At 69.5% G+C, this 42,407-nt stretch carries 48 protein-coding genes; 27 read left to right on the plus strand and 21 right to left on the minus strand.

Features of this window, described 5'->3' with window-relative positions; translation table 11 throughout:
* A partial coding sequence (locus B9G49_RS06655) for an FAD-binding oxidoreductase (protein ID WP_086215867.1) occupies positions 1-903 on the plus strand: 903 nt, incomplete at its 5' end.
* 27 nt (positions 904-930) lie between these two features.
* On the opposite strand, the gene B9G49_RS06660 is transcribed toward B9G49_RS06655, so the two are convergent.
* The 3 genes from B9G49_RS06660 to B9G49_RS06665 all read right to left on the minus strand — a co-directional run bounded on the left by B9G49_RS06660 (position 931) and on the right by B9G49_RS06665 (position 2,033).
* Complete coding sequence (locus B9G49_RS06660; protein WP_086215845.1) at positions 931-1,347, minus strand: Hsp20/alpha crystallin family protein; 417 nt, start codon at positions 1,345-1,347, stop codon at positions 931-933.
* A 3-nt stretch (positions 1,348-1,350) separates the two neighbouring features.
* Positions 1,351-1,506 (minus strand): hypothetical protein, encoded by a 156-nt coding sequence (locus tag B9G49_RS16710; RefSeq protein ID WP_017342671.1) that lies wholly within the window; start codon positions 1,504-1,506, stop codon positions 1,351-1,353.
* 77 nt (positions 1,507-1,583) lie between these two features.
* Positions 1,584-2,033 (minus strand): hypothetical protein, encoded by a 450-nt coding sequence (locus B9G49_RS06665; RefSeq protein WP_086215846.1) that lies wholly within the window; start codon positions 2,031-2,033, stop codon positions 1,584-1,586.
* 93 nt (positions 2,034-2,126) lie between these two features.
* Between B9G49_RS06665 and B9G49_RS06670 the strand changes: the two genes are divergently transcribed.
* The gene (locus tag B9G49_RS06670; RefSeq protein ID WP_086215847.1) at positions 2,127-3,980 is read left to right on the plus strand and encodes a radical SAM protein; all 1,854 of its coding nucleotides are present in this window, start codon (positions 2,127-2,129) and stop codon (positions 3,978-3,980) included.
* A gap of 3 nt (positions 3,981-3,983) precedes the next feature.
* Positions 3,984-4,847, plus strand: coding sequence for an MBL fold metallo-hydrolase (locus tag B9G49_RS06675; protein WP_086215848.1), 864 nt, complete (start codon positions 3,984-3,986; stop codon positions 4,845-4,847).
* A 31-nt stretch (positions 4,848-4,878) separates the two neighbouring features.
* On the opposite strand, the gene B9G49_RS06680 is transcribed toward B9G49_RS06675, so the two are convergent.
* Positions 4,879-5,499: an HAD family hydrolase gene (locus tag B9G49_RS06680; protein ID WP_049931300.1), complete on the minus strand. Its 621-nt coding sequence runs from the start codon at positions 5,497-5,499 to the stop codon at positions 4,879-4,881.
* An 83-nt stretch (positions 5,500-5,582) separates the two neighbouring features.
* Positions 5,583-6,065, minus strand: a complete 483-nt coding sequence (locus B9G49_RS06685; RefSeq protein ID WP_049931299.1) for a hypothetical protein — start codon at positions 6,063-6,065, stop codon at positions 5,583-5,585.
* Positions 6,066-6,188: 123 nt separating this feature from the next.
* On the opposite strand from B9G49_RS06685, the gene B9G49_RS06690 reads away from it, so the two are divergent.
* From B9G49_RS06690 to B9G49_RS06730, 9 genes are all read left to right on the plus strand, one after another.
* Positions 6,189-7,103: a hypothetical protein gene (locus B9G49_RS06690; RefSeq protein ID WP_086215849.1), complete on the plus strand. Its 915-nt coding sequence runs from the start codon at positions 6,189-6,191 to the stop codon at positions 7,101-7,103.
* 95 nt (positions 7,104-7,198) lie between these two features.
* The gene (locus tag B9G49_RS06695) at positions 7,199-7,849 is read left to right on the plus strand and encodes a halocyanin domain-containing protein (RefSeq protein WP_049931297.1); all 651 of its coding nucleotides are present in this window, start codon (positions 7,199-7,201) and stop codon (positions 7,847-7,849) included.
* On the plus strand, positions 7,846-8,235 hold the full coding sequence (locus B9G49_RS06700; RefSeq protein WP_049931296.1) for a hypothetical protein: 390 nt from the start codon (positions 7,846-7,848) through the stop codon (positions 8,233-8,235). Before B9G49_RS06695 ends, B9G49_RS06700 begins: the two co-directional genes overlap by 4 nt.
* Positions 8,236-8,242: 7 nt before the next feature.
* A complete protein-coding gene (locus B9G49_RS06705; protein ID WP_086215850.1) occupies positions 8,243-9,052 on the plus strand; it encodes a cytochrome bc complex cytochrome b subunit in 810 nt (269 codons plus the stop codon).
* A gap of 4 nt (positions 9,053-9,056) precedes the next feature.
* On the plus strand, positions 9,057-9,845 hold the full coding sequence (locus tag B9G49_RS06710) for a cytochrome B (RefSeq protein ID WP_086215851.1): 789 nt from the start codon (positions 9,057-9,059) through the stop codon (positions 9,843-9,845).
* A gap of 83 nt (positions 9,846-9,928) precedes the next feature.
* The gene (locus B9G49_RS06715) at positions 9,929-10,360 is read left to right on the plus strand and encodes a hypothetical protein (RefSeq protein ID WP_049931292.1); all 432 of its coding nucleotides are present in this window, start codon (positions 9,929-9,931) and stop codon (positions 10,358-10,360) included.
* Between the two features lie 4 nt (positions 10,361-10,364).
* Positions 10,365-10,649 carry a hypothetical protein gene (locus tag B9G49_RS06720; protein WP_049931291.1) on the plus strand — a complete coding sequence of 95 codons (285 nt, stop codon included), beginning with the start codon at positions 10,365-10,367 and terminating at the stop codon, positions 10,647-10,649.
* Positions 10,650-10,762: 113 nt separating this feature from the next.
* The gene (locus tag B9G49_RS06725; RefSeq protein WP_086215852.1) at positions 10,763-11,494 is read left to right on the plus strand and encodes an NAD(+)/NADH kinase; all 732 of its coding nucleotides are present in this window, start codon (positions 10,763-10,765) and stop codon (positions 11,492-11,494) included.
* Positions 11,495-11,656: 162 nt separating this feature from the next.
* Positions 11,657-12,100: a hypothetical protein gene (locus tag B9G49_RS06730; RefSeq protein ID WP_049931289.1), complete on the plus strand. Its 444-nt coding sequence runs from the start codon at positions 11,657-11,659 to the stop codon at positions 12,098-12,100.
* 36 nt (positions 12,101-12,136) lie between these two features.
* Here the strand turns inward: B9G49_RS06730 and B9G49_RS06735 are convergent, their stop codons facing one another.
* The 5 genes from B9G49_RS06735 to B9G49_RS06755 form a co-directional block, all read right to left on the minus strand.
* The gene (locus tag B9G49_RS06735; protein WP_086215853.1) at positions 12,137-13,459 is read right to left on the minus strand and encodes a M28 family peptidase; all 1,323 of its coding nucleotides are present in this window, start codon (positions 13,457-13,459) and stop codon (positions 12,137-12,139) included.
* A gap of 93 nt (positions 13,460-13,552) precedes the next feature.
* On the minus strand, positions 13,553-14,212 hold the full coding sequence (locus B9G49_RS06740; protein ID WP_049931287.1) for a DUF420 domain-containing protein: 660 nt from the start codon (positions 14,210-14,212) through the stop codon (positions 13,553-13,555).
* A gap of 133 nt (positions 14,213-14,345) precedes the next feature.
* The gene (locus tag B9G49_RS06745) at positions 14,346-15,398 is read right to left on the minus strand and encodes an NAD(P)-dependent glycerol-1-phosphate dehydrogenase (RefSeq protein ID WP_049931286.1); all 1,053 of its coding nucleotides are present in this window, start codon (positions 15,396-15,398) and stop codon (positions 14,346-14,348) included.
* Positions 15,399-15,489: 91 nt separating this feature from the next.
* A complete protein-coding gene (locus B9G49_RS06750; protein WP_049931285.1) occupies positions 15,490-16,188 on the minus strand; it encodes a LysE family translocator in 699 nt (232 codons plus the stop codon).
* A 131-nt stretch (positions 16,189-16,319) separates the two neighbouring features.
* Complete coding sequence (locus B9G49_RS06755; protein ID WP_049931283.1) at positions 16,320-17,120, minus strand: DUF2103 domain-containing protein; 801 nt, start codon at positions 17,118-17,120, stop codon at positions 16,320-16,322.
* 137 nt (positions 17,121-17,257) lie between these two features.
* Between B9G49_RS06755 and B9G49_RS06760 the strand changes: the two genes are divergently transcribed.
* Together B9G49_RS06760 and B9G49_RS06765 are read left to right on the plus strand one after the other, a co-directional pair.
* On the plus strand, positions 17,258-17,947 hold the full coding sequence (locus B9G49_RS06760; protein ID WP_086215854.1) for a hypothetical protein: 690 nt from the start codon (positions 17,258-17,260) through the stop codon (positions 17,945-17,947).
* A complete protein-coding gene (locus B9G49_RS06765; protein WP_086215855.1) occupies positions 17,944-18,579 on the plus strand; it encodes a hypothetical protein in 636 nt (211 codons plus the stop codon). The genes B9G49_RS06760 and B9G49_RS06765 overlap by 4 nt, the downstream gene beginning before the upstream one ends.
* Positions 18,580-18,607: 28 nt before the next feature.
* Here B9G49_RS06765 and B9G49_RS06770 read toward each other — a convergent pair whose 3' ends face one another.
* The 3 genes from B9G49_RS06770 to aroA form a co-directional block, all read right to left on the minus strand.
* Positions 18,608-19,774: a TRC40/GET3/ArsA family transport-energizing ATPase gene (locus tag B9G49_RS06770; RefSeq protein ID WP_086215856.1), complete on the minus strand. Its 1,167-nt coding sequence runs from the start codon at positions 19,772-19,774 to the stop codon at positions 18,608-18,610.
* A 98-nt stretch (positions 19,775-19,872) separates the two neighbouring features.
* Complete coding sequence (locus tag B9G49_RS06775) at positions 19,873-20,130, minus strand: hypothetical protein (RefSeq protein ID WP_049931278.1); 258 nt, start codon at positions 20,128-20,130, stop codon at positions 19,873-19,875.
* Between the two features lie 48 nt (positions 20,131-20,178).
* The gene (gene aroA, locus B9G49_RS06780) at positions 20,179-21,570 is read right to left on the minus strand and encodes a 3-phosphoshikimate 1-carboxyvinyltransferase (protein WP_086215857.1); all 1,392 of its coding nucleotides are present in this window, start codon (positions 21,568-21,570) and stop codon (positions 20,179-20,181) included.
* A gap of 130 nt (positions 21,571-21,700) precedes the next feature.
* On the opposite strand from aroA, the gene B9G49_RS06785 reads away from it, so the two are divergent.
* A complete protein-coding gene (locus tag B9G49_RS06785) occupies positions 21,701-22,228 on the plus strand; it encodes a multiprotein bridging factor aMBF1 (RefSeq protein ID WP_049931276.1) in 528 nt (175 codons plus the stop codon).
* A 43-nt stretch (positions 22,229-22,271) separates the two neighbouring features.
* Here B9G49_RS06785 and B9G49_RS06790 read toward each other — a convergent pair whose 3' ends face one another.
* Positions 22,272-23,030, minus strand: coding sequence for a DICT sensory domain-containing protein (locus tag B9G49_RS06790; RefSeq protein WP_086215858.1), 759 nt, complete (start codon positions 23,028-23,030; stop codon positions 22,272-22,274).
* 157 nt (positions 23,031-23,187) lie between these two features.
* Here B9G49_RS06790 and tpiA point away from each other — a divergent pair, with 157 nt between their 5' ends.
* The 5 genes from tpiA to B9G49_RS06815 all read left to right on the plus strand — a co-directional run bounded on the left by tpiA (position 23,188) and on the right by B9G49_RS06815 (position 28,471).
* Positions 23,188-23,832 carry a triose-phosphate isomerase gene (gene tpiA / locus B9G49_RS06795; RefSeq protein WP_049931274.1) on the plus strand — a complete coding sequence of 215 codons (645 nt, stop codon included), beginning with the start codon at positions 23,188-23,190 and terminating at the stop codon, positions 23,830-23,832.
* A gap of 190 nt (positions 23,833-24,022) precedes the next feature.
* The gene (dnaK, locus tag B9G49_RS06800) at positions 24,023-25,960 is read left to right on the plus strand and encodes a molecular chaperone DnaK (protein WP_198943823.1); all 1,938 of its coding nucleotides are present in this window, start codon (positions 24,023-24,025) and stop codon (positions 25,958-25,960) included.
* Positions 25,961-26,042: 82 nt separating this feature from the next.
* Positions 26,043-27,215, plus strand: coding sequence for a molecular chaperone DnaJ (gene dnaJ / locus B9G49_RS06805; RefSeq protein ID WP_086215860.1), 1,173 nt, complete (start codon positions 26,043-26,045; stop codon positions 27,213-27,215).
* A 97-nt stretch (positions 27,216-27,312) separates the two neighbouring features.
* Entirely contained in the window at positions 27,313-27,633 is a 321-nt protein-coding gene (locus B9G49_RS06810; protein WP_086215861.1) for a cupin domain-containing protein, read from the plus strand.
* 85 nt (positions 27,634-27,718) lie between these two features.
* The gene (locus tag B9G49_RS06815) at positions 27,719-28,471 is read left to right on the plus strand and encodes a hypothetical protein (protein WP_049931270.1); all 753 of its coding nucleotides are present in this window, start codon (positions 27,719-27,721) and stop codon (positions 28,469-28,471) included.
* A 27-nt stretch (positions 28,472-28,498) separates the two neighbouring features.
* Here B9G49_RS06815 and B9G49_RS06820 read toward each other — a convergent pair whose 3' ends face one another.
* The 6 genes from B9G49_RS06820 to aglJ form a co-directional block, all read right to left on the minus strand.
* Positions 28,499-29,833: an ABC transporter ATP-binding protein gene (locus tag B9G49_RS06820; protein ID WP_086215862.1), complete on the minus strand. Its 1,335-nt coding sequence runs from the start codon at positions 29,831-29,833 to the stop codon at positions 28,499-28,501.
* Positions 29,826-30,884: an ABC transporter ATP-binding protein gene (locus B9G49_RS06825; protein ID WP_049931268.1), complete on the minus strand. Its 1,059-nt coding sequence runs from the start codon at positions 30,882-30,884 to the stop codon at positions 29,826-29,828. The genes B9G49_RS06820 and B9G49_RS06825 overlap by 8 nt, the downstream gene beginning before the upstream one ends.
* Positions 30,884-32,068 carry an ABC transporter permease gene (locus B9G49_RS06830; RefSeq protein ID WP_049931267.1) on the minus strand — a complete coding sequence of 395 codons (1,185 nt, stop codon included), beginning with the start codon at positions 32,066-32,068 and terminating at the stop codon, positions 30,884-30,886. The genes B9G49_RS06825 and B9G49_RS06830 overlap by 1 nt, the downstream gene beginning before the upstream one ends.
* 14 nt (positions 32,069-32,082) lie before the next feature.
* The gene (locus B9G49_RS06835) at positions 32,083-33,057 is read right to left on the minus strand and encodes an ABC transporter permease (RefSeq protein ID WP_049931266.1); all 975 of its coding nucleotides are present in this window, start codon (positions 33,055-33,057) and stop codon (positions 32,083-32,085) included.
* Positions 33,058-33,099: 42 nt separating this feature from the next.
* The gene (locus B9G49_RS06840; RefSeq protein WP_049931264.1) at positions 33,100-34,989 is read right to left on the minus strand and encodes an ABC transporter substrate-binding protein; all 1,890 of its coding nucleotides are present in this window, start codon (positions 34,987-34,989) and stop codon (positions 33,100-33,102) included.
* 340 nt (positions 34,990-35,329) lie between these two features.
* Positions 35,330-36,337 (minus strand): S-layer glycoprotein N-glycosyltransferase AglJ, encoded by a 1,008-nt coding sequence (gene aglJ, locus B9G49_RS06845; RefSeq protein WP_086215863.1) that lies wholly within the window; start codon positions 36,335-36,337, stop codon positions 35,330-35,332.
* A 148-nt stretch (positions 36,338-36,485) separates the two neighbouring features.
* Between aglJ and B9G49_RS06850 the strand changes: the two genes are divergently transcribed.
* Positions 36,486-36,866: a hypothetical protein gene (locus tag B9G49_RS06850; RefSeq protein WP_049931261.1), complete on the plus strand. Its 381-nt coding sequence runs from the start codon at positions 36,486-36,488 to the stop codon at positions 36,864-36,866.
* Positions 36,867-36,920: 54 nt separating this feature from the next.
* Here the strand turns inward: B9G49_RS06850 and B9G49_RS06855 are convergent, their stop codons facing one another.
* Complete coding sequence (locus B9G49_RS06855; protein WP_086215864.1) at positions 36,921-37,280, minus strand: response regulator; 360 nt, start codon at positions 37,278-37,280, stop codon at positions 36,921-36,923.
* Between the two features lie 176 nt (positions 37,281-37,456).
* On the opposite strand from B9G49_RS06855, the gene B9G49_RS06860 reads away from it, so the two are divergent.
* The 6 genes from B9G49_RS06860 to B9G49_RS06885 all read left to right on the plus strand — a co-directional run bounded on the left by B9G49_RS06860 (position 37,457) and on the right by B9G49_RS06885 (position 42,087).
* Positions 37,457-38,488, plus strand: a complete 1,032-nt coding sequence (locus tag B9G49_RS06860) for a phosphate uptake regulator PhoU (RefSeq protein WP_049931258.1) — start codon at positions 37,457-37,459, stop codon at positions 38,486-38,488.
* A gap of 100 nt (positions 38,489-38,588) precedes the next feature.
* Positions 38,589-38,771 carry a hypothetical protein gene (locus B9G49_RS06865; RefSeq protein ID WP_049931257.1) on the plus strand — a complete coding sequence of 61 codons (183 nt, stop codon included), beginning with the start codon at positions 38,589-38,591 and terminating at the stop codon, positions 38,769-38,771.
* 80 nt (positions 38,772-38,851) lie between these two features.
* Positions 38,852-39,079 carry a hypothetical protein gene (locus B9G49_RS06870; protein WP_004598402.1) on the plus strand — a complete coding sequence of 76 codons (228 nt, stop codon included), beginning with the start codon at positions 38,852-38,854 and terminating at the stop codon, positions 39,077-39,079.
* A 96-nt stretch (positions 39,080-39,175) separates the two neighbouring features.
* Positions 39,176-39,607 (plus strand): CoxG family protein, encoded by a 432-nt coding sequence (locus tag B9G49_RS06875; RefSeq protein WP_049931256.1) that lies wholly within the window; start codon positions 39,176-39,178, stop codon positions 39,605-39,607.
* Positions 39,604-40,410 (plus strand): carbon-nitrogen family hydrolase, encoded by an 807-nt coding sequence (locus tag B9G49_RS06880; RefSeq protein ID WP_086215865.1) that lies wholly within the window; start codon positions 39,604-39,606, stop codon positions 40,408-40,410. Before B9G49_RS06875 ends, B9G49_RS06880 begins: the two co-directional genes overlap by 4 nt.
* Positions 40,411-41,046: 636 nt before the next feature.
* Positions 41,047-42,087 (plus strand): presenilin family intramembrane aspartyl protease PSH, encoded by a 1,041-nt coding sequence (locus tag B9G49_RS06885; RefSeq protein ID WP_086215866.1) that lies wholly within the window; start codon positions 41,047-41,049, stop codon positions 42,085-42,087.
* The last annotated feature ends 320 nt before the right edge of the window (positions 42,088-42,407 follow it).

The following is a 42,407-nucleotide window of genomic DNA, read 5'->3' on the forward strand; positions in this document are numbered from 1 at the left end:
CCGCCCCGGCCGGTCGACCTCGCCGTCGCGGCGGTGGCCGAGGGGGCCGGCTGGACCGACCCGTCGGCGTACGTCCGCGCGCTCGGCGACCGGGCCGGTCGCGGGGGGGTCGCGATCGAGACGAACACCGCCGTCGCGCTCGGGCCGCGGCCCGGCGCGAAACGACACATCCGAGTCGGTGACGACGGAGCCGACGGCGATCCGGCGGCCGAGACGCGCGCCTTCGATGCCGTCGTCGTCGCCGCCGGGGCACACGCTCGGTCGCTCCTCGCGGACGCGGGCGTCTCCGTCCCGGTCGTCCCCTACCGGGTCCAGGCGCTCGTGACCCAAACTGACTACGACGGGCCGATGGTCTACGACGCCACCGCGGACGCGTACCTCCGCCCGCACCCCGACGGCCTGCTCGCGGGCGACGGGACTGAGCCGGTCCCGGCCGACCCCGACGACTACCGCCGCGAGGCCGACGACTGGTTCCGCGAGGACCTCGCCGGCGCCCTCGACGAGCGCCTCGCCCGCGGGGACCGCCTCGACGGGGGCGAGGGACCCGACCGCGGCGAACGGGTCGACCGCGGGATCGACGACGCCCGGGCATGGGCCGGACTCTGTACCGCGACGCCGGACGGCGACCCGCTCGTCGGCCCGGTCGACTCGGAGGCGGGCGATCCGACGCTCTTCGTCGCCGCCGGCTGGCAGGGCCACGGGTTCATGCGCGCGCCGGCCGTCGGCGAAGTGGTGGCCGAGGGCGTGCTCGCGTCGCTCGCGGGCGCCGCCTTCGACGGGCCGGAATCGCCGTGGATCGGCGCGTTCGACCCGACGCGGTTCGGTTCGGATCGGTTCGACGGCGACGAGGCGTTCGAGATCGTCGAGGGCATGTCGCTGTCGAACCGGACGGAAGAGGAATAGCAGCGGCCGCAGAGCCGAAGTCGGGGGTCAGTCGTCTTCTTCGACGACGTCGACGTCGCTCGATCCGCCGCGTTTGGGGATCTCGACGTGGAGCGTCCCGTTGCGCGTGAGCGTCGCGTTCGCGCCCTCGGGCGTCACGTTGGCGTCGCGGGGGAGGTCGACGCTGCCGGACAGCGAGACGCCGCGGCCCGGAAACACGAGGTCGTAGCCGTCGTAGAAGTCGCGGAAGCGTTCGAGCGAGACCTCGACGGTGCGGTCGAGGAAGGTGACGTCGACGTCCTCGCCGCGCACGCCGGGGGCGTCGAAGACCACGAGGTACGCGTCGTCGCTCTCGAGGAGGTCGTGCGAGAGCGGGCGGCGCTCTTGGACGCGACCCCAGCCGCGGCCGACGCGTTCGAGGGCGTTACGGAGCGCGGAGCGACCGCTTTCGACGAGTCCGTCCACCGCTCACACCTCGATTTCGACGAGGTCGCTCCCGCCGCAGTACGGACACGAGAGGTCCTCGACCGCGTGGTCGTCGGGCACGTCGTACGTGTAGTGGTTCTCGAACATGTCGAGCTCGCAGTCGTCGCTGACGCACTTGACCTCCATCGTCGATGGCATACGCGGACGTAGTATCGGCGGCGGCTTAAACGGCGTGGCGGCGGCGAGCCGGGGGTGCGAACCGCTCGATGCGGCGCTCAGACCCCCGCACCGCGCATCCGGTTCGGCACGACGGTTCGCTCGGCGACAGCGACGACTGCGATACCCAACGCCGTGCCGGCGAGGAAGCCGGGACCGTACGGGCGAAACGGGATTTCGAACGCAAGCGCGACTCCCAGCCCGACGGAGATCGCGAGGATCGCGGCGCCGAAGGCGACGTAGGTCAGCGTCTCGTAGCGATCCGGCGAGAGGCGGTCGCGGGCGAGCCACGCGATCGGGCCGACGGCGACTGCGGTCGCCGCGGCCCAGCCGGCGGCGAGTCCCCACGGTCTGGGATTGGTGCCGAGAAACTGTATCGCGGCGAGCGCGCAGAGCGCGGCGAACGAGACGTAGTTTCCGACTCGCTGCCAGCGAGCGGACCCGTCGGCGCGCGCTGGCGCGCCGTCGCCGGAGGTCGTCTCACCGTTCGGGGGCGTTTCGGAGGGCACGGTCGGGGTTTCCGCGCGTTCCGGCATAAGTAATCCGGCGCGGCTCGGGCGTTCCGCACGCTTTTCCCGTCTCGGTCGAGTACGGACGGTAACATGACCGATTCGCCCGCGTCGGCTCGGGGGTCGCTCCCGGCCGACCCGAACGACCTCTCCGTCACCATCGTCGACGGGTACGTCGACGAGCCGGCCCACTTCGGCGTCCCGCCGTACCTCTCGACGTACCCCCGATACACCGCCGGGGCGCTCGTCGACGCCGGCGTCCCCGAGTCGGCGATCACCTATCACACGATCGACGAGCTCCGCGAGGACCGGAGCAAGCATGCCGACGTCGCCGACGCCGACCTCATGATCTACGTCGGCGGGATGACGGTGCCCGGGAAGTACGTCGGCGGCACCCCCGCGGAGCCGGACGAGGTGCGAGAGCTCGGCTGGACCGCCGACGGCGTGACGCTGCTCGGCGGCCCGGTGCGCTTCGGCGTCGGCGAGGAGAACGCCGGCGCGCAGGAGACCCGACGCGACGACCTCGACTACGACTTCGTCGCGATGGGCGACGTGGAGGCCGCGGCCCACGACCTCGTCCGCGAGGGGCTGGAAGGGTACGGCAACCGGATGCGCACGAACGAGGAGGTCGACCGCTGGGCCCGGCAGGGGGCGTTCGTCGTCGAGCAGCACCCGAACCACCCCGACTACCTCATCTGCGAGATGGAGACCTCCCGCGGGTGCGCCTACCGCTGCTCGTTCTGTACGGAGCCGCTGTACGGCGACCCGGCGTTCCGCGCGGCGCGGTCGGTCGTCGACGAGGTCGACGCGCTCTCGGACCGCGGCGTGCGACACTTCCGGCTCGGACGGCAGGCCGACATCCTCGCGTTCGGCGGCGACGGCGAGGCGCCGAACCCCGACGCGCTCCGGGAGCTGTACGGCGGGATCCGCGAGGTCGCGCCCGACCTCCGGACGCTCCACCTCGACAACATGAACCCCGTGACGATCACGGACTACCCGGAGGCGTCCCGCGAGGCGATCCGCGTCATCGCCGAGCACAACACGCCCGGCGACACGGCCGCGTTCGGGCTCGAATCGGCCGACCCGGTCGTTCAGGAGGAGAACAACCTCCTCGTCACCGCCGAGGAGTGCTTGGAGGCCGTCCGCGTCGTCAACGAGGAGGGCGGCTGGCGCCCGGGCGACGCCCCCGAGACGACGCCCGGCGACCCGGCCCGCGTCACCGGTCCCTCAACCGGACCGGACGCCTCGCCGCGGCTGCCGAAGCTCCTCCCCGGGATCAACCTCGTCCACGGGCTGACCGGCGAGCGCCCGGAGACGTACGAGCACAACAAGCGCTTCCTCCAGACGGTGTACGACGAGGGGCTGATGCTCCGCCGGATCAACATCCGGCAGGTGATGGCGTTCGCGGGCACAGAGATGGCCGAGACGGGGGCCGAGGTCGCACAGGAGCACAAAGACCAGTTCCAGGCGTACAAGCGCGAGGTGCGCGAGACCATCGACAACCCGATGCTCGACCGCGTTGTGCCGCCGGGAACCGTCCTCCCGGACGTGTACCTGGAGTACCACCAGGACGGCAAGACGTTCGGGCGCCAGCTCGGCACGTACGCGCTCCTCGTCGCGGTGCCGGGCGAGCGCGAGCTCGGAACGAGCATCGACGTGGCGATCACGGACCACGGCTACCGCTCCGTCACCGGCGTCCCGTACCCGCTCGATGTCAACGTGGCCTCGATGGACGAGCTCACCGCGATCCCCGGGATCAACCGGAGCACGGCTGGTGACATCGTCGTCGGCCGCCACTACGACTCGGTCGAAGCGGTCGACGCCGGGGTCGCCGACCTCGGGGCGTACGCGGTCGCCGGCGACACCGACGTGCCGATCCCCGGTCGCGAGCGTCCCGGCTCCGGCCCCGGTCCGGCCGCGCGGTCGTCGCTCGGTCGCGGGGACTGAGCGATGCCGGTCGACGATCCCGAAGACCCCGACCGCCTCGAAGGTCCCGCGGTTACCCGGGTCGAAGTCCCCGTCGACACGCGCGCGCCGGGCGGGACCACGAACGCGCACCTGTTGGACGGCCTCCTCGCCGACCCCGCCGCCCGGACCGACGCGCTCGACGCGGCGCTCGCGGAGCGCGGATCGGAAGACGCGGACGCCCCGTCCGTCGAAGCGATCGCCGTCACCCACGCCCACCCGGACCACGTCGGCGCGGTCGCTGACTACGCCGCCCTGACGGACGCGACGGTCGTCGCCCGCGATGACCACGCGGACCGGTTCGCCGCGGCCGCCGGGGTCGAGCCGGACGAGACGGTCGCGCCGGGCGAGACGGTCGCCGACACCGCGGTCCGCGCGGTCGACACGCCGGGACACGCGCCGGACCACCTCGCGTTCGCGGCCGGCGGTCCGGGGACCGAGTCGGGGCGGTCGGTGCTGTGTTGCGGCGACCTCGCCGTCGCCGAGGGGAGCGTCGCGGTCGCCGCGCCCGAGGGCGACCTCGCCGCCTACCTCGCGAGCCTCGAACGCGTGCGCGACGCCGGCTACGACCGACTCCTCCCTGGACACGGCCCGCCGATAGACGACCCGCCGGCGGCCTGCGAGCGGCTGATAGATCACAGGCTGGACCGCGAGCGAGACGTGATCGCCGCGCTCGACGGCGGCGCGTCGGACCTCGACGCGGTCGTCGACGGCGCCTACGAGAAGGACCTCTCCGGCGTGCGGGACCTCGCGCTGGCGACGGTCGCCGCGCACGTCGAGAAGCTGGTCGCCGAGGGACGGGCCGACGAGGCGTGGCGCGCGCGGCTCGCGGACCGCGGGTTCGACTGACTCCGCGGCTCCCGCCGTCCACCGAACGCCCCTACGGCTCCGCCTCTAACTCCGCGACGACCTCGGAGAGCGGCGTCTCGGTCACGTCGACGAAGCGGCCGCCGGCGGCGACGATCCCGCCGTCGGTCTCCGGGTCGTCGCCGACGTGGACGAGGCCGGTGGTGGCCGTTCCGAGCGCCTCCGCCGCGGCCTCGAATGCGGAGGGGTGCGGCTTCCGCCAGCCGCAGCCGACGCTCGTCGTGACCGCGTCGAACTCGCCCCGGAGCCCGGCCCGGATCAGCGTCCGCGGGACGAGCTCGGGGACGGCGCAGTTCGAGAGCAGCCCCACCGGGCCCCGGTCGGCCGCGCCCCGGACCGCGTCGAGCGCGCCGTCGCGCCGGGTCACGTCCGGGTCGAACGCCGCGATCACGGCGTGCCTGGCGACGTTCTGCTCCGCGTCGACGCCGCGGGAGTCCAGCGCCCGAGCGACGTGTGCGGGGAGAGGGACCTCCGCGCCGGCCGGCGCCTCGACGTGCTGCTCGCCGTACGCGACGTGCCAGTCGTCGGGGACCGTTACGCCGCGGGACTCCAGTTCGCGCGCGACCGTTTCCGCCGGGTCGGACGGGTATTCGACGTCGACGAGGGTCCCGAAGAGATCGAAGGTGACTGCCACGATACCACCGTTAGGGACAAACCCGGGTTGAAGCTGTCGGTCGGGGGAACGCCTCTCGACGCCGACCGTTCGCGCCGCCGCCGTCAGAACAGCGAGCCGAAGTGGAGCGTGACGAGCCGGTAGAGTCCGGTCACCCACGCGCACAACCACAGGAGCATGAAGCCGGCGACGCCGGCGCGGAGCCGCTTCCGCCAGTGGCTCATGTCCTCGTGGAGCTCGTCGATGTCCACGCTGGGGTCCTCGTAGGCGTCGGCGTTCCGCTTCGCCTGGAAGATCCGCACGATCCCGGTGAGCGCGAACGCCAACAGGGCGTACGCCTGAACGCCGAAGAACGCGTGGAGGATTGCCATGCCGCTCACTTGGTCGAGGACGCGCGGGACCATCCACCCGGCTATCGGGACCGTCGTGAGCACCAGTCCGACGACGATGTACCGCAGGTGGCGCATCAGCACGTTCCACGACACCGTCTCTGCGTCGATCATGATCCAGGCGCCGTACAGGAGGAACGGGAGACTCGTCGTCACGGACATCCCGGCGAGGGCCGCGATGACCGACTCGTCGACCATACCGTCGATACGTGCTCCGGCGCGTAAAGCCCCCCGATCCGCGTCGGGCGCCCGCGGTCCCGCCCTCTCGCCGTCGGGGCGCGGACGAAAACAGTTAGCGTCAGGAGCACGTACCCCGGGGCGATGGAGGACACCTCGACGCGGTCGGAGCCGGAGTCGCCGCCGGAGGAGTCGGCCGACCCGCCCGACAACCCGGAAGCCCCCGACACGGAGCCCGCGGAAGACGGATCCCGGGCGACCGACGGGACTCCGGAAGGGGAGCCCGCGTCGACCGACGCCGACGGCGCTCCCGGAGACGAGGACGACATCGAGGCCCTCCGCGAGCGCGTCGAGTCCGAGTACGACTTCGACGACTTCGGCCCGTCGGACATGGCCCAGATGAGCGCCGAGGAGTGGGACGCCGCCTTCGACCCCGACACGTGGATCACCGGCGACCGGCTCCTCGACCGGGTCGACGCCGAGCTGAAGTCCCGGATCGCGACCCGCGACGTGTTCGGCGTCTTGGAGCGCGTCCGCGAGGACGGCGAGGAGCGCATCCTCGTCTACTCCGACGAGGGATACGCGATCATCCGCCCCACGGGCGAGGTACGCGGCGAGGGAACCGTGCTTCGGGACATCGAACCGGTCGTCGCCTTGGCGGCGATGGACTCGTACGAGGTGCCCGAGCCGCCGGAGGACTGGTCGCTCCCGCACCCCGACAGCGTTCCGGAGGGTTCGGGCGAGTTCGGCAACCTCGTGATACAGGCGGTCGCCGGGATTCAGGTGCTCGCCGGCGTGGCCCTCCTCGTCGCGACCGCCGCAACGGACCTCGACACGATCGTCGCGCCGGCGATGGGCATCGTGTTCCTGCTCGTCGGGGTGTTCCTGTTCGCGATGGTGGCGAACGCGCGGCTCTCGGACCGGTTCCGATCGGAGGAGTACCGCGACCGTCTGCGAGCGCTCCGCGAGGCGAAGGAGCGGCCCGAGTTCGTCCCGGTTGAGGACGGCGTCGTGACCGGCGAGGACGGCGCTACGACCGACCCCGACCGAGACGAGTAATCCGCCGATTTCGACGGTCTCAGGCCCTACAGACACCTCCGCGTCGGCGGTATCAGTCGGTGGGTTTAAGCGCACCCCGTCCTGAGTGAAACTGTATGAAAAGGCGGGACTTCGTGCGGACGGCCGGCGGCGCGACCGCCGCCGTCGCGGCCTCCGCCGGGGCGACCGGAACGGCGGCTGCACAGGAGGTACAGCCCGATTGGCCGAGCGGGGCGGCCAGCGGAAACGTGGGCTCGTACACCGACGCCCGCGGCCAGGACTCGGTGACCATCTCGGTCGGGGCCGGCAGCAACGGCCTCGCGTTCGACCCGACCCTCGTGTGGGTCGACGAGGGAACGACGATCACCTGGGAGTGGACGGGCAACGGCGGCGACCACAACGTCCAGGCGGTCGATGGCGGCGGCCCGGCCAGCTTCGACAGCGGTGACCCCGTCGGCGAGGAGGGGTACACCTACGAGTACGAGACGTCGAGCGAGGACGCCGGGATCACCCACTACCACTGCGTGCCCCACACCGCGGTCGGCATGCACGGCGGCATTGCCGTCGGCGAGGACGTCGCGACCGTCGAGGTCGGCGGCGGCGCGAACACCGGGTGGCCCGAGGACATCGCCAAGGTCGGCGTTCCGCTCCACGCCCACTGGGTCGGCATCTCCGCGATCCTCGGCATCGGGCTGACGTTCGTGTTCACGTTCTACATGCTCAAGTACGGCGAGTCCGCCCACACGGGTCACGGGGGTGCGAGATGAGCTCCGGCAACTCCTCGTACGGCGACATTCACCGGTACGAACCGGCCCGTGAGAGCACCGCGGCCGCGATCGCGATCGTCCTCCTCACCGTCATCGAGGTCGTGTTCGTCGCGCTTTTCACCTACGGGCTGATGTCCGCGTGGGCGTCGACGGAGGCCGGCAACATGTTCGTCGGGGCGCTTCTCGCCCTCATCTTTATTGATCTCGCGTTCATCCTACTCCTGTACCGGAAAGAGTTCCTTCCGGACGTGATGATCGTGAAGAAACGCCGTCGCAAGTGGGAGGACCTGTACGTCCGCGAGGAGGACAAGGACGGCAAAAGCATCGACACCGGCGGGCTGGCGGACACGCTGAAACGGGCTGTGTACCCGTACTACAAGAAGTGATTCGACAATGAGTCTGAAAAAACAAGACGACATGGACCACAACGCGTGGCTCAAGAGTCAGGACCTCACGGCCATCGAGACGGCGTTCCTGACCACGCTCATCTGGCTGGACAAGCGGCTTCGCATCGTCGACTACCTCGAACTGCTGGAGACGATGTACTACCGCGCGAACCTCCAGATGCCGAAGAGCCACACCGAGCAGTACGACCTCGACAACAAGTTCTGGTACTGGTACCCGCTGTACTCGCTCGGGTCCCTCTCTATCATCGCATACCTGCTCGCGGCGGTCTCCGGCGCGCTGCTCGGGTTCTATTACGCACCGTCGACCGCCGGTGCGGCGGCGCAGGGCGACCCGACGGCGGCGTACGACTCGATGGTGATGATCATGACGGACGTCCAGTTCGGGTTCATGCTCCGGGCGATCCACCGCTGGGCGGCGCAGTTCATGGTGGCGGCGGTGTTCCTCCACATGCTGCGCGTCTACTTCACCGGCGCGTACAAGGAGCCGCGCGAGGTCAACTGGATCCTCGGCGTCGTGCTCATCGCCCTGACGCTGCTGTTCGGCTTCTCCGGGTACGTCCTCCCGTGGAAGCAGCTGTCCTTCTGGGCGGCGCAGATCGGCGTCGAACTGGCGCTCGCGACCCCGATCGTGGGCGAGTGGGCGGCCCAGTTGCTGTTCGGCGGCTTCACCCTCGGACCGGCGACGCTCGTGAGAATGTACATCCTGCACGTGTTCGTGCTGCCGTTCGTGGTCACCGCGCTCATCGCGGTCCACGTGGGCATCGTCTGGGTGCAGGGCATCGCGGAACCGCACTAATCCAATGACCGACGACACCACTCCCATGACGGACGGAGGCACCGACGACGAGGCGCGGACCGACGGCGGCCCCCCGGCGACCGTCCCGCCGGACGACGAGACGCCGACCTGGTCGGAGCGCAAGGGGCGCAGCCAGGGGCTCGCACAGCTCACCTACCAGTACTTTGAGCGGTCCCGCCGCGAGGACGAGGACCTCCGCGCGGAGTCCACGTACGTCGAGCGCGACGTGCTCGGCTTCCCGACGTGGCCCCACGAGACGATCCGGAACCTCGCTATCACGTCGTTCTTCCTCGGGATCATGCTGCTCGTGGCGTCGATCCTTCCGGGGCACTTCGGGGACCCGGCGAACCCCGGATCGACGCCGGCGATCATCCTGCCCGACTGGTACCTCTACTGGTCGTTCGGACTGCTGAAACTCAGCCCGATCAACCCCGAACTCGCGGTGTTGGGCGGCAACATCGTCATGTCCAACGAGCTGTACGGGCTCGTGGCCCACGGCGCCATCTTCGGCGTCATCACGCTCGTCCCCTTCCTCAACAAGGGGAACGCGCGGCGTCCCGTCGAGGAGCCGGGCTGGGCGGCGCTCGGGATGACCGGCGTCGTGCTGGCGATCACGCTGGCGGTGCTCGCCATCCAGAACTTCTTCCCCGTCCCGCTCGAGCTGCTGTTCTCGCTCGTGTTCATGCTCCCCGTCGTCGCCGGCATCATCACCTACGCGGTGTTGAAGACGATGCGCGAGGGGTACATGTACGACCTCAACCGCCGGTACTTCATGCTCCGCCCGCCGAAGTAACCGGTCGAGCCCCGCCCGCTTCGCCCCCGTGACCGACGCGCGGTCGCGGTCCGGTCCAGCCGTTCAGACGCTCCGTATCACCCATGTCATCCTCAACAGACGGCGACTCCTCGCAGGCGTTCGACGAGACCGGCGATCCGATCGCGGCCGACGACGACGCCGAGCCCCGCACCGAGCCGACGGGCCCGCGGGAGGGCCCGAGCGGCCGAGAGATCGTCGTCCCGTTCCGGCTGTACAAGGCCGTCACCGTCTTCTCGACGCTCGCCGCGGTCGTCACCTACTTCGTCGGGTTCACCCTCATCGACGCCGCGACGCTCCAGATTAGCTTCGTCCGGACGACCATCGTCTATCTGCTCGACAACGCCGGACTCCTGCCCCCGGAAGACGTGCTGGTGGCGATACTGGCGATCACGGGCGTGGGATTCATTATCCTCGGAACCGCCGTGTACGTGCTCGGGACCCGGTTCCGCGGACAGGGGATGGGAAAGTCTCAAGACGACCCCAGCGAAACATGAGATAATGGCAGACGAGTTCATGAAGGGCTTCGCCCTGTTCGCGATCGGCGGTCTCGGCTGGATCACCTTCGGCGGCTGGTACCGGACGCCGTCGTACTACCAGGTGTCGCAGCTCGTGAACCCGGCGGAGGGCGTGAACACGGCGTACGGCGAGATCGGCGTGTTCGCGGGCGACATGTTCTTCTGGCTGATGGTGCTCGGCGCGGCGACGTTCTGGGTGCTCATCCCGGCCAGCCGCCAGCTCCGCGACGCTCTCAACGGCGGCGACGAAGACGCCGCCGCGAACTGAACCCGAAACGCTCGTCTCGTTTCTCCGCTCTTCCTCGCGCCGTTCACCGGCGACGCGACGGCGACCGCCGGCGAACCGAGGGATTTTCACCGCCGCTCGTCCCACCCACGGCCATGAGTGAGCCGACGCGCCCCTTCGCGGTTCTCGGCGAGGGCGACCCGGCGGCGGCGATCCGATCGGCGGCGACCGACGCGGGCGCCCCGCTCGTCGACCGCGCCGAGGCAGACGTAGTCGTCGCCGTCGGCGAGGCCGCGCTCCGCGAGGCGATGCGCGCGGCCGCGAGTACGGACACGCGCGGTCACCCGATCCTCCCGGTCGGAACGGGCCGTCACGCGGTCGACCCGAGTCTCGTGACCGACCTCGTCGTCGACGGGCCGGCTCCCGAGTTCGACGCGTTCTCCCGCGTCGCTCATCCGGTCGTCGCGGTCGAACGGCCGGATAGTCGCCGCCGGTTCGCGGCCGCCGACGTCGCGTTCGTGACGGCGGCGCCGGCCCGGATATCCGAGTACGAGATCGCGTTCTCCGACGGCGAGTCGGCGTCGGTGCGCGCGGACGGCGCCGTGGTCGCGACGCCGCTCGGGAGTGAGGGGTATGCGGCGGCGGCCGGCGGGCCGCTGGTATCGCCCGGGGCGGGCCTCGCGGTCGTCCCCGTCTCGCCGTTCACGACCGCTCCCGACACGTGGGTCGCGAGCGGCCGCCTCGCGGTCACCGTCGAGCGCGAGGAGGAGTCGGTCGCGCTGGTCGTCGACGGGGACCGCTGGGGGACTGTCGAGCCACATCGCGCGGTCAGGATCGAGGCCGCGACGATGGTCGATCTCCTCGCTCCGACGGCGGAGCAGGGGTGATCCCTCCCCCGGTGGCGGCGACGGCTCGTTCCGATCGCAGCGACGGACGGCTCGTTCCGATCGCAGCGACGGACGGCTCGTTCCGATCGCAGCGACGCCGCCCCTCCCCGCGGGCGCGCCGATCGGAAACACTCTAATACGTCGTGAACGGAAGTGGTGGATATGGACCCACTGCAGTTCCTCGTTCCCCTCGGCTGGCTGTCGGCCGTCGGGCCGGCGCTGCCGTACGCGATCTTCGTGATGACAGTCGCGAACCTCGCCACGCGGCACCTCGCGCACAGGCGGCACGTCGAACAGGGACAGGAGGCGGACAGCGTGGAGGCGTACACGCCGCACGTGTTCACTAACGTCGGGCTTGTCCTCCTCTCGTTCGTCTACATCCTCGGTTCGCCGGTGAGAGGGACGATCCTCTCCGTGCTCGTCCTCGCGATGTTCGTCGCCGACTTCTTCGAGCTGGAGGCCCGCAACGTCGAGGCCCGGAACGACATGACGATCGAGGCGCCGAAGAGCTCGATCGCCGCCTCGCTCGTCGTGTTGGTGTGGTCGTCGTACTTCGCGCTGTTCTTCCTCGTCGAAGGGATCTGGAACCAGTTCGTCGTCGCCTGACGAACCGCGGACCGCCACTTTCTCGCTCGCCTCGCGTCAGAACGGCCAGTCGCCGGTGAGCTTCATCCCCGTCGCCTTCCCCTCGGCTTCGAGCGCCGCCGCGATCTCGTCGGTGTCGCGGCGGGGAACCGACGCGTCCGCCTCGGCGAGCTCGACGACCAGCTCGGTCAGGAGGATCGCCTGCTCGCGGAGGTTTCGCGACTCCAGCTTATCCAGCGTGTCGGCGTGGGTGTGGCCCCAGCCGCGGCCGCGCCCCTCGGTCTCGCCCGAGACCATGTACCCGGGGATCCCCCGCTTCACGAACGGCCAGTGGTCGCTGTGGGGGACCAGCTCGCTCCCCGTCGCGATCGGGTGGTCGAAGCGGTCGCTCACACGGTCGGCGGCCGCCGCCAGCGCGTCGAAGTCGTGGTGGTCGAGCCGCAGCGTCCGACCGAACACGTTGCTGTCGACGTTGACGACCGCGCGGACCGCCTCCCTGTCGGCCGCCTCGGCGGCCACGGACGAGCCGACGAGCCCGACCTCCTCGGCGCCGAACGCGGCGAATCGGACCCGCACGTCGAGCTCGCCCTCGCGCGCAGCGAGCGCCCGCGCGACCTCGACGATCGTCGCCGTCCCCGCCCCGTTGTCCATCGCGCCCTCCGCGATGTCGTGGGCGTCGACGTGCGAGGAGACGAGCAGGTGTTCGTCGGTGTCGGGGCCGAGTTCGGCGACCGCGTTGCCGCTCGTCGCCGTCGGCGTCTCGCAGTCGACCGCGACGGTCAGGTCGTCGCCCTCGCGTCGCCGCGCCAGCCGGGCGCCGGCCTCCTTCGAGACGCCGACCGCCGGGATCGCCCCCACGGGCGCCTCCGCGGTCCCGACACTCCCGGTCGGCGGGAGGGTCCCCTCGACGTGGTTGGCGAAGACGAAGGCGGCGGCGCCGGCGTCGACCGCGCGGTAGTACTTCTCCCGGCGATGGATGAATCGGTCGACGGCGTCGGGGGTGTCCGACGACACCATCACGACCTTCCCCTCGAGGTCGGCCTCGAAGTCCGCTGGAACGCCGTGACCGAGGTCGACGAACTCCCCGGTCACCTCGGCGCTCGGGCTGCGCGGTAGCGCGATACAGGCGTTCGGGCCGACGGCGACCGGCTCGTCCGTCGCGGCCTCGCGGACCGCGCTGTCGCCGCGCTCCCAGCCCTGTATCTCGAACTCCTCGACCGCGGCGTTCCGCGCGCCGGCCGCGGCGAACGCGTCGCGGGTCAGCTCAAGCGCCTCGCGCTCGCCCGCCGAACCGGCCATGCGGTCGCCGACGTCGACGAGGTCGAGGAGGTGGTTCCAGCCCGCGTCGCTCGTGAACGTCTCGCCGATCCAGTCGGTCATGGGTGTGGGTGTCGCGGCCGCCGGTCAAGCGTTTCGGTGGCGGCGGGGGCGGCCGGGATCCCCCGGCGAGACGCCGGGGCCGAGGGGGGGGAGTTAGACCGGGACGGCCGGCAGGAGGACCGTCGCGGCCTCGGCGGCCGCGAACGTCGAGTCGTACAGGTGGTTCAAGAGGAGGTAGGTGACGACCCCGAGCGCGAGCGAGAGGATCCACGCGCTCGCGGCGATCCGACCGACGCGCCGGTGTGGCGTCTCCGTCCGGAGCTCCTGTTCGGTGTGGGTGAGCCCGAGGACGATCGCGTAGAGGACGACGGGGACCGAGACCACGGAGAGAATGATGTGGATCGCGAGCATGATCAGGTACGCGGGGTACACCCAGTCCCACAGCGGGACCCACGCGTACGACGAGTCGAGGACGAACTCCTTGGTGCCGCCCCCGGCGACCTTCGGGAGGTACATCCCGAGGAACAGGAGGATGAGGACGAACGACGTCGTCATCGCCGCCGCGTGCTTTTTCACCTCGTCGTTCCGGATCCAGTACCAGCCGAGCGAGAGGGAGATCACGGTGACCGTGTTGACGGCCGCGATGGCGTGCGCGAGCAGATTGACCGTTTCCTGCGTGAGCGTCGGGAACAGCGCTTGGAACTCCGGAACGAGGAACACGCCCCCTACGGCGCCGTAGCCGACGACGGTGAGGAGGACGGTTATCGCGGTGGCCCGCTCTTTGGCCCGGTCGCGAACGCTGGCGGTGGACATATCAGGTGTACTCCCGGGAGCGTTATTGGCCTTTCGAGGTCGGAATCGAGAGCCGGAGATCGGGGACGACGCGGGGCCGTTCGGCGGGGGCGACGTGGGGCCGTCCGGCGGCGTCCCGCGCGCCGAACCGGGATCACTCCTCGATGACGCCGGTCGCGGTCGCGACCCCTATCGCCGCCTCCTCGTTGATCCCGCCCTGGAGGATGGTGTAGCGGTCGCGGATCTCGTGGGCGCTCGTGAGCGCGGCGATGAGCTCCGCGTCGTCGATCCCCAGCTCGCCCGCGGTCGTCGGGGCGTCGAGCTCGGCGAGTGCGTCGCGGATCGCCGCCCACCGCCCGTTCTCGCCGCTGTGGAGGAACTCCGTCATGATCGACGCCACGCCGACCTGGTGGCCGTGGAGCGCCTTACCGGGCGCGATGCGGTCGAGCTGGTGGGAGATGAGGTGTTCCGCGCCCGAGGCGGGCCGCGAGGAGCCGGCGATCGACATCGCGACCCCGGAGGAGACGAGCGCCTTCACCACGACCCACGCCGACTCCTCTAGGCCCGGCCGGATCATGTCGGCGTTCTCGACGAGCAGCTCCGCGGTCATCTCCGAGAGCGCGCCCGCGTACTCGCTGTACTCGACGTTCCGCAGGCGGCGGGCGAGCCGCCAGTCCTTCACCGCGGTGTAGTTGGAGATGATGTCCGCACAACCCGCGGTGGTGAGCCGCCACGGGGCGTCCGCGAGCAGCGTCGTGTCCGCCACGACGGCGAGCGGCGGGTCGGCGGCGACCGAGTGGCGCGTGTCGCCCTCTGGGATCGACGAGCGCCCCGAGACGATACCGTCGTGGGAGGCGACCGTCGGGACGGAGACGAAGCCGACGTCGAGGTGGTCGGCTGCCATCTTCGCGATGTCGATCGGCTTGCCGCCGCCGAGCGCGATGAGGTAGCCCGGGTCGACCGCCTCCGCGGTCTCCTTCAGGTCCTCGACGGCCGCGAAGGAGGCGTTCTCCACGACCGCGGTCGCGGGGTCGTCGAACTGGGCTCTGACGCGGTCGCCGGCGATCTCGTTCGGCGTCGGGCTCGTCACGATCAGCGGCCGCCCGGTGAGATAGAGCTCGCCGACCGCCTCCCCGAGGTCGTCGAGGACGTCGTGTCCCACGAGGACGTTCCGCGGGAGCTTGATCCACGTCGTCTTCTCGAACATACGGGACGGTCGCGCCGACGGGTCAAAGCCGTTGTCCATGTACGGCGGGCGCGACCGCCACGGAGCGGCCGACGGGCGACGGCCGCCCCGGTTACGCCCCAAGCGCGGCCAGCGTCGTCGCCGCGTCGTAGAGGAAGTAGACGCCGAAGCCGGCGAGCACGAACGCCGACGCGACGGCGACGATCGGGGCGAACGCCTCGATCCTGCGCTCCGCGGCGACGAGTCCCGTGGGGAAGCCGAGGACCCAGACCAGCACGCCGAGGAAGAACCCGCCGATGAGCGCGGGCGAGCCGGTGGCGACCACGAGCGTCCCGGCGAGGTCGGCTCCGACCACCGGGAGCCGGGACAACACGTCGAGTTCGCCCGGCTGAAGCAGGCCGACGCCGATCGTCAGCCAGAACAGCACCTGGTACGGGTTCGTCAGGGCGAGCACCAGCGCCTTGCGGAACCCCTTCCCCTCGGCCGCGATCGGCTCCTCGCCGGAGGTCGGACGGAACGACGCCCGCGCGCCTTGGGCCGCGCCGACGGCGAAGTACAGCATAAGGACGCCGCCGACCGCGACCATGACGCCCTGTAACAGCGGGAACGACTCCACGACCGCGACGACGCCGACGTACGCGAGGACGAAGAAGATCGCGTCGGCGGTCGCCGCGCCGAGGCCGGCCCGGAAGCCGGCGAAGCGACCGCGGAGGACGGCCTCCTCGGCGATCACCGCGTTCATCGGACCGGGCGGCGCCGCGAGCGCCAGCCCGAAGACGACGCCCGCGCCGAGCGTGACGAGGGTGCTCACACCGCTCGCAACGACCGGTCTCGTGAAAAACCCCGCGACAGCGACGCGGTCAGTAGTGGCCGCTTCCGGGCGCTGCGACCGAGATACGGACATCGGACGCCAGATCCGCACACGGCGGGCGGGGCCGGAAGCTACACGTCTTGGAGCTCCGCGTCCCGGAGCGCCTCGTTGAGGTCCTCGCGGACGCGCTCGCCGGTCTCGCGGTCCATCGCCGTGGTGACGATCCGGTTCTCCTGGACGCTGGAGCCGTCCCGCAGGAGTAGCCGGACGTTGCCGTTGGTCCCCGCGCGCGTCGCCTTCGCGCGGAGGCCGGTCCGTGACCCCGTCCCGCCGGCGTCGATGGGACCGGGAACGATCTTCTTCACGTGCGGGTGTTCCGCGACGGTCTGGACGGCCTTCCGCCCCTTGCGGTCGCCGATGAGCGTCGAGTGCGACCCGCCGATCTTCTCGCGCGGCGGGGTCTCGACCACCGCCAGCGACCGGTCGCCGCGACGGTCGAGCACCCACTCTACGAGGGGGCTCACGTCCGGCTTCCCGCCGTCGTCTGCGGGGTCGCTCGCCGTCGTCCCGTCTCGGTCGCTCCCGCCGGCGCCGCCGTCGGGCACCCGGTAGAACTCGTGGTGGAGCTGCGCGCGCGTCTCGCGGAGCGGCTCGCGCTCGCCGGCGGCGTAGACGGTCTCCGGTCGCTTGCGTCGGATCTCGTCGGCGACGCGCCCCGCGAAGTTCCGCAGTTGGACCTCCGTCAGGCGCTCGGTGTCCTCCGGGCGCGTGGTGATCGTCGTCTCGCCGACGACGGCGTCCTCGTCCAACATCGTCAGGTGTGCGCGGTCGGCGTCGAACTCGGCGACGACCGCGTCGGCGTTGGCGGTGTTACAGGTCAAACAGTAGTCCCCCGGCTTCTCTAACGGGGTCCCACACCGCCGACAGTTCATACCGACAACACGGCCGTGGAACATAAAAGCGCGTCCGTTCGCCGCCGGTCTCGGGACCCGTTCGCCGCCGTACACCGTCGCGCCCACCGCTGATCCGGAGCGACAGCTTATAATCCTCCCCGGCCTCGGTACCGGACATGGACGGAGACCGACGCCGCGACACCGAGACCGGCTCCGACGCGAGCGTCGGCGACGGGGAGTCCGGCGAAGACCTCGCCGGCACGCTGGGATCCGTCGAGGACAGACTCACGCAGCTGATCCGCGACGGCCGGCTCAACGCGCTCGTCGCGTGGGCGATGATCGCCGTCCTGGGCGGAGTCCTCGTCGAGAGCGCGCTCGACTACGACCTGCTGTCGGCGGCGATCGCGGTCGGACTCGGCGGCGTCTTGCTCGCGCCCACGGTCGCGGCTCGCGACTGGCGGACGATGCTCCCGGCCGAGCTGGTGGGCCTCGCGCTGCTCCCGGTCCTCGTGGGCGCGCTCCTCGGCGGCGAGTTAGGGACGTTCGCGGCGTACGTCGCCATCGCGGCGCTGGCGCTCGTGATCGCCGTCGACCTCCACATGTTCACGTCGCTGCGGCTCACCCACTGGTTCGCGGTCGCCTTCGTCGTGATGACGACGCTGGCGACGGCGGCGGTGTGGACGGTGCTGCGCTGGAACCTCGACCAGCGCGTCGGCACCGCGTACCTGACGACGAACGACGCGCTGATGACCGAGTACATGTACGTCACGCTGGCCGGGATCGCGGCCGGACTCCTCTTCGACGGCTACTTCCGCCGCCGGGGACGTCTCCTCCGTCGCGTCATCCGCCGGGTGGTGCGGCGATGACGCTGCTCCCTCGGCTGTCCCTCGCGTCGCAGCGTCGACTCACGGGCGCGATGCAGGTCCTGCTCGTCGGTATCGTCGCGTACGGCTTCCTCGCGGGCGAGCAGAAGGCAGTAAGCAACGGGGTCATTGCGCTCCTCGTCACGCTGGTCCCCGCGGCGCTCGAGCGCCGGTACGACCTCCCGCTCGACCCGTGGCTCGCCCTGTGGATCACGACGGCCGTGTTCCTCCACACGGTCGGCTCGGCCGGGTTCTACGCCCGCGTCGAGTGGTGGGACCACATGACGCACGCGCTGTCGGCCTCCCTGGTCGCCGCAGTCGGCTACACGACGCTCCGGGCGGTCGACCTCCACAGCGACGGGATCCGGATCCCGTCGCGGTTCGCGTTCGTCTTCATCGTCCTCATCGTCCTCGCGTTCGGCGTGCTCTGGGAGCTGTTCGAGTTCGGCTTAGACATCGTCGCGACCGAGACCGGCATCGACATGCCGCTCGCGCAGCACGGGCTCGACGACACCGTGCTCGATCTCATGTACAACACCGCGGGCGCGGTGCTGGTCGGGCTGTTCGGACAGGCGCACCTCGCGGGCGTCGCGGAGCTGGTCCGGGACCGGATCTTCGGGAGCGCGACCGAGTAGCGCCGGACGCGAGCCGTAGTCGGACCGCTCAGTCCAGACAGGCCGCGACGACCCGCAGCGCGGCCTCACCCCGGACCTCGTTCGCGAGCAGCGGCACCCGCTTCACGTCCCGGGCGCGGAACAGGTCCGTCGCCTGGCGGAGCGCGCTCTGCTGGACCTCCCACCGGCGGGCGCAGAACTCGCAGGTGTCGGGGTTGGGCTCGACCACCCAGTCGGGGTCGATCCCGGCCCCGTTCCCGCCGGTCACGTCGCCGACGCCCTCCATCACACGGTTGACGACGAGCGTGTTCACCGGGATTCCGAACTCGTCGAGCCGCGCGACGAGCCGCTCGGACTCGACGACGCTCATCTCCTCGGGGATCATCACGACGCGGAAGTCCGTCTTCGCGGGGTCGCGCAGGACCGCTCGGAGTCGCTCGATGCGTTCGCGGAGCTCCTCGAGGTCCGCCGAGGGGTCGGGGTCGTCGTCGCCGCCGCCGAACATCCCCTTGATCCCGTCCATCATCCCGGAGAAGCGCTGCCGGAGCTTCATCACGCGCCCGAGCATCGAGTCCATGATCTCCGGCAGCTGGAGCAGGCGGAGCGTGTGACCGGTCGGCGCGGTGTCGACGACGACGCGGTCGAACCGCGGGTCGTCGAGGTACTCCAGCAGCTGGCGCATCGCCGCCGCCTCGTCGGCGCCGGGCATCGTGCCGCCGAGGAGTCCGCCGAGCCCCTCGCCGTCCTCGCCCTCGGCGCCGCCCGTCGGCCCCTCGCCGCCCATGCCGCCCATCGCGTCGCCCATCTCGCCGAGCCCGCCGAGCGGGTCGCCGTCCGCCCCGAACATCCCCTCGTCGACCGCGGCGTCGGGGTCGATCTCGGCGGCGTACAGGGGCACATCCTCGCGGATGCGCGCTGGCTCGGCGGGGATCTCGGTCTCGTAGGTGTCCGACAGCGAGTGCGCGGGGTCGGTCGAGACGACGAGCGTCCGGACGCCGCCCGCGGCCGAGACGAGCCCCGTCGCGGCCGCCATCGTCGTCTTTCCAACGCCGCCCTTCCCGCCGTACAGCACGTAGTCGGGCGCGTCGACGCCCGCGGGCAGGTCGGCGAACTCCTCGTCGACGGTCAGCTCCTCGTCCGTCTCCGCGGGCTCGACCGCGGTGTCGTCGTCGGCCTCGTCGACCCGGTCGACGGGCTCGACGTCGATGTCGTCCATACGCGTGTGTCGGTCCGGTGGGCTTGTGTAGCCGTCGGTCCGGATTCGGCGGCGACCGTCGCGCTTCGAGCGGTGACCGGATGACGCCGCGACCGCGGTCAGCCGAGTCGCTTCATCGAGATCAGCGCGGTCGGAATCATTATCGGGATCGTGAGAATGGCCCCAGTGATCACGACGAACGGCGCGACCCCGCCGACCGGGTACGCGAGCAGGTCGACGGCAAGCAGGTTGACCGTGGTCACAGTCACCGTGTACGCGATCACGGTGAGCACCACGATCGCCGAGAACACGACGCCGACGACGACCGCCGCGTTCGGTCCGTCCGCCGCTCCGTTCGACGCCGGATCACCGCTCATCTGCTGTCTGCCACCATATACTATTGTGTGGATTGCGAACGGCTATAACTATTCCCTTCCCCGTGCGTCCCCGCGCTCGACGGTCGCCCCGAGGTCGGCCATCGCGTCGAAGAAGCCGGGGAAGGAGACATCGACGTGTTCGGCGCCGCGGACGGTCGTCGTCCCCTCGGCCGCCAGCGCGGCGACGGACAGCGCCATCACGATCCGGTGGTCGGCTCGGCCGTCGACGGTCGCCCCGACGAGATCGCTTTCGCCTCCGTGAATCGTGAGTACGTCCCGCCCTTCGGTCGTCTCGGCGCCGAGCTTTTCGAGTTCCTCGGCCATCGCGGACACCCGGTCGGTCTCCTTGTAGCGGACGTGCTCGCAGTTCTCGATCCGCGTCTCCCCGTCCGCGACCGCGCCGAGCGCGGCGATCGTCGGGAGCAGGTCGGGCGTTCCCCCCACGTCGACGGTGACGCCGGAGAGATCGCCGCGCTCGACCGCGATCGCGCCGGCCTCGCGGTCCCAGTCGACGGGCGCGCCCATGCGCTCGACGATCTCGACGATCGCGGCGTCGCCCTGCGCGCTCGGCCGGGCGCCCTCGATCCGGAGCGGCTCGCCGGGCGCGGCCGCGACCGCGCCCGCGCCGAGGAGGTAGGAGATAGAGGAGAAGTCGCCGGGGACCGCGTACGTCTCGTCGCTCGGCGCGTACGTCTGTCCGCCCGGGACCGAGAACCCCGCGGCGCCCGCGGCACCGTCGAGCGGATCGCCGTCCTCGTCGACCGGGGTCGCCTCGACGCCGAAGTCGGCGAGCAGTTCGAGCGTGATGTCGACGTACGGCGCCGACTTGAGGTCGGTCGTGAGCTCTACCTCGATCCCCTCCTCGGTGACGGCGCCCGCCATCAGCAGTGCGGTGACGTACTGCGAGGAGACGTCGCCGGGGATGGCGACCTCGCCGCCGGCGAGCGGGCCGGTCACGACGAGCGGGGCCCGCCCGTTCGACCGCGTCGACTCCGCGCGGACGTCGAGGTCGGCGAGCGCGTCGAGGAGCGGACCCTGCGGGCGCGAGCGGAGCGACTCGTCCCCGGTGAGGACGGTGGTGCCGTCCGCGAGCGCGGCCGCGGCGGTGACCAGCCGCATCGTCGTCCCCGAGTTCGCGCAGTCGATCACGTCGTCGGGGACGGCGGTGCGGCCGCCGAACCCCTCGACCGAGAGCGCGTCGGCGCCCGTCAGGCCGGGCTCGCCTTCGGCGGTCGAACTCCCGTCTCCGGCGCGCGCGACCGAACCGCCGAACGCCGCGACGGCGCGGGCGGTCGCTCGCGTGTCCGCGGACACCAGCGGCGACTCGACGGTCGCGCCGTCGCTGTAGCCGGCGGCGAGCAGCGCGCGGTGGGTGTAGCTCTTCGACGGCGGCGCGCGGGCGGTCCCTCGCAGGGTCGAGCGCGTGACGTGGACGTCCATACCAGTCCTGCCGGCCGCGGCGACAAGTCGGTACCGACAGCGGCACGATTGCGGTCGGGACCTCGCCGGCGTGACCCGCGCCCGGCGCCGCGGCACACCCTTTATACCATCGGGAGCGCTAGCGTCGCGTATGCCCCAGTGTGAGATGTGCGGCGCCGAGGAGGCCTCGCTGACGACGACGAAGGTCGAAGGCGCCGAGCTGGAGCTCTGTAGCTCGTGTACGGACTTCGGCACCGAGGTCCGCGACGAGTCGACGAGCTCCGGCGGCGGCAAGTACTCCACCAGCTCCAGCACCGGGAAGTCGTCTTCGTCGTCCGGATCGTCCGGCTCCGGCGGCTCGTCGGGGAGCTCGACTCGCCCCCGCGACATGTTCGACGACATGGACGAGATCGCCACCGACTACGACGAGCTGATCCGCGATGCGCGGGAGTCGCGCGGGCTGAGCCAGGAGGAGCTGGCCGACCAGCTCAACGAGAAGGCGAGCCTCATCCGCAAGCTCGAACGCGCCGACACGCTCCCGACCGACGAGGTCCAGCGCAAGCTCGAGCGCGCGCTCGACATCTCGCTGGTCGAGGGGCAGTCGACCGACGACGCCGACTGGGAGACGGACGACGCCGGCACGATGACGCTCGGCGACGTCGTCAAGCGGAAGGACTGAGCCGCGACGACGCTCCGGCCCCGCCGTACTCGTTATCCCCGGCTCAGACGGTCGCACCGCCGCCGTCCGTCTGCTCCGATCCGCCGTACCGCTCGGTCAGGTAGTCGATGATGTAGTCGACCGTCTCGGGGTCGTAGCTCCAGAACCCGTAGAACTCGCCGGGCGCGCGCTCCTCGGCGAGCAGCGCGCACTTGGCGTCCTCGTAGCCGCCCCCGTCGTACGCGACGAACCACGTCTCGCGGATCTCGGCGGTCTCGCCGACGTGGACCGTGTAGGTGCCGACGTCGGGTGCGTCGCCCTCGGCGGCGGCGTACGCGTGGACGTCGAGCCGGTCCTTCTCGCCGAGCAGGTCGTAGGTGTCCGCCTCCCCGGTGAGGACGTCGAGGGTCTGGAACCCCGCGTGGAGCTCTCCGTCGCCGACCCGCCAGGCGCGGTCCTCGATCTCCCGCGACGCGGCGACCATGTCCTCGCGGGAGTAGGAGGTAAACATCGTCTCGTCGAGGTGATCCAACACCGGCTTCCCGACGTTGCCGGGCGTCTCACCTCGCTCCGCGGGTGTCTCCCCCTCGTCTCCGCCCCGCCCCGGCAGCAGCTCGTCCACGGTGACGCCCGTGACGAACTCGCCGTCCCGCGCCAGCACGGCGAACGCCTCCGGTCCGGAGGCGGTCTGATCGTCGACGATCCGGACGTTGCGGTCGGCGAAATACTCCCGGAGCTCCTCCGTAACCGCCGGTTCTGCGTTGAACACGGTCAGCGTGGCCTCGTGGGCTTCCACGCCGGCGATGAGCTCGATGAGGGACATCTCTTGTCGGACCCACAGCATCGGGGTATAAGGTCGTTTCTGCTCTCCGCCCCCCGGGTCGCCCGGTTCCCGGGGTTGTGAGGGGTCGAAACGACGGGACCCCGAGCGAGCGTCGCGAAGCACGAACCTATTTGCGCCGCGCTCCCCGAGTAGAGGTATGTTCATCCTGGTGAACCTCAAGGCGTACCCGTGCGATCCGATCGAGGTAGCGACCGCGGCCCGCGACGTCGCCGAGGCGTCCGGCGCGCGGATCGCCGTCTCGCCGCAGGCGGCCGACCTCGCCCGCGTCGCCGAGACGGGCGTCGAGACGTGGGCGCAGCACGTCTCGCCGAACGAGCACGGTTCGCACACGGGTTCGACGCTCGCCGAGGCCACCGCCGACAACGGCGCCGAGGGGACCCTGATCAACCACTCGGAGAAGCGACTGAAGCTCGCCGACATCGACGGTTCGGTCCGCGCGGCCGAGCGCGCTGACCTGGAGACGATCGTCTGCGCGAACAACCCCGCGCAGGTCGGCGCCGCCGCCGCGCTCGGCCCCGACGCCGTCGCGGTCGAGCCCCCGGAGCTCATCGGCGGCGACGTCTCCGTCGCCACCGCGGACCCGGGTATCGTCGAGGACGCGGTCGCGGCCGCCGAGGCCGTCGACCCCGCGGTTGACGTGTTCTGCGGCGCCGGCGTCTCCACCGGCGAGGACGTGTCGACCGCCGGCGACCTCGGGGCCGCCGGCGTCCTGCTGGCCTCCGGCGTCGCGAAGGCCGACGACCCCGAGGCGGTCCTCGAAGACCTCGTGAGCGGGATCTGAGCCGGCGAGTCCGGGCCGGTTCGCGTCCGCGAGCCCGAGACCGGCGCTGCGTTTGCGGATCGGTATAAAAACATCGATGTGAGCGACTCACACGATCGAGAAAACGCACGACGGCGGCGGCTTTCTTCTCCCGGGGAGATCGCGGCGTCTAGTAACCTTTAACCGAAACAAGCCGCTATCTGTGACCAAGATGGCGAGCAACAAAATTCTCGGTATCGACCTCGGTACCACCAACTCCGCGTTCGCGGTGATGGAGGGCGACGAGCCCGAGATCATCGCCAACGCCGAGGGCGACCGGACGACGCCCTCGGTCGTCGCATTCGCCGACGACGACGAGCGCCTCGTCGGCAAGCCGGCGAAGAACCAGGCCGTCCAGAACCCCGACCGCACGATCCAGTCGATCAAGCGGCACATGGGCGACGGCGACTACACCGTCGAGATCGGCGACGAGGAGTACACGCCGGAGCAGGTCTCGGCGATGATCCTCCAGAAGATCAAACGCGACGCCGAGGAGTACCTCGGCGACGACGTCGAGAAGGCGGTCATCACCGTCCCCGCGTACTTCAACGACAAGCAGCGGCAGGCGACGAAGGACGCCGGCGAGATCGCCGGCTTCGACGTCGAGCGCATCGTCAACGAGCCGACGGCCGCCTCCATGGCGTACGGGCTCGACGACGAGTCCGACCAGACCGTCCTCGTGTACGACCTCGGGGGCGGCACGTTCGACGTGTCGGTCCTCGACCTCGGCGGCGGCGTCTACGAGGTCGTCGCCACGAACGGGGACAACGACCTCGGCGGCGACGACTGGGACGAGGCGCTCATCGACCACCTCGCAGACGAGTTCCAGAACAGCCACGGGATCGACCTCCGCGACGACCGGCAGGCGCTCCAGCGCCTGAAGGACGCCGCCGAGGAGGCGAAGATCGAGCTGTCGAACAAGAAGGAGACCACGGTCAACCTCCCGTTCATCACCGCGACCGACAGCGGGCCGGTCCACCTCGAACAGTCCGTCACCCGCGCGACGTTCGAGAGCCTCACCGCTGACCTCATCGACCGTACCGTCGAGCCGACCGAGCAGGCGCTCGCCGACGCCGACTACTCGAAGTCGGACATCGACGAGGTCATCCTCGTCGGCGGCTCGACACGGATGCCGCAGGTCCAGGAGAAGGTCGAAGAGCTCGTCGGCCAGGAGCCGAAGAAGAACGTCAACCCCGACGAGGCGGTCGCGCTCGGTGCGGCGGTCCAGGGCGGCGTGCTCTCCGGCGACGTCGACGACATCGTCCTCCTCGACGTGACTCCGCTCTCGCTCGGTATCGAGGTGAAGGGCGGCCTCTTCGAGCGGCTCATCGAGAAGAACACCACGATCCCGACCGAGGAGTCGAAGGTGTTCACCACGGCCGCGGACAACCAGACCTCCGTCAACGTCCGCGTCTTCCAGGGCGAACGCGAGATCGCCGAGGAGAACGAGCTGCTCGGCGCGTTCCAGCTCTCCGGCATCCCGCCGGCGCCGGCCGGAACCCCGCAGATCGAGGTCTCGTTCAACATCGACGAGAACGGGATCGTCAACGTGGAAGCAGAGGATCAGGGCTCCGGTAACGCCGAGTCGATCACCATCGAGGGCGGCGTCGGCCTCTCCGACGAGGAGATCGAGGAGATGCAAGAGGAAGCCGAGAAGCACGCCGAGGAGGACGAGGCTCGCCGCGAGCGGATCGAGGCCCGCAACGAGGCCGAGACGACGATCCAGCGCGCCGAGACCCTCCTCGAAGAGAACGAGGAGGAGCTCGACGACGACGAGCTCGTCGCCGACATCGAGGCGGCCATCGAGGACGTCGAGGACGTGCTCGAAGACGAGGACGCCGAGACCGACGAGATCGAGTCCGTGACCGAGGCGCTCACCGAGGAGCTCCAGGAGATCGGCAAGCAGATGTACGAGGGACAGGCCGCGCAGGCCGGTCCGGGCGGCGCGGGCGGCGCCGGTCCCGGCGGGATGGGCGGCGGTGCCGGTCCGGGCGGCGCCGGCGGTCCGGGCGGTGCGGCGGGCCCCGGCGGTGCCGGTCCCGGCGGCGACGCGGACGACGAGGAGTACGTCGACGCCGACTTCGAGGACGTAGACGACGACGAGGAGTAACGCCCTCTCACCAGACGCTCGACGCCTCGACCCCGCCGCTTAAATCGACCCGTCGATCAACACCAATTAACAAACGCAACGCATGACCGAAGATTTCTACGACGTCCTCGGCGTGTCGCGGGACGCCAGCGAGGAGGAGATCAAGAAGGCGTACCGCAAGCAGGCCGCCGAACACCACCCCGACGTCAGCGACGACGAGAACGCCGAGGAGCGGTTCAAGAAGATCCAGAAGGCCAAGGAGGTGCTCACCGACGAGCAGAAGCGCCAGCAGTACGACCAGATGGGCCACGATCGGTTCACCCAGGCCGACAAGCGCGGCGCGACCGGCGGCGGTGCCGGTCCGGGCGGCGCCGGCGGTCCCTTCGGCGGGGCCGGCGGCGCTGGCGGCGCCGGCGGGTTCGAGGACATCTTCAACCAGTTCTTCGGTGGCGGCGGTCGCGGCCGCGGCGGCGGTGGCGGCGGCGGCAACCGCCCGCGGCAGGGGCGCGACCTCAAGACCGGACTGACGATCGACCTCGAAGAGGCGTTCAACGGGGCGACCAAGGAGGTCACGCTCACGCGACCGACCGAGTGCGACACCTGCGGCGGCGCGGGGCATCCCCCGGACGCCGACGTGGAGACCTGCCCGCAGTGTAACGGCCGCGGGCAGGTCCAGCAGGTCCAGCAGACGCCGCTCGGGCGCGTCCAGCAGACGTCGACGTGTCCCCGCTGCGAGGGCGAGGGCGAGCTGTACAGCGAGGACTGCGCCGACTGCGGCGGTGACGGCGTCGTCCGCGAGGAGGCGACGCTGTCGGTCGAGATCCCGGCCGGGATTCGCTCCGGGCAGAGCCTCCGGATGGAGCGCGAGGGCGCGCCCGGGGAGAACGGTGGCCCGAGAGGCGACTTGCTCATCGAGGTCGATGTCGACGTCGGCGACCGGTTCGAGCGCGACGGCGACGACCTCCGCGTCAACGAGGCGATATCCTTCCCGCAGGCCGTCTTCGGCGACACCGTCGAGGTGGAGACGGTCGACGGAACGGTCGAGATGGATGTCCCCGCGGGGACCCAGAGCGGCGAGACCTTCCGGCTTCAGGGCAAAGGGATGCCCCGCCTCCGTCGTCGCGGTCGCGGCGACCTCTACGTCCAGGTCGCCGTCGTCGTGCCCGAGTCGCTCAACGACGAGCAGCGCGAGGCGCTGGAGGCGTTCGCGGAGGCCGGCGGCGAGGACATCGACGTCGGCGGCGGCTTCTTCGAGAAGCTGAAAAGCTCCTTCTGAGTGGCGTTCGCGGCGCCGCGCCTCTTCCCTCGCGGCCCGTAGCTTTTCGTCCCTCGCGGCCCGTAGCTTTTCCGTCCCTCGCGGCGACGGTCAGCGCATGGGCTACGACACGACGGCCTACGACGACGTGGAACCGCGCGCGCCCGGGATGTTCTTCCTACGAGAGGCGCTCGACTGCGAGCGGCTCGGCGTGACCGTCGTCGAGGCCGACGACGGCTGGGAGGGGGTGGAACACGACCACGGCGACGCCGACCACGAGGAGGTGTACCTGCTGCTCCACGGCGAGGCGACGCTCACCGTCGACGGGGACGCCGTCGCCCTCGCGCCCGGCGACGCGGTCCGGGTCGACCCGGAGTCCACCCGCGACCTCGCCTTCTCGGCCGACGGCTCGAAGATGGTGATCGCCGGCGCGCCCTGACGCCGCCCCGACGCAGTCCGGTCGGGCCGCGGGGTCGCCTCCGGGACGCCGCAGCGTTAAGACGCGCGCGTTCCGAGAACCGAGTATGGAACTCGTCGGCGAACTCCTCGCGCGCGACCGACGCAGTCGCGACGTGGCGCTCGTGACGCCGGACGGCCGGGAACGGACCTCCCACGACCTGATCACGAACGGCTACAAAGCGGCGAACGTGCTCCGGTACCTCGGCGTCCGGACGGGCGCGACCGTGGCCGTCGAGCCGATTCCGGGATTCCACACGACGCTCGCGTTCCTCGGCGCGGCCGCCGTCGGGGCGCCGGTCCGGTTCGACCCGGCGGCGGGGATCGACGCCGGTGACCGCGTCGTCCTCGCACCGGTCGCGACCGCGGCCGCGCTCGATCCGGCGCCAGGAACGAACCTCGCCGCCTTCGGCGGCTCGCCCGAGCGTCCCGACACCACGCACTGGGAACAGGAGCTGTGGAGCGAGAACCCCGGGATGCCGCCGAGCGACATCGCCCCCGACGACGCCGTCGTCCGCGGGGCGGACCTGTCGGTCAGCCACCGCGACCTCTGTTCGCGCGCCGCGGCCGCGGTCGAGGCCGCCGGGATCGGAGACGAGACGCGAGTCGTCCTCAGAGCACCCTTCTCCGACCCCTCGGCGCTCGCCGCCGGCCTCGTCGCCCCGCTCTCCGCCGGCGGAACGGCGGTGCTCGCGGCGACGGGCGGCGGAGACGCGTCTGGCGACGAGTCTCGCGGCGACGTGGCGGTCGCTCCGGCGGGAAAACCAGTACCGGAGCCGCGGCGGATCGACCCGGCGTCGCTCGCGTCGACGACCGAGTGAGCGGTCCCGGCTCGGTCGCGGCCGGGATCAGTCGTCCGCGGGGTTCGGCTCCGCGGCCGCCTGACCCTCGTGTCGGAGACAGGCGGACTCGTGGTCCGGCGTGTGGACCGTCCGTTCCGGCTCGGTCTCGGCGCACGGCGTCGTGATCGCGTTTCGCAAGACCTCTCCCGCCCGCTCGTCGTTCCCGTCGATCAGGAGATCCAGCGCCTCCGAGAGGGTCCGTTCGAGGTCGGGGTCGTCGACGGTCTCCCCGATGTCGAACTCCCGGCGGATCTCCGCCTGGACCTCCGCGTCGGTCGGGTCGGAGCCGCCGGCGGCGATGTTCTCGCGGACCTGTTCGACGTCGACCTCGCCCGCGCTGACCTTGTCGCGGAAGTTCAACAGCCCGCGCCAGTCGGCCTGATCGACGTCGACGCCGTCCGGTTGGATCACCTTGTGACACCGGGTGTGGAACCGACACCCGCTCGGCGGGTTCGTCGGACTCGGCACGGTGCCCTTCAGCTCGATGCCGCCGACGCTCGCGCGCGGGTCCGGCGTCGGGATCGAGGACAGCAGCGCCTCGGTGTATGGGTGTTGCGGGTCGGTGAAGATCTCCTCCACCGGGCCGATCTCGACTATCTCGCCGAGGTACATCACGGCCACGCGGTCACAGATCTGGCGGATGACGGACATGTCGTGGCTGATGAACAGAAGTGACAGCCCGAACTCGTCTTGGAGGTCGTTGATCAGCGAGAGTATCTCCGCCTGGATGGAGACGTCGAGCGCGCTCACCGGCTCGTCGGCGATGATGAGGTCCGGGTTCAACACGAGCGCCCGGGCGAGCGCGATCCGCTGTTTCTGCCCGCCGGAGAACTCGTGCGGGTACCGGTCGAAGTCGCTCGCCGAGAGCCCGACGCGTTCGAGCAGGTCCTCGACGATGGCGCGACGCCGGTGGCGGTCGCTCATCCCGTGGACCTTGAGCAGCTCGCCGACGGCGTTCCCCACGGACACCCGCGGGTCGAAGCTCGACGACGGGTCTTGGAAGATCATCTGGGCGCCCCGCCGGAACGCCATCATCTCGTCGTCGTCGAACTGCGTCACGTCGTTGGGGTGGGTTCCGTCGGGGGCGCGCGTCGCGCCCCCGCGTCCGTTCCCGTTGAAGATGACCTCGCCCGAGGTCGGCTCCTCCAAGTGGATCACCGAACTCGCCGCGGTCGACTTCCCGCACCCGGACTCGCCGACGAGTCCGAGCGTTTCGCCCTCTTCGATGTCGAAGCTGATCCCGTCGACGGCGCGGGCGGCGCCGACCTTCCGGTTGAACAGCCCCTTCCGGATCGGGTAGTGTTTCTTCAGGTCGCGGACAGAGAGCAGCGGCTCAGTCATCGGCGGGACCCACCTCGCTGTCGCCGTCGGCCGCTCCGTCGCCCGGTCCGAGCCCGTCGCTCCTGACTACCGACGGGTTGCCGCCCGGCCCGTAGTGGACGCAGGAGACCTCCTGGCCCGGCGCCACCTCGACCTCGTCCGGCTGGTCGCCGGTGCGACACGCCTCCTCGGCGTACTCGCACCGCGGAGCGAACCGGCAGCCGTCCGGCGGGTCGTGCGGGTCCGGGAGCGTCCCCGGAATGCCGCCGCCGGATCCCCCGAACTCCGGCAAACACTCCAGCAGTTGCTGTGTGTACGGATGCCCGGGGTGATCGAAGATGTCGAGGACGCCGCCCCGCTCCATCACCTTCCCGGCGTACATCACGACGATCCGGTCGGCGATCTCCGCGACGACGCCGAGGTCGTGCGTGACGAACAGGATTCCCATCTCGAACTCCTCTTGGAGGTCGTCGAGGAGCCGCAGGATCTGCGCTTGGACGGTCACGTCGAGCGCGGTCGTGGGCTCGTCGGCGATGAGCAGGTCGGGGTCCCCGACGAGCGCCATCGCGATCATCACGCGCTGCTTCTGTCCGCCGGAGAACTCGTGCGGGTAGTCGTCGAACCGCGAGCTCGCGTTCGCGATCCCGACGCGGTCCATGAGGTCGACCGCCTTCGCGCGGGCCTCGTCGTCGGAGACGTCCTGGTGGATCTGGAGCGCCTCGGTGATCTGCCACCCGACCGTGTAGCAGTGGTTCATCGCCTCCTGCGGGTTCTGGAAGATGTGTGCGATCTCGTTGCCCCGGATGTTCTGAAGCTCCGATTCGGGGAGCGACAGCAGGTCGCGCCCGTCGTACCGGACGGTCCCCTCGATCTCTCCCGGCGGGGTGTTGATAATCCGCGTGATCGACTCCGTCGCGACCGTCTTTCCGGACCCCGACTCGCCGACGATACACACCGTCTCGCCGGTGTCGACGCTGAAGTCGATCCCGTCGACCGCGGTGAGCGTTCCGTTGTCGGTGCTGAACGTCGTCGTGAGGTTTTCGACCTCGAGTAGTGGCTGATCGTCGGCCATTATTCGTTCTCCGCCTCCGCTTCGGGGTTCAGCGCGTCCAACAGCGCGTCACCGAGGAAGTTGAACGCGAGGATGGTCAGGAACAGCACGATACCCGGCGCTAACACGATCCACGGGGCGAACGAGAGGTCGCTCCGCCCGGCGGAGATGAGCTGCCCCCACGAGGGCACCGTTGAGTCGCCGATCCCGAGGAACGCGAGCTGGGCCTCCGCGAGCAGGAAGCCGGGAATGAGCAGCGTGAGCTGGGTGATGATGCTGCTCGCCGCGTTCGGCACGACGTGTCCGCGGATCACCTGATACGTGCTCGCGCCGCTGATCCGGCTCGCCTTGATGAACTCCTCCTCGGAGATCGACAGCGACTTGCTCCGGATGTAGCGGGCGGTCCCGCCCCAGGCGAACAGCGAGAACACCACGATGAACATCCCCAGTCCGGCCCCGTAGATGTACAGGATGAGCAGGAACATCAGGAACGTCGGGAACGAGAGGATGATGTCGACGAACCGCATCATGATCTCGTCGACCCACCCGCCGGCGTACGCGCTGAGCGTCCCGAACGAGATCCCGATCGTGGCGACGATGGTCGTCGTGATGAAGGCGATCTGCATGCTGATCGTCATCCCGTAGACGATCATCGTGAACACGTCCTTCCCGCCCTGCGTGGTCCCGAGCGGGTGTTGCCAGGTGCCGTAACACCGTCCGTTCATCACCTCGCCGACACACGTCGCCGGCGTCGTGTCGACGACGGAGGTGAACACCGGCGGCTGGTAGGCGATGAACAGGTCCTGTTGCGGCGCGTTCATGACGAGCGGGCCGACGAGCCCGCCGACGAACACGATGCCGAGCCAGCCGAGGCTCACGACCGCGGGGCGGTTGCGCTTGAACTCCTTCCAGTAGTACCGCGTCATCCGCGGGTTCTGGTACAGCGGCAAGACGAGGTACCAGAACGCCAGGAACAGCGTGAAGATGAAGAAGAAGTCGAGGCTCTCCAAGTTCCGTTCGAGGCCGATGAACTCGAAGGTCGGGGTGCGCTGGCCGGTGAACCGCCAGTCGTACACGCCGAGCAGCGCGAGCGGCAGGGTCGTCAGCAGCATCCCGATCGAGTTGGTCGACAGATCGAACCGCCCCGACCGCGAGAGGTCGTTCCAGTCGACTTGATCGAACCGTTCGGAGTCTTCAGTTGCCATTGTTTTCGGTTATGTTACCTGTCATCGTAGCTGATCCGCGGGTCGAGCACGGTGAACACGATGTCCTCGAGGAGGTTCCCGATGACGGCGACGAAGGTGAAGAACAGCGTCGTCCCCAACACGAGGTTCGTGTCCTGCGCGAGCAGCGCTTCGTAAGTCAACCGTCCCAGTCCGGGGATACCGAACACGACCTCGACGAGGAGTGACGACCCGAGGAACAGCGCGAGGAGCTGTCCCACGAGCGTCGTCGAGAGCGGGACGAGGGTCGGTCGCATGACGTGATACGCGTACGCACGAAGCGGGGAGACCCCCTTCGCCTTCGCCGTCTTCATGAAGTCGGCGTTCTGGAACTCCGCGGACTCGTTCCGGGAGACGCGCATGACGGCGCCGATCGACCCGGTGACCAACACGAACACCGGGACCGACAGCTGGATCGCGTTCTCCACGCTGAACACCGGTGCGCTCGTGTTGTAGATCACCGGTATCACCTCCAGCCACACGCCGAAGATCAACAGGAGGATGATCCCGAAAAAGAAGTTCGGGATGGCGTAGCCGAAGAAGGCGAACCCGGTCGCCGCGTGGTCCTTCCAACTGTACATGTTCGCGGCGGAGTAGACGCCGACGAGCGGCCCCAAGGTGATCGTGAGGATGGTCCACGGAATCGAGTACTGCGCGGTGTAGTACAGCGCCTGCGTGACCGCCTCCATCACGGGCTGGCTCCGGCTCACGGACCAGCCCCAGTCGAGCGTGTACACGCTCCGGATGAAGTCGAAATACCGGACGTGAAGCGGCTGGTCGAGCCCGCGCAGCTCGCGTACCCGCTCGGCCGCCTCCGCCGGATCGCCGCCTTGAAGCGCCGCCTGCGTCGCTGCCCGCTGGACGGCCGGGTTCGGCGCGGCCGAGAGCAGCAGGAACGTGATCGTGACGATAATGAGCGATACGACTGCTGCCCAGAGAACCCGAGCGGTGACGTACCTTCCAAATCCCATGTGATGTGTAAGTCGGTAGGGTGAGAACGGGGTGGCTCGCTCTTACTCGTCCGTCGACGGGTAGAACTCGGACCAGCGGGGCTGCCAGGTGAAGTGGGAGGAGGCGAGTCCGCGGTAGACCCCTTGGATCAGCTCCTCTTTGCCGATCGCCGCCGCCATCGCCTGGCGGAACGGAACGAGCTGGAACATGTTGCCCGGACCGGTGTTCCACCCGTTCGCGCGCTGGTTCACGGAGATGATCGTGTTGTACGGCGTGGGGACCTGCCGGACGGTCACGTTATCGTCTTCGCTGTACGACTCGTACTGCTCCGGCGGAATCGCCGCCGCGTCCGCCTCGCCCGTCTCGAGCGCACCGAGACGCGACGCCTGCTCTTGAACGACGCTGATCGACGCCTCCTCGAAGAGCGGCCCTTCGGAGAACAGGTCCGGCCCCTCGTCGATGTCCCGGAGGTAGTACTCGTCGTTCCGGACGTACTCGGTACCCGAGCCGCGGTTCCACTCTTCGAGCTCGAACGGCCCGAGGTTCCCCGAGAACTGGAGTTCGAGGAGCTCCTCGTCCTGCTGGAGCCCCTCCACGTCCTCCTCCTCGACGTACGGTTCGAGGAGGGCACGCGGAATCGGGTAGAGGTACGGGTCGTACGTCTGGGGCCACAGCACGTTCGACGTTTCCAGCGTCGCCTCGAACTCGAGTTCCCCGGTCTGCTCGACTTCGACGCCCTCCCAGCTGTCCGAGTCGGCGGTGTTCGCCCAATCGGCCTGTTGGACCTCCTGGATCTGATAGACGAAGTCCTCGGCGGTGACCTGCCCGTACGGCTCGCTGAACTGGAGGTTATCACGGAGTTCGAACGTCCACACCTCGCCGTCCTCCGTGGACATGTCGTACAAAAGCGGGAAGTACTCCTGGTTCTCGTCGAACGTGTAGCCGGGATCGATCGCGCGCTCGATGGCCGTTCCGGCCCCGGACTCGTTATTGTACAGCGGGTTCAGCGTGTTGAAACTGGCTCCCGTGACCGTGTCGTACGAGCCCGACACGCTGGGGTCGTCGATGTGCCACGCCGGGAGGTCCCAGCCGTTCGAGAAGTTCTCGATCGGACCGGTGAGGTCGGGGTTGTACCCGATGATATCGTCGCCCAGAGTGAGCATGATGTAGGGCTGTTCGCGCGCGAGGTTCGCGAAGATGTCAACGAACGCCTGCCGGATCTCGTCCCGACTCGTCGCCTGCCTCGCCTGCTCGAACAGGGACTCGACGTCGAACTGCGGGTAGTAGCCGACCGGGTTGAAGTTCGCGTTCGCCCCGTCGAAGAACGTCTGGTTCGTGAGGGGGTTGAGCGGGTACGTGTTCAGCCCGAAGTTGACCGACATATCCCACGCCTCGTTGCTCGTGACGGAGCGCGGCCCCGGGTTCCGCGGTCCGGGGTTCGACCACTCCACCTCTTCGCCGTTAACCGTATCCGTCCCGCCTTCGGGGTCGCCCGAGTAGTACTCGTTACTGAACCGAGTCCCGTCGATCGCTTCGGGAGTGACGCTGATACCGAGGTTGTTCTCGAGTTCCTGTGCGATGAACTCCGCGAGGAGCTGGTTGGTCTCGGAGGCGGCGCTGTGATAGATGTCGATCTCGACCTGGTCTCCTTCGGGGTTGACCATGACGTCCCCGTCGAAGCCGTAGTCGTATTCCGACTCCTCGAACGCCTCCCGTGCCAGGTTGCGAGCGACCTCCGATCCGTAGAGGTCACCGACCCCGAACCGGGGGAAATCAGGAACCTCGACTTCGCCGCCCCCGCCGCCACCGCCGTCAGAGCCGTCCGACCCGTCACCGCCGTTTCCGGAACAGCCGGCGAGCGTTACGGCGCCGGCGAGGCCGAGCGCGGAGAGCCATTGTCGCCGGCCGATATGCCGGGAATCATCACGATTCTCAATGTTTCGCCGTGGCATACCAAGTAGTAAGATTGTGTGTATAAAAAACTTCAGACTTATGGATAGTTGTTAGGGACGATCATCTTACATCCGTGTTAGTGATCGCCGGTCTTAGGGACGTATTCATGATTAGAACGCACATTTTACCGGAAATATAGTTTTCTGTCCCTCTCCGAAACGAAACGTAGACAGCGTCTCTCCCGTCATCGCGGCGTGCGAGTCGGCTTCGGTCGTCTGCCCTCGCGAGGCGGATCGTCGTCCGCCGCTCTCCGGTTCGGTGTTCGTCGGTCGTCCTCGCCTTCCCCGGCTTAACCGTCGCGTCGGTCTCGCTCGCCGACCGCGTCAGGCTCCCGCCGGGTCACCGCTCCGGTTCTCTCGCTTCGGGAGTTTCGTCCGGTCTGGAGGCCTCCCCGCCGTCGCCGGCCGCCGCAGAGCCCCCTGTCGCTCCGCCGCCGACGGCCTGATCGTAGCGTGCGATCTGCTCGCGGTGGAGGGTGTGGATCATGTCGGCGAGGAAGCCGAACACGAGCAGCTGGATCCCGAGGATCGTCGCGCCGACCGCGCCGACGGCGACCACCTCGTGACTGATCCCGAACGCGAGGTACCGGTACAGCACGAACGACGCCATCGCGATTCCCGCTGCGGTCGACGCCACGCCGACGCTCCCGAAGTAGAACAGCGGGTTGTTCGTCTTCGCCTTCCGGTACAGCTCTAGGAAGATCACCCCACCGTCCCGGACAGGGTGGAGGTTCGTCGCGGAGCCGCCGGGCCGCTCTCGGTACGTGATCGGGACCACGGCGACCGGGACGCGGTTCTTCACGCACTCGACGGCCATCTCGGTCTCGATACCGAACCCGTCCGCGGTGAGGTGGAGCCGCAGGAACGACTCGCGGGTGAACGCGCGGTACCCCGAGAGGATATCGCCGTAGTCCTCGCGGTGGATCGCCCGGAACGCGAGGTTGATTAGGCGGTTGCCGACCCGGTTCAGGCGCGTCATCGCACCCGGGCGCATGTCCGCGAAGCGATCCCCGACGACGTGTTCGGCCTCGCCGTCGAAGAGCGGGTCGAGCATCGCCGCCGCGTCGTCCGCGTCGTACGTGGCGTCGGCGTCCGCCATCAGCACGTACGGGGCCTCGACGTGGTCGCGGACCGCCTCCCTGACCGCCTGCCCCTTCCCGCGGCCGGACTGTTCGACGACGCGCGCGCCGGAATCGCAGGCGATCGACTGCGTGTCGTCCGTCGAGCCGCCGTCGATAACCAAGACGTTCTCGAATCCGGCGTCCCGGAAGTCCGCGACGACGCGTGCGACCGTCTCGGCCTCGTTCATCGTCGGCAACAGGACGCAGACGCCGTCGTGATCGGTCATCAGACGAGCGATCACGGGGGAGTCGCTAAACTCTGTCCCTCCTCGCCGCCGCGACGGTCCCCTCCGGGCGTCGTCGCCTTCGCCGGCGCCGCGTCCGTGGGTGCCGCGACCACCCACACTCATGTATGTGAACACTGATCATGTGTGTATGTCTCAGCCCTCGGACGCACGCGTCGACGAACTGCTCAGCGCCGCTCGCACGGCGACGGGCGACGAACTGCGGAGCCTCACTTACTTCACGCACGACGACATCGACCAGCTGTACCTCCGCAGCGACCTGAGCCAGACCGCCGATCTCGTCGGCTTCGCCGAGAACGAGCGACAGGGGTTCCACGCGCAGTCGATGTACGCGGACACCCAACTCGGCGACTACCGGTTCACGGTTCGCGTGTTCGTGAACGGCTACCTCACGCGCGTGATCGCGAACGACCACGGCGTCTGGGCGACCACCGACTCGATGGAGATAGACCGGTTCGAGGAACTCGCGAGCGCGCTCGCAGCGATCCTCCGCTCGTTCGACCCCGCCTGACCGTCCCCGCGGGAGCACACTTCTCCTCGTCGAGACTCGACTCCGAAAGGGCGTTTACCCGAGGTGGCTCTCGAACTCGCCGACCAGTTCCGCAGCGTCGACCGGCTTCGTCACGTAGCCGTCGGCGCCCGCCTTCACCGCCTCCATCATCTTCTCCTGTTGGTCGACGCTCGTACACATCACGATCACCGCGTCGGGCCACCGGTCTTTGATCGCCGCGGTCGCCTCGATCCCGGTCATCTCCGGCATCACGACGTCCATGGACACCGCGTCCGGCTCGTACGCCTCGAACAGCTCGACCGCCTCAGCGCCGTTTTCCGCCTCGTCGACGACCTCGAACCGGTCTTCCAGCGCGTCGCGGACGACGGTCCGCTGGAAGGAGGAGTCGTCGACGACGAGTACCCGCTCGGTCATACCATCTCTCCCTTCCTGACCGACATAAACGCGCGGATCGAACGCGCTGTTGCGCGGCCGACGGACGCGGTCGACATCCGTCGGCCTTCGGCCCGGCTCGATCACCTTGTATATTCGATGCTGCGTATAATGAACATGGGAACAAGGTTAAGGTCTATCCCGCGATACGGTGGCGTATGGAAACGCGGAAGGTCCAACGGTTGGGGCCGTCGACGCTGGCGATGACCCTTCCGGCCGAGTGGGCGCAGGAACACGGCGTGAACAAAGGCGACGAGGTGTCGCTCCGAATGGGTGGGAAGGGGACCCTCACGGTGCTTCCCGAGTCTGTGAGCTCCGAGGAGTCCGAGGCGGTGATCAACGCCGACGCGCTCGACGCGCGCTCGCTCGAACGCGCGATCGTCGCGCAGTACGTACTGGGGCGGCGCGTGATCCACGTCCGCAGCGAGGGCGCGCTCGACAGCGAACACATCAACGCCGTCTACAAGGCGGAGACCCAGCTGATGGGGCTCGGCGTCATCGAGGAGACGCCCGAGGACATCTCGATCCGCTGCTCCGTCGACCCCGAGGACTTCACCCTCGACAACCTCCTCGAACGGCTGGAGAACACCGGCTCCACCATGCGCGGCGAGGGCGTGAAGGCGCTCGCGCACGGCAACCCCGACCTCGCGCAGCGCGCGCTCAACCGCGAGCGGCAGGCGAACAAGATCTTCGTCCTCCTGTTGCGGCTCATCTTCACCGCCTACCAGAACCCGAACCTCGCGCGCGCCGTGGGCTTGGAAGAGGGGTTCCCGCTCATCGGCTACCGCTCCGTCGCGAAGAACCTCGAACTCACCGCCGACAACGCGGAGGACATCGCCGAGATCGTGATGGAGGCCGACGGGCACACCCTCGACGTCGACAGCGCGACGATGCGGCAGATCCGCGAGTTCACCGATCAGGTGGACGAGCTGACCGCGCTCGCGGTCCGCGCCGTCGTCGAGCGCGACTACGACCTCACCGTCGAGTGCCGCGACCTGTTCTCGCGGCTGGAGGACCGCGAACAAGAGATCCTCGACGAGCTGCCGAACGACCTGGACAACGAGACGCTGCTCATGACCCGCGAGGTGCTCGTCAGTCTCCAGCACACCGCCGAGTACGCCATGCGGAACGCCGAGATCGCCGCGAATCTCGCCCTCAACGAGGCGTCCGAACACGTCGAGATCATCTGAGGCGGGCGTGGCGCCCGCGTCACGGCTGCCTCCGGTGACTACCAGCCGTCGGCGTCACGCGGTTCGTATGAACTAAGTGGCCCCCCGCGAAGCGGTTCGTATGAGCGAGGCTTCCATCGAATCGGACAAAGAGGTCGGCGTCGCGCTCGCGCTCGGCGCCGTCGCGGCCGTCAGCGCCGTGGTGATGCTAGCGTACCCGGGGCAGCTCGGGAAAGCGTGGGGGTTCGCGGGCGCGTTCGTCTTCGCGACGCTCGCCGTCGGCGCGGTTCAGTTGTTCAGCTGACCGGGCGCTCCCCGCCGTCGACCGGCCGTCCGGTTCCAGAACGAGAAACCGTTAATAGCGTCAGACGCGTAGACGGGACAATGAGCGAGTACACCGAGGAGGAACAGCGGATCCTCGCGTACCTCACGGACAGCGTCACCCGTGGTGAGCGGTACGTTCGCTCGAAGACGATCGCCGACGCGATCGGACTCACCGCGAAACAGGTCGGTTCGCGGCTTCCCCGCCTCGCCGAGAAGTCGGACGACGTCGATATCGAGAAGTGGGGTCGCGCCAAGTCGACGACCTGGCGCGTGACGCCCGACGGGTGAGGCTCGCGCCGGCGATCCCCCGGCGCCCCGCCCCGTCCTTCGCGGTCGACTCCGTCGACGCGCAATTTTAACACCCGTAGCCCTAAACGGAGACGTATGACCGTTCGAGTCTCCCGGACGTTCGAGTTCGACGCGCCGCCAGCCGACGTGTGGGCGTTCATCTCGGACGCGGAGCAGCGCGCGGGCGCCATCAGCGTGGTCGACTCCTTCGAAGTTCACGACGACCGAACCGCGACCTGGCACGTCGCGCTCCCGATACCGATGATCCGCTCGACGATCGACGTCGAGACGGAGGAGGTCGCGCGCGACCCGCCGAACCGAGTGAAGTTCGTCGGGAAGTCGCGGGCGTTCCGCGTGACCGGAGAACACGAGATCACCGAGACCGACGACGGCGGCTGTCGGCTCGCCAACGAGTTCGTCGTCGACGGGAGCCTCCCGGGCGTCGAGTCCTTCTTCAAGCGCAACTTCGACGCCGAACTGGACAACTTGGAGGACGCGCTCCGGGCCTCGCTCGCCTCGCCGGCATGAGGCTCGCCGGCGTCCAGCTGGCGGTCGAGGGCGGCGACGTCGAGGCGAACGTCGCGCGGGCGCTCGACCGCATCCGGGGGGCCGCCGCCGAGGGCGCGGACCTCGTTGTCCTCCCCGAGCTGTTCGACGTCGGGTACTTCGCGTTCGACTCGTACGGCCGCGCCGCGGAGAGCCTCGCCGGCGACCGCCTCGCCCGGTTCGCGGCCGCGGCCGACGCGAACGACGTGGCCGTGCTCGCCGGCACGGTCGTCGAGGACCTGTCGGCGTCGGCCGCGGACGGGTTGGCGGTCCCGGCCGAGTCCGGGCTCGCGAACGCCGCGGTGCTTTTCGACGCCGACGGCGAGCGCCGGCTCGTCTACCGGAAGCGGCACCTGTTCGGCTACGGCTCCGAGGAGACGGACCGGATGGTGCCCGGCGAGCGGACGCCGGTGGTCGACCTCGCGGGCGTCACGGTCGGGGTGACGACCTGCTACGACCTCCGATTCCCGGAGCAGTTCCGCGCGATGGCCGATCGGGGCGTCGAGTGCGTGCTGGTCCCGAGCGCGTGGCCGTATCCGCGGATCGAGCACTGGCGGACGCTCGGACGGGCGCGGGCCATCGAGAACCTGACGTACGTCGCCGCGGTCAACGGGAGCGGTCGGTTCGGCGACGACGAACTCTGCGGGCGGAGCGCGGTGTACGACCCGTGGGGGACCGCGCTCGCGTCGGTCGGCGACGAACCGGGCGTCGTCACCGCCGCCGTGGACCCCGAGCGGGTCGCGACGGTCCGCGAGGAGTTCCCCGCGCTCCGCGACCGTCGCTGAGCCGGCTCGCGGCGCGTCGTCTCCCGCGACGAACGCCCCCTCGACCGGATCCGGATCTCACACATTTATACGCGTGAGGCACATACCCTATTTTGCCGAAGACCGACGCTTTTCTCGTTGGAATTCGGCGTTAATCGATCCGCGCGCCCGTCCCGACCGCTCGGGCGGCGACGCCGACGACAGCCCGGGGGTCCGCTGTCCGGCCGCCGCCCGCCGCCTCTCGCCGCCGCCTCGCCTTTCGCCCATCACTCCTCGACTCCTCCCCTTTCGCCCACCGCTCCTCGACTCATCTCCTTCCGTCATCTCCAAGCCGTGAGCCTCCGCCACGGCTCATGGTCCGGTCCGCCAATGAAAATATCCGTGCTGATAACTCGGGCGATACGTTCTTACGTCGCTCGGCTGAGTAGGTAAATGCCGCGGACGAATCCGGCCGGCCCCATCCCGTTTCGGGCGGGCCGGCCGGCCACTCGCTTCCACCGTCCGTCGTCCGTCGGCTTGGGTTCGGGTCCACCCGCTCCCACACCGAGCCCGAACCCGTTTCTGTGCGCCGCCGATTCCTCGATAGCGGTCGGTACCGTCGGCGCCCGCGGCCCGAAGCGCAAGGACGAAACCCTCGGCCGACGAACCGACGGTCGAATGTTCCCCCGCGAGTACCGCGGCGTCGCCTTCGTGGTCGGGCTGTTCCTGGTCGTTCAGGTGGGCGCGCTGGCGCTGGTCCCGGAGTTCGCCGCGAGCGGTTATCAGGCGGTCGAGAACCCCGACAACCCCGCGAACAGCGTGCTGTACGTCGTCGCCATCGTCGCGATGACCGGAGTGATGCTGGCGGCGTTCCGGTACGACTTCGACGGGGCGATCCGGCTGCTGATCGTCGGCGTCTCGGCGTGGCTCTCGTGGTACGTGTTCTCCGCGCTCGTTCCGCCGCTCGCGGCGGCCGTCCCCGCGGTCGCGGTCGCAGTCGGCCTGCTCGTCCACCCCGAGTGGTACGTGATCGACACCGCGGGGGTGTTGATGGGCGCGGGCGCCGCCGGGCTGTTCGGTATCTCCTTCGGCCTGTTGCCCGCGCTGATCCTCCTCGCCGTCCTCGCTGTCTACGACGCGGTCTCCGTCTACGGCACCGAACACATGCTGTCGCTCGCGGAGGGCGTGATGGACCTGAACATCCCGGTCGTGCTGGTGATCCCGCTGTCGGTGTCGTACTCCCTGCTCGACGGAGAGGCGGCCAGCGACGAGGCCGCGGAGGTCGGCGCGGACGAGGAGGTCGATGCGGACAGCGAAACCGACGCGGAAGCGGAAGGCGATGTAGACGCGGCGGCTGACACGAGCCCGGACGCCGACGCGGCAGGCGAGGTTCCGGACTCGCCCGAGCCGGGCGACCGCGACGCCTTCTTCATCGGTCTCGGCGACGCCGTCATCCCGACGGTGCTGATCGCCAGCGCGGCGACGTTCTCGCCGGCCGCGAACCTCGCCGTCCCCCTCCTCGGCGTCAACCTCCCCGCGCTGCTCGCGATGGTCGGGACCCTCGGCGGGCTGCTCGTCCTCATGCGGTGGGTGATTCGGGGGCGAGCGCACGCGGGGCTCCCGCTGTTGAACGGCGGCGCGATCGGTGGGTATCTGATCGGTTCGATCGCCGCCGGGGTCCCGCTCCTCGAGGCGCTGGGGCTCGCGACGTTCTTTTAAGTCGGCTCGGGTGTAGCGGTTCGTCCGTCCGCGTGAACGCCCGAAGCCTCGACTTCTCGGCCGTCTGTTGGCCTCGTCTATTAGCGCCTATCTGGGGTGACCACCGCCGGAGCCCCAGCCGCGGGGCGGGCAGACGCTCGCTGTCGTTCGAGACGCCGAAGGCGTCTCGTGACGACGAGAGAGCTTCGCTCTCTCGAACCACGCTCCTCGTCGCTCGCTTCACTCGCCCCTGCGGCGCTTGCGTCGCCTCTGCCCGCCCCACGGCTGCCTCTTCGAGTCCCGCCCCGCGGCTGCCCCTTCGAGTCCCGCCCGACCGCGAC

The sequence above is a fragment of the Halorubrum sp. SD683 genome (genome assembly GCF_002135045.1).
Classification (GTDB): domain Archaea; phylum Halobacteriota; class Halobacteria; order Halobacteriales; family Haloferacaceae; genus Halorubrum; species Halorubrum ezzemoulense.

What these genes read in the sequence shown, in the direction of transcription:
- B9G49_RS16710 (WP_017342671.1), bottom strand. Translation starts at nt 1,506, where the DNA reads ATGCCATCGACGATGGAGGTCAAGTGCGTCAGCGACGACTGCGAGCTC.
- B9G49_RS06675 (WP_086215848.1), top strand. Translation starts at nt 3,984, where the DNA reads ATGCCGGTCGACGATCCCGAAGACCCCGACCGCCTCGAAGGTCCCGCG.
- B9G49_RS06850 (WP_049931261.1), top strand. Translation starts at nt 36,486, where the DNA reads ATGTCTCAGCCCTCGGACGCACGCGTCGACGAACTGCTCAGCGCCGCT.
- B9G49_RS06770 (WP_086215856.1), bottom strand. Translation starts at nt 19,774, where the DNA reads ATGGACGACATCGACGTCGAGCCCGTCGACCGGGTCGACGAGGCCGAC.
- B9G49_RS06835 (WP_049931266.1), bottom strand. Translation starts at nt 33,057, where the DNA reads ATGGGATTTGGAAGGTACGTCACCGCTCGGGTTCTCTGGGCAGCAGTC.
- B9G49_RS06820 (WP_086215862.1), bottom strand. Translation starts at nt 29,833, where the DNA reads ATGACTGAGCCGCTGCTCTCTGTCCGCGACCTGAAGAAACACTACCCG.
- B9G49_RS06745 (WP_049931286.1), bottom strand. Translation starts at nt 15,398, where the DNA reads ATGTTCGAGAAGACGACGTGGATCAAGCTCCCGCGGAACGTCCTCGTG.
- B9G49_RS06710 (WP_086215851.1), top strand. Translation starts at nt 9,057, where the DNA reads ATGACCGACGACACCACTCCCATGACGGACGGAGGCACCGACGACGAG.
- B9G49_RS06695 (WP_049931297.1), top strand. Translation starts at nt 7,199, where the DNA reads ATGAAAAGGCGGGACTTCGTGCGGACGGCCGGCGGCGCGACCGCCGCC.
- B9G49_RS06755 (WP_049931283.1), bottom strand. Translation starts at nt 17,120, where the DNA reads ATGAACTGTCGGCGGTGTGGGACCCCGTTAGAGAAGCCGGGGGACTAC.
- B9G49_RS06785 (WP_049931276.1), top strand. Translation starts at nt 21,701, where the DNA reads ATGCCCCAGTGTGAGATGTGCGGCGCCGAGGAGGCCTCGCTGACGACG.
- dnaJ (WP_086215860.1), top strand. Translation starts at nt 26,043, where the DNA reads ATGACCGAAGATTTCTACGACGTCCTCGGCGTGTCGCGGGACGCCAGC.
- B9G49_RS06725 (WP_086215852.1), top strand. Translation starts at nt 10,763, where the DNA reads ATGAGTGAGCCGACGCGCCCCTTCGCGGTTCTCGGCGAGGGCGACCCG.
- dnaK (WP_198943823.1), top strand. Translation starts at nt 24,023, where the DNA reads ATGGCGAGCAACAAAATTCTCGGTATCGACCTCGGTACCACCAACTCC.
- B9G49_RS06825 (WP_049931268.1), bottom strand. Translation starts at nt 30,884, where the DNA reads ATGGCCGACGATCAGCCACTACTCGAGGTCGAAAACCTCACGACGACG.
- aroA (WP_086215857.1), bottom strand. Translation starts at nt 21,570, where the DNA reads ATGGACGTCCACGTCACGCGCTCGACCCTGCGAGGGACCGCCCGCGCG.
- B9G49_RS06875 (WP_049931256.1), top strand. Translation starts at nt 39,176, where the DNA reads ATGACCGTTCGAGTCTCCCGGACGTTCGAGTTCGACGCGCCGCCAGCC.
- B9G49_RS06840 (WP_049931264.1), bottom strand. Translation starts at nt 34,989, where the DNA reads ATGCCACGGCGAAACATTGAGAATCGTGATGATTCCCGGCATATCGGC.
- B9G49_RS06705 (WP_086215850.1), top strand. Translation starts at nt 8,243, where the DNA reads ATGAGTCTGAAAAAACAAGACGACATGGACCACAACGCGTGGCTCAAG.
- B9G49_RS06685 (WP_049931299.1), bottom strand. Translation starts at nt 6,065, where the DNA reads ATGGTCGACGAGTCGGTCATCGCGGCCCTCGCCGGGATGTCCGTGACG.
- B9G49_RS06865 (WP_049931257.1), top strand. Translation starts at nt 38,589, where the DNA reads ATGAGCGAGGCTTCCATCGAATCGGACAAAGAGGTCGGCGTCGCGCTC.
- B9G49_RS06670 (WP_086215847.1), top strand. Translation starts at nt 2,127, where the DNA reads ATGACCGATTCGCCCGCGTCGGCTCGGGGGTCGCTCCCGGCCGACCCG.
- B9G49_RS06700 (WP_049931296.1), top strand. Translation starts at nt 7,846, where the DNA reads ATGAGCTCCGGCAACTCCTCGTACGGCGACATTCACCGGTACGAACCG.
- B9G49_RS06830 (WP_049931267.1), bottom strand. Translation starts at nt 32,068, where the DNA reads ATGGCAACTGAAGACTCCGAACGGTTCGATCAAGTCGACTGGAACGAC.
- B9G49_RS06775 (WP_049931278.1), bottom strand. Translation starts at nt 20,130, where the DNA reads ATGAGCGGTGATCCGGCGTCGAACGGAGCGGCGGACGGACCGAACGCG.
- B9G49_RS06880 (WP_086215865.1), top strand. Translation starts at nt 39,604, where the DNA reads ATGAGGCTCGCCGGCGTCCAGCTGGCGGTCGAGGGCGGCGACGTCGAG.
- B9G49_RS06790 (WP_086215858.1), bottom strand. Translation starts at nt 23,030, where the DNA reads ATGTCCCTCATCGAGCTCATCGCCGGCGTGGAAGCCCACGAGGCCACG.
- B9G49_RS06760 (WP_086215854.1), top strand. Translation starts at nt 17,258, where the DNA reads ATGGACGGAGACCGACGCCGCGACACCGAGACCGGCTCCGACGCGAGC.
- B9G49_RS06690 (WP_086215849.1), top strand. Translation starts at nt 6,189, where the DNA reads ATGGAGGACACCTCGACGCGGTCGGAGCCGGAGTCGCCGCCGGAGGAG.
- B9G49_RS06740 (WP_049931287.1), bottom strand. Translation starts at nt 14,212, where the DNA reads ATGTCCACCGCCAGCGTTCGCGACCGGGCCAAAGAGCGGGCCACCGCG.
- B9G49_RS06720 (WP_049931291.1), top strand. Translation starts at nt 10,365, where the DNA reads ATGGCAGACGAGTTCATGAAGGGCTTCGCCCTGTTCGCGATCGGCGGT.
- B9G49_RS06815 (WP_049931270.1), top strand. Translation starts at nt 27,719, where the DNA reads ATGGAACTCGTCGGCGAACTCCTCGCGCGCGACCGACGCAGTCGCGAC.
- B9G49_RS06715 (WP_049931292.1), top strand. Translation starts at nt 9,929, where the DNA reads ATGTCATCCTCAACAGACGGCGACTCCTCGCAGGCGTTCGACGAGACC.
- B9G49_RS06855 (WP_086215864.1), bottom strand. Translation starts at nt 37,280, where the DNA reads ATGACCGAGCGGGTACTCGTCGTCGACGACTCCTCCTTCCAGCGGACC.
- B9G49_RS06735 (WP_086215853.1), bottom strand. Translation starts at nt 13,459, where the DNA reads ATGACCGACTGGATCGGCGAGACGTTCACGAGCGACGCGGGCTGGAAC.
- B9G49_RS06810 (WP_086215861.1), top strand. Translation starts at nt 27,313, where the DNA reads ATGGGCTACGACACGACGGCCTACGACGACGTGGAACCGCGCGCGCCC.
- B9G49_RS06860 (WP_049931258.1), top strand. Translation starts at nt 37,457, where the DNA reads ATGGAAACGCGGAAGGTCCAACGGTTGGGGCCGTCGACGCTGGCGATG.
- B9G49_RS06885 (WP_086215866.1), top strand. Translation starts at nt 41,047, where the DNA reads ATGTTCCCCCGCGAGTACCGCGGCGTCGCCTTCGTGGTCGGGCTGTTC.
- B9G49_RS06765 (WP_086215855.1), top strand. Translation starts at nt 17,944, where the DNA reads ATGACGCTGCTCCCTCGGCTGTCCCTCGCGTCGCAGCGTCGACTCACG.
- B9G49_RS06870 (WP_004598402.1), top strand. Translation starts at nt 38,852, where the DNA reads ATGAGCGAGTACACCGAGGAGGAACAGCGGATCCTCGCGTACCTCACG.
- tpiA (WP_049931274.1), top strand. Translation starts at nt 23,188, where the DNA reads ATGTTCATCCTGGTGAACCTCAAGGCGTACCCGTGCGATCCGATCGAG.
- B9G49_RS06730 (WP_049931289.1), top strand. Translation starts at nt 11,657, where the DNA reads ATGGACCCACTGCAGTTCCTCGTTCCCCTCGGCTGGCTGTCGGCCGTC.
- aglJ (WP_086215863.1), bottom strand. Translation starts at nt 36,337, where the DNA reads ATGACCGATCACGACGGCGTCTGCGTCCTGTTGCCGACGATGAACGAG.